This is a genomic window from Allobosea sp. TAB14, from assembly GCF_052113865.1.
GTDB lineage: Bacteria > Pseudomonadota > Alphaproteobacteria > Rhizobiales > Beijerinckiaceae > Allobosea > Allobosea spartocytisi.
In genome coordinates, this window is sequence record NZ_JBFRDQ010000051.1 from 1 (window position 1) to 52,575 (window position 52,575).

Consider the following 52,575-nt stretch of genomic DNA (forward strand, 5'->3'; position numbering starts at 1 on the left):
GCCCAACGGCGTGAGCCACGAGATCATCGAGCGCGAGGGCGACACCGGCACCTTCGACAACACCCAGGTCTTCACCGTGCCGCCCGGCCATTTCTTCATGATGGGCGACAACCGCGACAATTCGCTCGACTCGCGCGACCGCAGCGTCGGCTACGTGCCCTTCGAGAACCTCGTCGGGCGGGCGGAGATCATCTTCTTCTCGATCGACGAGGGCGCTTCGGCCTGGAAGATCTGGGAATGGCCCTCCACGGTTCGCTGGAACCGGATCTTCAGCACCATCAAGTGAGCAAAGCGGCTGAAGGCGGGCGCAAGGCCCCGGACACGGCGCGGCTCGAAGCCACGCTCGGACATCGTTTCAACGACAAGGCCCTGCTGGCGACGGCGCTCACCCATATGAGCGCCGAGGAATTGCGGCTGGCGAGCTATCAGCGCCTGGAATTCCTCGGCGACCGCGTGCTCGGCCTCTCGATCGCTGACATGCTGTTCCGGCGCTATCCGCAATCCGAGGAAGGCGATCTCTCGCGCCGGCTCGCCGATCTCGTGCGCAAGGAGACCTGCGCCGAGGTGGCGCAGAGCTGGAATCTCGGCCAGTTCATGCGGCTCGGCGACGGCGAGATCCTGGGCGGCGCCCGCAAGAACAAGGCGATCCTGGCGGATGCCTGCGAGGCGATCATCGGCGCGGTCTTCATCGATGGCGGCTACGAGGCGGCGCGCGCGCTGGTCGAGCGCGGCTTCGGCGAGCGGCTGATGAAGCCGGTGCGCCCCTTGCGCGACGCCAAGACCGCGCTGCAGGAATGGGCGCAAGGCAAGGGCTACCCGACGCCGACCTATAGCGAGCTCGGCCGCTCGGGGCCGGACCACGCGCCGGTTTTCATGGTTGCGGCGAAAATCACCGGGCTCGAGGACGCGGAAGCGCGCGGTCCATCGAAACGGCTGGCCGAGCAGGCCGCGGCCGAAGCTTTTCTGAAACGCGAGGGTTTGTGGAACGACAAGCCGGAGGGCGACAATGTCTGAGGCCAACCAACCCACACGCTGCGGCTTCGTCGCGCTGATCGGCGCGCCGAATGCCGGCAAGTCGACGCTGCTCAACCAGCTCGTCGGCGCCAAGGTCTCGATCGTCTCGCGCAAGGTGCAGACGACGCGCACGCAGGTGCGCGGCATCGCCCTGTCGGGGCCGACGCAGGTCATCTTCGTCGATACGCCCGGCATCTTCGCGCCCAAGCGCCGGCTCGACCGCGCCATGGTGACGAGCGCCTGGGGCGGCGCCACCGATGCCGACCTGATCGGCGTGCTGATCGACGTCGCCCGCTTCGAGCATGAGGAAAACACCGCGCTGCTGGAGAAGCTCTCCGAGCTGAAGCAGCCGAAATTCCTGATCCTCAACAAGATCGACACGGTGGCGAAGGAAAAGCTGCTCGAGATCACCGCCAAGGTGAACGAGCTCGGCCAGTTCGAGGCGACCTTCATGGTCGCGGCACTGACCGGCTACGGCGTCAAGGACATCCTCGTCTGGCTGGAGAAGCGCCTTCCCCTCGGCCCCTGGCTTTACCCGGAGGACCAGATCTCGGATGCGCCGCTGCGCTTCCTCGCCGCCGAGATCACCCGCGAGAAGATCTTCGAGCGGCTCCACGACGAGTTGCCCTACCGCTCGACAGTCGAGACCGAGAGCTGGCAGCAGCGTCCCGACGGCTCGGTCCGCATCGAGCAGACGATCTATGTCGAGCGCGAGGGCCAGCGGAAGATCGTGCTCGGCGAAGGCGGCCAGACCATCAAGGCGATCGGCCAGAAGGCGCGCGTCGAGATTTCCGAGGCGGCCGAGGCCAAGGTGCATCTCTTCCTGTTCGTGAAGGTGCGCGAGAACTGGAGCGACGATCCGGAACGCTACCGCGAGATGGGGCTGGAGTTCCCCAAGGGCTGAGCCGGGCACGGGACAGCCGCCATGCGCAGCGAAAAGGACAGGATGCTCGCGGGCGAGCTCTATCGCGCCGACGATCCCGAACTGGTCGCCGATCAGCGCCGCATCAGCGCCTGGATGGAACGCTTCAACGCCACCACCGCCAGGCCGGAGGAGAGGCCCGCGCTCTTGCGCGAAGCGCTCGGGCATGTCGGGCGCGACGTCACCATCCGACCGCCCTTCCATTGCGACTACGGCTACAACATCAGCCTCGGCGACGGCGTTTTCCTGAACTTCAACTGCGTCATCCTCGACGTGGTCGCGGTGGTGATCGGCCAGGGCACGCAGATCGGGCMGGGCGTGCAGATCCTGACGGCCGACCATCCGCGCGATCCCGGGGAGCGTGCACGGATGCTGGAATTCGGCCGGCCTGTCGGCATCGGCCGCAACGTCTGGATCGGCGGCGGCTCGATCATCCTGCCCGGTGTCACGATAGGCGACGACGCCATCATCGGCGCGGGCAGCGTGGTCACGCGCGACGTACCGGCCGGCACGACCGTCGCCGGCAATCCGGCGCGTCCCCTCGGCCGCAGATGAGCGGGCCGTAGACGGGTGCCGGACCGATTGCCGCAAGCCCCTACCGCTTCACCGGCAGCCCCAACGGAACGGGCATGCGCGACAGATCGCCACGCAATTGTCATATGAAACGAGGCTATTCTCCGTGAATTGACATTGTTCCAACGCGATTGGCCCCCATCTTGAATATTTGATGACATTTCAGCAGGAGTTGTTGCCATGGCCGCCTCACCGCGCATTGCGCTGTTCATCGACGGCGCCAATCTTTATGCAACCTCGAAGCAATTGGGCTTCGACATGGATTACCGCCGGTTGCTGCGCGAGTTTCAGGGACGCGGCAACCTGATCCGCGCGTTCTATTTCACCACGCTGGTGGAGAGCGAGGAGTATTCCTCGATCCGCCCGCTGGTCGACTGGCTCGATTACAACGGCTAYCGSGTCATCACCAAGGCGGCCAARGARTTCACCGAYGCGACCGGKCGCCGSCGSGTCAARGGCAACATGGATATCGAGCTGGCGATCGAGATGCTCGAGCTCGCGCCGCATCTTGACCAGATCTACCTGTTCTCCGGCGACGGCGATTTCCGGCCGCTGGTCGAAGCCGTGCAGCGCAAGGGCGTGAAGGTCTGGGTGGTCTCGACCATCTCGACCAACCCGCCGATGGTCTCCGACGAGCTGCGCCGCCAGTGCGACGAATTCCTCGACCTCGCCCAGCTCATGCCGAAGATCGGGCGCGACCCGGCCGAGCGCAGTGCCCGTAGCGGCGGCGCGCCGGGCGGGCCGGTGACGCCTGGCAATCCCGGGCTGGAGCGGCGCTACGGCATCCGCCAGGGCGACGAGCCGGTCGAGGGGTGAGTTTGGCGCGGGACCGGCGCCGCCCTACCCGCCGCTCTTCAACAACCGCTGCTTGTCGCGATTCCAGTCGCGCTCTTTCTCGGTCTCGCGCTTGTCGTGGAGCTTCTTGCCCTTGCCGAGGCCGAGCTCGACCTTCGCCCTGCCCTTGTCGTTGAAATAGACCTTGAGCGGGATCAGGGCCATGCCCTCGCGCTGGACCGCGCCCATCAGCTTGTTGATCTCCCGCCTGTGAAGCAGGAGCTTCCGCGGCCGGCGGACCTCGTGATTGAAGCGGTTCGCCTCGAGATATTCCGGGATATGGGCGTTGAACAGGAAGAGCTCCGTCCCCATCGGGCCGGCATAGCTCTCGCTGATCGTCGCCTTGCCGCCGCGCAGCGACTTGATCTCGGTCCCCTGCAGGGCGATGCCCGCCTCCACGGTTTCCTTGATCTCGTAGTTGAAGCGCGCCTTGCGATTATCGGCGGCGAGCCTGTAGCGCTCTGGATCGGGCTTTTTCATACGTTCCCGCCGAATCCATGTTCCCTGACGAGCGCTGCCATCGCCTGCGATTCCGATTCAGGATCGGCGCTCAAGCCGTTGAGAACGCCGAGCTTGTCATCCTCGCGCCGATTCTGGCTGAGCTTGAACTTGCCGATGATCGAGGCGATCTCGACCTCGATGCCGACGATGCCGCGGGTCTGTGCCGCGATGAAGGGCTCGGGCGCGTCGGTCACGGCCCAGGGCTCGGCGCGGGGCGCCTCCTGCTGCCGCGTCAGCGATTCGAGCTGGGCGCGCAGCCAGGCCGGGTCCTCGATGGTGCGGGCGGAACCGCGCACCTGCACCGTGACGTAGTTCCAGGTCGGCACGACCTTGCCGGTCTCGCGCTTGGTCGCATACCAGGCGGGCGTGACATAGCGCTCGACGCCGGTGAAGATCACCAGCGTCTCGGCATCGGCCGCGATCGCCTTCCATTGCGCGTTGGGGCGGGCGARATGGGCCCGCAGCACGCCGTTCTCGCCGATATCCTCATGCAGGACGAAGGGCACGGGATTGGCGATCAGGCCGCCCTCGCCCACCGTCACCAGCGTGGCGAGCGGATGCTGGCGGATGACCGCGTGCAGCTGCGCGCGGTCCTCGACCTTGAAGTGACTGGGCTCGTACATCGTTCCGGTATCCCTGGCTTCGGCCGGGGCGACCGGTCGAACACAATCCCTATTTAGGCATTCATCAGCCCGGCGAAAACCATGGCCTCGCGGATCACCTTCCCCGTCGCCGGCGTCACCGGCAGCAGCGGCAGGCGGATCTCCTCCTCGATGCGGCCGAGCAGCTTCAGGCCATGCTTGGCGCCGGCGAGGCCCGGCTCCTTGAAGGTGGCGTCATGGAGCGGCACCAGCCGGTCCTGCACCTTCAACGCCTTGGCGTAATCGCCCTTGAGCGCGGCCTCCATCAGGTCGGCGCAGAGGCGCGGCGCGACATTGGCGACCACCGAGATGCAGCCATGGCCGCCAGCCGCCATATAGGCCAGCGCCGTCATGTCCTCGCCCGAGAGCTGGATGAAATCCGGCCCCATCGCGTGGCGCTGCTGCGAGACGCGCGCGAGGTTGGCGGTGGCGTCCTTCACTCCGGCGATGTTCTTGAGCTCGTAGAGCCGGGCCATCGTCTCGACCAACATGTCGACCACCGAGCGCGGCGGGATGTTGTAGATGATGATCGGAATGCCGACCGCGTCGTTCACCRCCTTGAARTGCTGGTACATGCCCTCCTGGGTSGGCTTGTTGTAATAGGGCGTGACGACGAGGAGAGCGTTGGCGCCCGCCTTCTCGGCGTGGACGGCGAGGTCGATGGCTTCCGTCGTGTTGTTGGAGCCGGCACCGGCGATGACCGGAACGCGGCCCTTGTTCTGGGCGACGACGATCTCGACGACGCGCTTGTGCTCGTCATGGGAGAGCGTCGGGCTCTCGCCGGTGGTGCCGACCGGGACGAGGCCGGTCGAGCCGCTCTCGATCTGCCAATCGACCAGCGCCCGCAGTGCAGCCTCGTCGACCTTGCCGTCTTTGAACGGCGTGACCAGAGCGGGCATCGAGCCGGTAAAGGCGGGGTGCTTGGTCATGAGGACGATCCTGAAAGGCAGAAACACGGGGTTACGGGCCGTCACACATAAACCCTCACCTCGCCAAGGCAAAGCCAACAACCCATGAAATTGCGTGGCTTCATAGTTAAGCTTTCATCAACCCGCTTCCCCGACCATCATCCGATGCCAGCACGAGGATGGAGACACGCCATGGCCTCGCCTGCCCTCCGGCGACGATTGCCGGGCGTCCTGCTGCCTCTGATGCTCTGCGCCTCCACGACCCGGGCGGGCGACGACGGCATGCTCGCCAGCCAGCAGACGCTGGCCATGATCCGCGACGTCGAGACCACCAGCTCGCTGCCGCCCTATCCCCCTGCCGCGCTCCCGGGAGACGAAACGGTCAATCTCGAGATGGTGCGCTCGGCGGTCGCGGCCTATCGCAAGGGCGCGCTGGCGGACGGCGACGCCCTCGCCGCGAGGATCGACGAGCCGGGCACCCGCGCTTTGCTGGAATGGGTCGCGATCCATGCCAATGCCGGGGTCGTGCCCTTCACGCGGATCGACGCCTTCCTGCGCGATCACCCGAACTATCCGGCCACCACCCGGTTTCGACGCCGGGCCGAAGAGGCCCTGATCGCAGAAAAGAAGAGCCCCGCCGTCATCCGCGCCTTCTTCCACGGCCGGCAGCCGGTCTCGCCCTCCGGGCGCATCGCGCTGGCGCTGGCGCTCAAGGACGAAGGCAAGAGCGACGATGCGCTCGCCCTCATCCGGCAAAGCTGGCGCAAGGACCCGTTCGGGCAGGCGCTGGAGAAGATCGTCCTGGCGCAGTTCGGCGATGCCTTGACCAGGGAAGACCATCGCCTGCGCACCGAGCGCTACCTGTTCCGCCAGGATGGGCCGGCGGCCCTGCGCAGCGCAGCGCGCGTCTCGGCCGACTATGTCCCGCTGGCCCGTGCCCGCCTCGCCAGCGCCGGGGCCCGGCGTCCGATCTCCGAGAAGCTGATCTCGGCCGTGCCGGCCTCGTTGCGCGGCGACATCTCCTTCGCCTTCCTGCAGGCGCAGCAGGCGCGGCGCAGCGACAAGCTCGACGATGCCGCCAAGGCCCTGACGGCCATTCCGCGCGACCCAGCGCTGCTGGGCGACGGCGATGGCTGGTGGGAGGAGCGGCGCATCCTGTCGCGCAAGCTGCTCGATGCCGGCAATGCGCAGAAAGCCTATGAGGTCGCGGCCGGGCATGGCGCCGAGGACGCGCCCGAACGCATCGAAGCCGAATGGCAGGCGGGCTTCATCGCATTGCGCTTCCTGAAGAACGCCGAGGCGGCGCTGAAGCATTTCGACGCTGCCGCCACCGTGGCGGAGACGCCGATTTCGGTGGCGCGCGCCGCCTATTGGCGCGGTCGCGCCTATGAGGCGCTCGACAAGCCGGAAGAAGCGAAAGCGGCCTTCGGGAAGGCGGCCGAACAGCCCGTCGCCTATTACGGGCAGCTCGCGCGGGCCAGGCTCGGCCTCGCCGACCTGCCGCTGCGGCTCACGGCCGCCGCTGGCCTCGATACGCTGCCGGGCCATCGCGGTGTGCGCCTGCTCTACAAGATCGGTGAGCGCGACCTCGCCAACCTGATGCTCGCCGATCTGGCGCAGCGCCTGCACACGGCCGCCGCGCTGGAGACGATCGCGGCCATCGCCCGCAGGGAGGCCGATGCGCGCACCCTCGTCGCCATCGGCAAATCCGCGCTGCAGCGAGGCTTCCCGCTCGACCAGGCGGCCTATCCGACCCATGGCGTGCCGGATTTCGACGTGCTGGGCGATCCGATGGAGCGCGCCATCGTCCACGCCATCGCGCGGCAGGAAAGCGCCTTCGACCCGACCGCCATGTCGCAGGCCGGCGCGCGGGGGCTGATGCAGATGATGCCGGCGACCGCCCGCGAGACGGCGCGCCGGGCCGGCCTGCCCTTCGACTRGGAGAAGCTGGGGCAGGATCCGCTCTATGCGGCGCGGATGGGCGCGGCCCATCTCAACGACCTGCTCAGGGAATGGCGCGGCTCCTACATCCTGACCTTCGCCGCCTATAATGCCGGCTCGCCCAATGTGAAGAAGTGGATCGCCGCCTATGGCGACCCGCGCGATCCGGAAGTCGATGCCGTCGACTGGGTCGAGCGCATTCCTTTCTCCGAGACGCGCAACTACGTCCAGCGCGTGATGGAGAATCTGCAGGTCTACCGGCAGCGGCTGAACCAGCGCACCGCCTATCTGATCGACTACGACTTGAAGCGGGGCGGCCGACGCGATTAGCTCGGGGGATGGACACCGGCTTCGCTTCCCGCTTCTTCACAGCTTCCGACGGGCTCAAGCTGCATGCCCGCGATTACGGCCCCCTCGCCTCGCCGGCGCTGCCGGTGATCTGCCTGCCCGGCTTCGCCCGGACCGCCGCCGATTTCCACGAGGTCGCGCTCGCATTGTCGCAGGACGAGACGAAGCCGCGCCGCGTGCTCGCGCTGGATTATCGCGGGCGCGGCCTCTCGGCCTATGACGCCAACTGGAAGAACTACGACATCCGCGTCGAACTCGACGATTTGATGCAGGTGCTGGTGGTAGCCGGCATCGAGCGGGCGGCGTTCATCGGCACCTCGCGCGGCGGCCTGCTCACCATGGCCCTGGCGGCGGCGCGGCCTGCCGTCATCACGGGCGTGGTGTTCAACGATGTCGGCCCGGTCATCGATGCGCGTGGCCTGCTGCGCATTCGCGGCTATGTCGGCAAACTGCCCAAGCCGCGCAGCTTTTCGGAAGGCGCGGAGATCCTGAAGCGGCTCTCCGACCAGCAATTTCCGCTGCTGGGCGATGCCGAGTGGGACTTGATGGCGCGGCGGACCTGGACCGATCGCGACGGGCCGCTCAGGCCGGACTACGACACCAACCTGATGAAGGTGCTGGAAGAGCTCGACCTCGAAGCGCCGCTGCCGGTGCTCTGGCCCTATTTCGAGGCCTTGCAGGGCGTGCCGATTCTGGCGATCCGCGGCGCGAATTCCGACCTGCTCGCCGAGAAAACCTTGCAGGAGATGGCCGAACGCCACCCGGATTGCGAAACCCATGTCGCGCCCGGACAAGGCCATGCGCCGCTGCTCGGCAGCAAGGACATGATCCGCCGCATCGGCAAGCTCATCGCCAAGGCGGAGCGGCGGGCGGGCTAGATCGCGGCGCGTCCGGTCCGATGCGTCAGGATTTCGCCTTCGCGCGCTCGGCCTTCAGCGTCCGCGAATGCTGCGTGTCGCCGCCATGGGCGAGGATTCCGGCGTCCTCGCGCCAGTTCTCGGAAAGGCCACGGCCGGGCGCCCCGGCGAAGGCGGAGGCATAGCGCATCTCCTCGTCGCCGAGAGCGGCGATCTGGTCGAAATGCCAGATGCCGAGCCGGTTGAGATCGGCTGCGATCGCCGGTCCGATGCCCTTGATCAGCGTCAGATCGTCGGGCTTGCCATCCCGCGCCGCGGCGAGCAGATGTTCCGGCCGCCGCCCTTCGAAGCCRTCGCCTTCGAGCGCCGCGACATTGCCCTGCCCGGCCGAGCCGTCATCACGCGAGGTCTCGACGAGCCCGGCGCGGGCGCGGTCGGCGAATTCCGTGGTCTCGCCGGTGGCCAGGCGCTTCGCCTGACCGACCCAGTCCTCGCGCTCGATGCGTCCGGGAAAAGCGAGATAGCCCCCGATCCATTCGACGTTCTCCGGAGTCCAGGCGGCGATCTGCTCGAAATGCCAGATGCCGAGCCCGTGCAGGCGCCCCTCGTTCTGCCGGCCGATCCCCTTGATGAGCTTGAGGTCGTCAGCCTTGCCGCCGCGCGCCTCGGCCAATGCGGCAGGCCTCTGGCCGGGCAGCGCCTCCTCGTTCTCGACGGGCGGAAGCGTCCGGCCGGCCTCTGCCGGTGCCTGAACCGCGGCAATGGCGGGCTCGCTGGCCGCAACCGGCACGGCCGTCGATACGGCCGCAGCCGAGGCGGTGGCCGTTTCCTTCACATGATCGTCGAGCGGGTGCAGCAGCGTGCCGGCCACGCAGYCGAGCCAATAGACCGCGACGAAGAGCAAGGCCGTTTCGAGCCACATCGCCGCCACGCCGTTGACGAGCTGCAACCAGGCCAGGACCGCGCCGCAAAGCCAGAGCAAGGCAACGAGGCTCCAGCCACGACTCCAGAAGCGGCGCGCTGACCCGCTCTGGCTGATCCAGCCCATGACGAAGCCCAGCACGAGAGCGGCCAGGAGAAACCAGACGAACTGGCTGGCGAGATAGAGCATGGTCCCCTCCCTACTTCGCCACCGTGAACTGAACCCGGCGGTTCATCTCGCGCGCCTGGGGGGCGCCATAGGGCAGCAATGGCCGCGTGCTGCCATAGCCCTTCACCACGAGCTGGGCGGGATCGATGCCGCGCCGCGCCAGTTCGTCCCGCACGCGCTCGGCCCGCCGCATCGACAGGTCGAGATTGTCGAAGCCGCGCCATTCGCCGTCGCGATTGGCGTGGCCCTCGATGGTGACGCGCGCGCCCGGGCATTTCTTCAGAATGGACGCAGCCTCGCCGATGACGCGCTCGGTCACGGGGTCGAGATCCTGGCGGCCTGGGCGAAGCCGTCCGGTGCCCCAGGCAGAATCACGGTCGTGTCCTCAAGCTTGTCGGCGAGCGGCGTTTCCGCGACGAGGGCGTGCAACGCCGCGCGCGTCGCCTCATCCGGCAGATAGCCGGAAAAGACCGCGCCACCGCGATCGGCCGAGAGCGACAGGCCATAAGGCCGGACCGTCACCGTTGCCATGGCGGACGGCAGCACGAGCCCCGCGGGGCGGGCACCGGCCAGCAAGGCCTGCAAGCCCTGCCAGCCTGCCGCATCGGCGGCTTCGCCCGCGATCGAGAGGGCATTGTCGCGGATCTGGACCGATCCGGCCTTGAGCTTCGACAGCGCTTCCAGCGCGTAGCCGGCCGAAGCGGCGAAATCGCCGGCAGAGGAGCCGCCCGCCGCAAGCTCCATGCGGTCCTCCACGATCGCACCGCCGAAGAGCCGCCCGGCCTGTGCGAGAAGGCTCGCTTTGGCCCCCGTATCGGGCACGGTCCCGGACAGCGTCAGCCGCTCTCCGGAAAGCCGGGCCGTCCAGGGGGCGACCGGAACCGGTTTCGCCGGCGGTGTCGGCGCTTGCGGTGCGGCAGCCGAAGCCGCGGGCGGCGCTCCGGATGGGGATGATTGCCTCCGAGTGCCGGGATCGGGCGCGGGCGCCGGAATCACATCATGCAGGACCGGGCCCGGAATCTCCGGCAAGGGCGGCATGACCGGCTCAGGAGGCGCCGGGGGGCATTCGATCGTCGCCTGCGCGACCGAGTCGGGACCATCGAGCTGGGCGATCTGCAGCAGGAGCGCCTGACAGGCGGCATAGTCACTCGGACCGAGGCCCGAAAGCTTATAGGCATCGCCATCGATCTCCGCCTTGCCGGTTCTGAGCCGGGCCAGCTCCGAAGCGGCCCGCCTTACCTTGGCGAGGAAAGCGGACGGCGCGCCGACGCCCGGCAACATCCCGTCACGGATCGCGACAGGCGACGGAAAGGCCGTCTGGAAGGCCGCGAGAATCTGCCGTCGCGTCGCCTCGTCGGGAACGAAGCCTTGGATCTCGACCGTGTCGAGCGTCGTGTGGGCCGCACTCCAGCGATAGGGCGAGATCGTCGGCGGCTCGAGCCCGCAGGACACGGCGCTGAACCCGGCAACCGGGGGCTTCGTGCCGATCGCCTCCAAGGCCAGGAAAGCCTCGGGGCTTGCGGCCTTGCCCTCAATGCAGAAGCGACCGTCATCCAGCGCGATCCGCCCGGTCGCCAGCCGAGGCAAGGCGGCGATCATCGCGGCGCTCATGGCCGCGAATCTCTGGGGAGCACCGAAAGCGACCGTCTGGCGATCGTCGATCCTGAGACCCGGCAAGGCCGCGCCGGCCGCGGCGACATTGGCATCCGCGACCGAGAGGTCGGGGACGAAGCCGCCGATGGTCACGACATTGGGCAAGCGGCTGACGAACCAGGAATAGGGCTTCTGGGCAACGACCTGGGACAGGCCGCCGAGAGCCCGGCGCACGCCGAATTCCCCGCGCAGCTGGGCCATGGCCTTCGCCGCCCCGTCTGACGACATGACTTCGCCACCGATCGTGACGTCGCGCCCCTCGACCTGCGCGGTCACCGGCCTCGCCCCCGGAGTGGCTCCCGCGCTTGCCTCCACGGCCCGCTCGGCCCGGTTGGCGACATCCCGCTGGATCGCATCGTCGAGAAGCAGATTGCCCGCGCCCCAGAGCAGCGCCAGCGGAATCACGCCCCAGAGCCAGCGCGTCGGTTGAGACATCGTTCGCCCCTCATTCCCCGCCGCCCCCGCAGCGAAGCCAGCCAGATCGCAGCCCGCATCCGCGCGGACGCAACGTCGCGATCCGTTCCTTTATCCCAACACAGGATCGTTCCGACAAGGGGATGCCACGTTTCGGGCCAAGGCTCCAGCCCATCGCCTCGATGGCATTGCAATCAAGGGGTTGGAGCCAATTCCAAAGTTATCGAATCAAGCTGGCGCAGCGCCGTCGTCACCCGCCAGGACCATGCGTCGGGCCGCTCGGCTCAATCAGTCCGGATCGGCCGGAGCCGCCAGCGACGACTATCGGCGGACAGATAGACAACAAAAAAGCCCCGGGTTTCCCCGGGGCTTCCGACTAGGATCGCGAGAGGCGATCAGAAGTCGCGCTGGATGCGCAGGCGGCCAGCAACCGAGTCTTCCGACTTGATGCCGAGGAGCGCGCTGCGAGCGTTGCCATTGTTCACGAGGCCGACCGGCGAACGAACATCGAGGTGCGAGTAGAGTACTTCGACGCCGATATCCAGGCCGGAGACCGGCGACCAGATCAGGTTGGCAGCGAGCAGGAACTCCTTCGGGTCAGCCGAGCGAGCGGTGACGCCGTTGAAAGCAACCGCAGCGGCGTCGAGGTACTTGAGCTTCAGCTCAGAGTACGAACCGGTGATCTCGGTGCGCAGGGTGGGGGTCCAGAAGTGGCGGAACGCCGCAACAACCGACCAGCCCTTCGAGTTCTCGACATTGCCGGTGATCGGGTTGATCGCGGCATCAGCCAGCGTCAGACCACCGATGCGGCCGAGGCCGAGGCTGCCAGCGGACCAGCCGAGGTAGCCGAGAGCGCCGTCAGCATAAGCAGCCTGCAGCCAGAAGGCGTCGCCAGCGGCGAGCATCGGCAGGTTGATCTTCACGCCGCCCTGGACGGCCCAGATCATCTCGTCGCCGTTGACAGCGTTGAGAGCCGCAGCCGTGGCGTACTTACGCTGGCCGACAGCGCCGGACAGCTGAGCCGAACCCCAGCCCTGATCGACGCGCAGCGACGCGATCAGATCCGGATAGTCCTGGCCCTGGACGACGGCCGCAGCAGCGGCGCCGCCAACCAGCGCGTTGAAGGCAACGCCCGGCAGCTCGCGGCCGGTCGTGCCCGAGGTGCGGTCTTCCGCCGAGATCGTGGCCGAGAAGCCCGAACCGAAGGTGGCGGTGTAGGCCAACAGGTTGACGCGCGAGTCAGCCGTACGAACCGAAGCGAAGTTCAGGTCCGAAGCGTAGAAGTCGAAGAACGACTGAGCGCGACCAGCGGTGATCGGGCCGAACTGGACGAAGGCCAGGTCGAGCAGCGAGCCGGTGGAGGTCGACGAAGCGCCGCGGACGAAGCCCGGGACGGTCGCACCGACGTTGAACGGGGTGACGCCGCCGGCGCCGTAGATGCCGGTGTTGTTCGTCAGCTCGTAGCGGATGAAGGTGCGCAGCGTGCCGTAGGCGGTCGCGGTGCGGACGTCGATGTTCAGACGGCCACGGGCGCGGGTGCCGTAGGCATCCTGATAGTCGCTGTAGCGGGTGCCGATAGCGTACTCGGCGCGAACGCGGCCCGAGATGCGCAGGCAGGAGTCGGTGCCCGGGATATAGAAGAAGCCGGCACCGTAGGCGGTGCAGACGCGAACGTATTCGACCGGAGCGGCCTTCCGCGAGGGAAGGTCAGCGGCCTGAGCCCCGGCGACCGCGGCGATGCCGGCGGCGGAACCGAGGAGGAGGCTCTTGACGAGCTTCATTTGGTAACCTCCAAAAGAGTTTCGAGACCCTCGGGCTTCGGCTTGCCCCCCGCCCCAGACTTGTCGTCTGATCGCAGAACCTGCCTCTTCCCGGTCTTTCGCCCACGTCCCTGACCCAATTCAGAGGCGAAGACGAAAAACAGCGACCGGGAACGTCCCGACGCATTTCCACCATACGAAAGCGGACTTGCCGATCAACCATGATCGGACCCCAGAGGTCGCCTGGGGGGTGCTTTGGAAACTGGTGTTGCAGGCGAGCCACGCTTTGACCGCCGAAATTCACAAAGCGTTAACCAGACCAGCCCGCGAGGCCGGTGTTTTGGCGCTGCAACATGGCTTTGACGGCGAATCTCGGGGGCGAATCCCCGTATGGCGGCCGAATCCCGCGAGTCAGTATTCCCACTCGGCGCCGACGCCGACCGCAGCGCTGCCATCCGCGCCCGTCTCGGCCTGCAGCTTCAGGCGCTTGGTGACGTCGATGCCGACCGAGACGCCGCTGTCCTCCGGCTTGGCGCCGACCTTCACCCCGACCGAGACATTATCGCTGATGTAGCGCGAGGCGCCCACGGTCGGGCCGCCCTCGCCCATCTGGATGTCGAGATTGTCGACGCCCAGCGATTTGCGCAGCCGCTCGAAGGTGTCGTCGCCGCCGCCACCGGCGAACTGCGCCGCCGCCTGCGCGAGCTGAACCGCCTGGAAGGGCGAGAGCGAGCCCGAAGCCCGCGCGAAGAGCAGCCGCGACAGCACCTCGTCCTGCGGCAGTTGCGGCTCGGAGGTGAAGGCGAAGGCCGGCTGATCGGCCGGGCCGCTGACGATGATCTTGGCGGTCACGTCSGMGGCGCGGGTCTCGGCGACGAAATCGAGMTCSGGAATCASGCCRCCSGYGAAGGTCAGSCGSCCGCGRCTGAAGTCGAGACGCTGGGTCAGCACGTTGAGCCGGCCGCGGCGCAGATCGAAGCCGCCGTCGAGCGCGGGAGCCGYCAGCGTGCCGCCGACGCGAATCTCGCCGCCGAGTTCGGCGTCGATGCCGCGCCCCCGGATGAAGACGCGGCTCGGGGCCGAGACGGTGAAGGCCAGCGCCGCATCGAAGGCCGGCGCGGCCCGGCCACGGCTGCCACGCGCCTTCTGCGCCTTGCGCGCGGCGGCAAGACGAGCGGCAGCGGTGCCCTTGGCATTGACGTGCTTGATGCCGTCGACCGGCCTGAGCGAAGCCGGTAGGCGATCGGGCACCGCGACATCCAGCGAGACGACGTCGATCCGTCCGCCGATGCGCGGACGCTGCGTCAGCGGGCCGGAGATCTCGAGATTGAGCCCGGCGACAGCGGTGACGAGACCGCTAGAGACGAGCTGGGCGCGATTGCCCTGGATGCGGATCGAGCCCGGGAAGCCGGCGGCGGGATCGACCTTGACCTGCCCGCTCGCCGAAATCGTGCCGCCATTGGGCGTGCTCGCCGAGGCGCTGTCGATCGTCAGGTTGTCGCCGTTGGCCGCGACGCGCGCCCGCATATCGGTGAGGCGCACGCCCTGCAGCGCATCGGTGAAGCTGCCATTGGAGAGCGTGGCGCTGCCGCTGAGGCGCGGCGCCGTGGGCGTGCCCTCGGCGCGCATGTCGATGGCGACCGCGCCGGTCAGGCGCTGGCCGTTGACCGCGAGCATGGGGTTGGCGAGTGCGGCGTCGAGACGCCCCTGCGCAGCCAGAGACAGGGCACCGGCCGCATTGAGCGGGGCGGTGCCACGCAGAGTCAGGCTTGCGCCGCGGCCGGCATTGAGGGTCGCCTCGACGCTGGTGGCGTTGCCCTTGAAGGCGCCCTGCCCCGCGATCTCGACCGGCGGCAAGCCGGCCTGCTGCGTCTCCGGCGTCACCAAACGGGCGATCCGCAGGTTCCAGGGGCCGGACAGCGCATCCGGCCTGCCCTGAACCTGTGCCTGCGCGTTGAGCGTGCCCGAGAGGTTGAGGCTCGGCGCCACGATGCGCGCAGCCGAGAGAGGCACGTCGCGCGCGACGAAACGCAGGTCGAGCGTCTCGCCCGCCTTGCCGTCGAGCGTGACGCGGCCGCCATCGATCGCGAGCGCGAGCCCGGCGATCTCGACGCCCGAGGCCGGAAAGCTGAAGGTTGCGGGATTGGCGAGCGTGATGGCGCGGCCGTCGCGGCGGGCGTCAAAGGAGGCGACCTCAAGCTTCAGCGGCTCGCCCGGCACCAATCGGCCGGCACCCTTCAGGGCGAAGCCGCGCGCATTGGCACTGAGCGTGAAGGCGCTGGCCTCGGGCGCGCCCTTCGAATCGAAGCGGATCGCGCTGATCGTCTCGCCGGCCGCGACGGCGCGGTCGATGGCGATCGCGGCGTCGAGCATCGGACGGCCGTAGATATCCTTCGCACCGATGGTTGCGTCGAGCTTGTCGATCGAGACGGAAGGCCCGGCGAGCTTGGTGCCGCGCGCGGTCAGGTCGATGTTCTGGCGGCCTTCCGGGGTCGCAAGCGTGATGTCGGCGTCGAGCTGKCCGCCGAGCYTGGTSAGSGCCAGMGCCGAGAGATCGTCGAGATTGCGSGCGGYGAGCGTCAGGCGGCCGGCGGCCCGGCTGGCCGGATCGAGCGTCACGGCACCGTTGAGGCGCACCGAGCCGATGGCGAGGTCGAGCTGGGAGAGGTTCCAGCCATCGTCCGGCTGGCGGTTCAGCGCGATCGTGCCGGTTGCCGGCTTGGCGTCGATCTCACCGGCGAGGGTAATGCGGGAATCGAGCGCGCCCTGCAAATCCTTGACCACGGCGTCGATGGCGAGCCGCGGGATCGGTCTTGCCAGCGCAGTCGCATTGGCAACGGCGATGCGGGCGGTGGCATCGAGCTTCCTGAGCGGGCCCGTGATCTCCGCATTGACGTCACCGCGACCTGAGAGGCGCTGATCGGCGCGCTTGAGATCCGGCAGGGCGAGCGCAAGCTTGAGATCCGAGGCGTTCTGGCCGAGCGCGCCGTCGGCGGTGAAGGTGGCGTGCTGGCCCGCCACCTTGAGCCCGGAGACGGTGTAGTCGCCGGCAAGCGCGTTGACCTTGCCGGCGAGCGTGAGGCTGCCGGCAAGCAGCCGGTCGAGCACGGCGTCGCCGGTGGCGAGGCGCTCCGCCTTGCCGCTTAGCGTTGCGGCATAGCTGCTGAGCTTGGGCGTGGCGTCGAGCTCGGCGGCGATCTCGGCCCTGCCTCCGAGCGGGCGCCGGGCGAGGCCGCTCAGCCGGGCGAGATCGGGCAGTACCGCCTTGAGCTGGCCGAGAACGCGGGCCTGACCGAGCTTGCCCTTGTAATCCAGCTCGACGCCGGAGAGCGCCAGGCGCAGCGTCTCGAAATCGGCGGTGGCGTCGTCATTGCCGGTGCCGCGCAAGGTGAAGGTCACCTTGTCGCCGACGGCCTTGGCCAAAGCCTGATCCGTCAGGGCGATGCCGCTCGCCTCGCCGTCGCTGGTCAGCGCGATGCGGCTGCCGGGCTCGCCGATCGTGCCGCTCGGCTTGGCGTTGAAGGTCAGCCCCACCTTGCCGAAGCGGCCCGCCGGCAGCTTCGCGTCCTCGGCGTCCAGCCTGGCGGCAACGATCGGGCCGGCGACGGGGCCGCGGATCGTCGCGTCGAAGGCGAGCTTGCCGATCTCGGCGCCGGAGGCCACGGTGCGGCCCTCCGCATTGGGGCGTGCGGCGGCAGTGACGCGCAGGTCGAGCGTCCTGTCGGCGTTGTAGCGGCCGAGCACATCGAGCCGCGCCAGTGCGGAGACGAGCGCGAGGTTGCGGATGTCGGCGCCGCCGCCATCGGCGAAGCCGACCGCGCCGTCGAGCCGGGTCGAGCCCGCGAAGACCGGCGCCACCGGCGCCGGCATCAGCCCCTCGATGCGGGCATCGAGCGCGAGCGCAAGCTGCCGCTCCGCACCGGCGCGGTTGAGCGTCGCCGAGCCGTCCGCGCCAATGGTCGGGCCGGCCGTGAAGGTCAGGTTCGAGCGGAAGGAATCGAGCGGTCCGTCGCCGTTCAGGTCGAGCTTGACCGGYGGCTCCCCCGGCAGCCCGGCCGCCTTCGAGATCAGGCCGCCGGCCGGCTCGTCGAGCTTGGCGGCGAGCCTCAGCCGCGTGCTTTCCGGCACGAAGGACAGGTCGACATTGAAGTTCCCGCCCATATCGAGCCGCCGCGCCTCGAATTTGAGGTCGAGGCCCTCATTGGGGGGACCGAGCTCGAGATCAGATCGGCGACGACGCCGCGATCGGTCTGGGCGTTCTGGGCAAAGCCGCCGAAATGAGCCGAGGCGAGAAAGCCGACCGTCAGCAGCAAGGCGAAGAGCGCCAGAGACACTCCACGCTTCTTCGCAACACGGAATGTCTCCGGGTTTCTGCTGGCTCGCATTTTCTTCACGCGAAACGGTGCCCACTTCGCTTGAAAATGTTTCAACCGCGGAAAGCTCAGGAGGCGGCGCATCAGAAGGCCTGCCCGATGCTGACATAGAGCGCGACGGGCTTGTCGCCCTTGCGCGGATTGAGGGGCGCCGCGACATCGACGCGGATCGGCCCGATCGAGGTATAGTAGCGAAAGCCGAGGCCGGCGGCCATCTGCAGCTTCTGCTTGCCGTCGGGCAGGCTCGATTCGAACGCGGTGCCGGCATCGAAGAACGGCACGATTCCGATGGTCTCGGTGATCTTGATGCGGGCTTCCGCCGACAATTCGAGAAGGCTGCGCCCACCGGTGAGCTGTCCGAACGGCCCGAGCGGCGAAAGCGAGCGATAAGCATAGCCGCGCACCGAACCGCCGCCGCCGGCATAGAAGCGCCGCGTCGCCGGGATCTCGTCGAGGCTCGCGCCCGAAATCGAGCCGAAGCCGACGCGACCGGCCAGGACATAGCGCGCATCCTCGTCGAGCGCGTAATAGCCGGAGACAGCGGCCTTGGCCTGGTAGATGCCGACCGTCGAGCCGAGGAAGGTCGGATAGGGCGTGAAGGACGCCGTGGCGCGGATGCCGCGCGTCGGGTCGAGCAGGCTGTCGGTCGAATCGTAGTTCACCGAAAGCGGCAGGCCGACCAGCGTGTAGTCGACCTGGCCCAGCACGTCGCTGGTCTGGCCGCGTTCCACTTCCAGCCCGGCCTGCACCGAGAAGGTGTCGCTGAAGCGATAGCGGATCGCCGTGGTGGCGTTGGCGTAGCGGGCGGTGTAGCCGCCATACCGGTTGGTGCCGACGCGCTCGCGGGTAGCGACGCCGTCGAGCAGCCAGTCATAGCGGCTGCCGTCCAGAGCCGGCTTCATGAAGCTGAAGGCGAAGCGGCCGCCGAGGTCCGAGCGCTCGAAATCGCCGAATCTCTGGATCTTGGTGCCGTCGATGCGCGGGGCGAAGAAGACGCTGGATTCCAGCCGCAGACGCTCGGCCCCGCCGAACAGGTTGCGATGCTCCCAATAGACCTTCACCGCCGGGCCATCGATCGTCGAATAACGGGCGGAGAAGCCGAGAAGCCGCTTGGGACGCTCCGTCACCTCGACGAAGATCGGCAGATTCCCCGCCCCGTCGAGCTTGTCCGCCTCCCGGATGCGCACCGAGGCGACGGCGGGGATCTTGGCGATCGATTTGCGCGTGTCGGCCAGCGCCTTGGGCGAATAGGGATCGCCCGGCTCGAGATAGATGAAGGAGCGCACGACCTCGGGCGGGATCTCGTCGGTCTGGCCCACGGTGATGTCGCCGAAGCCGGCGAGCGGGCCGGGATCGAGCACATAGGTCACGTCCATGATGCCGGCGGCATGATCGACCACCGGTCGCAGTTCCACCACCTTGGCGAGCGGATGCGACTGCGCGCGCATATGGTCGATGAGCCCGGCCTGCGCGGCACGCAGGGAGGCGGCCGTCGCCGGTTGGCCCGCCTTCAGCTTGGAGACCTTGAGGGGATCGGCGATCGCGGCCGAGCCGGCCCTGTCTCGTTCGACGATGTCGATGTTGCGGAAGCCGAAGACCTTGCCAGGACGAACCCTGACGGTGATCGGCACGGCGTCGCGGTTGCGGTGGGCTTCCAGCRCACGGATGAGCGGCGCGCCCGGCTCGGCCCCGACCGCCAGCGGCACGCCATCGACGACGAGGGCGACATCGGCGTTGAAGTAACCCTGCGACCAGAGTGCATCGACGAGCGGATTGAGATCGGCCGCCATGCGGCGCGACAAGCTCTCGCCATCGGGCGGCGCGTCCTGCCGCAGGCGATAGAGCAAGGAGGCGTCCTGCAGGGTGCGCGTCAGCGCCTTGGCGTCGTCGGCCTCGCCGAGGTCGAAGTCGAGCTTGTAGGGCAGCGTCGCGGCACTGGGAGCCGGCGGCTCGTCCTTCCTGGTGAAGAGGCCGAAGACATCCAGCGAGGAGAGATCGAAAGCTTTGGCAGGATCAGCCTGCAAGCCGACGAGCGCCGCAAACGCATAACCGCCGCCCAATGCCACCGTCTGGCTCGCCCTTCGCCAGAACCGCATCCGTCCTCCAAGCAACCCCCGGCCGCAACATCAAAAACTATTCGATGAGCATGGCCATCATAGAGACGGGATGGCCATGCGCAATGCTGAAGGACTCGACGGTTTCCTCTAACGAAGCGTAAACGCTACGCTCGCGAGCGGGCTGAGCTTGGTGACGACCTCGCCCTTGCCCGGCGAGAGCACGCCGCCGCAGAGGCTGCCGGTGGTGACGAGCTGGCCGGCGCGCAGGGGCCCGAGCCCCTCCTCCTTCCGGTTGGCCCAGGCCAGGAACGGCGTCATCGGATCGCCGTTTCCATGGACCGCCGGCTGGTCGTAGATCGTCACGCCATTGAGCGAGATGAAGCAGCCGAGCCCGGTCAGGTCGTCCAGCACCTTCATGTCGAGGTCCGGCCCGACGAAGTAACCGCCATGGCCCATCGCATCGGTGAGCCAGAGCGGCATGGCGACGTTGCCCGACCAGTTGGCGAGGCGGCTCTCGACGATCTCGATGCCGAGGAAGGCCTTGTCGCAGCAGGCCAGCAGCTCCGCCCGCGACCAGGGCTGGCCGGGACGCAAGGGCACGTCGCGCGAGAGGCGCAGGCCCAGCTCGATCTCGACGCGCAGCTCGGCGCCGATCGCGCCCTCATAGACCTCTCCGGGGGCGAGCCAGGGGCCCGGCATCAGCCCGCCGATCGGCGTGCCGTCCGGGGCGATGGCGACCTTCCAGCCGAGATCCTCGAAACCCGCGCCGCGGCTGACCGCACGCGCGATGGCGAGGCCCTCCGCCAGCGAGGCCGGCACGGGCAGGCTCGCGGTCTCGATCAGCGAGCGCTCGCGGCGGGCGGTCAGAAGCGCATCGCGGATGGTTTCGGCAGTGGTCGGCATGGGGATCCCCTTCCCTTTCGCGCACGCCCATCACGGCAGCGACGCGCAGTTCTGCTATCGCAGCCCGGCGAGAGGAACAAGCGCGCCCCGGCAACCCGCCCATGCAGGCGGAACCTCGCGCGCGCTGCGTCGTTGCCCTGCCATGACCCGTACACGCCGCGCCTTTCTCGCGGGCCTTGCGCCTGCGCTCGCAACGCTAGCCGTCGCTCCGGTCGCGCTGGCCAAACCGTCCCCGCAAGACCTCGTCAATCAGGTGGCCGTCGCCAACATGTTCTGCATCGAGTCGGCGACGCTGGCGCTGAAGCAGAGCAGCTCGTCGGCGATCAAGGACTACGCCCACCGCCTCGCCGACGACCATGCGACGATCGCGAGCAGCCTGAGACGGATCATCGCGCGCCGCTCCGACATCGCCTTGCCCGACCGCCCCGACACGCGCCATCTCGACCTGCTGCGCGACCTCGGCGCCTTGCAGGCCGGCRATTTCGACAAGGCCTATGTCGAGGCGCAGCGCGGCACCCATCACACGCTCTCGCTGCTGCTCGAGGCCTATGCCCGCGACGGCGAGGATCCCGAGCTCAAGGCTTTCGCGGCCGACGCCTTCCCCCGCTTCAAGGCGCTCGAGCAGAAGGCGCAGGAATTGCCGCTGTCGCCCTGAGCGATGGCATGGCCTCCGGCTACCCGACCTTCGGCGGCTTTGACAGCGGCGCTCGCGCCTGTCGGGATAGCGTCCGATCCACGAAAGCGGAGCCGCAGGCCCATGAAGATTCGCGCCGCCGTCCTGAACGAGAGCCCGGTTGCGGCGCCCTACGCCCAAAGCCGCCCGCTCAGGATCGAGGAGCTCGACCTCGCCCCGCCCGGACGCGACGAGGTACTGGTGAGGGTTCGTGCGGCGGGGCTCTGCCATTCCGACCTCTCCGTCATCGACGGCAACAGGCCCCGCCCCGTGCCGATGGTGCTCGGCCATGAGGCGGCGGGAGAGGTCGTCGAGGCCGGAGAAGGCGTCGATGACCTCAAACCCGGCGACCGGGTGGTGATGGTGTTCGTGCCCTCCTGCGGGCACTGCGCGCCCTGCGCGGAGGGGCGCCCCGCCCTCTGCGAGCCCGGCAACGCCGCCAATGGGCGCGGCGAGATGCTCGGCGGCGGGCGGCGGCTCTCGGCTCATGGCCAGCCGGTGCATCACCATATCGGCGTTTCCGCCTTTGCCGAGCACGCCGTGATCTCACGCCGCTCGCTGGTGAAAATCGAAGCGGATATTCCCCATGAGATCGCGGCGCTGTTCGGCTGCGCCGTGCTGACGGGCGTCGGCGCGGCGGTGAACACGGCGCGGATCAAGGCCGGCGAGACGGTGGCGGTTGTCGGGCTCGGCGGCGTGGGCCTCTCGGCCCTGCTCGGGGCGATCGCCTGCGGCGCCTCGCGGGTGGTCGCCGTCGACCTGGCGCAGGACAAGCTCGATCTGGCGCTGGCGCTCGGTGCGACCGATGCCTTCAAGGTCGATACGCCGGATGTGATCGAAGCCATCAGGCAGGCGACGAAGGGCGGCGTCGATCATGGGCTGGAGATGGCAGGCTCGGTGAAGGCGCTCGACCTCGCCTACCAGATCACCCGGCGCGGCGGCACGACCACGACCGCCGGCCTCGCCAACCCCGCCCATACGCTCGCGCTCTCGCCGGTGAGGCTGGTTGCGGAGGAGCGCACGCTGAAGGGCTCCTATGTCGGCTCCTGCGTGCCCTCGCGCGACATCCCGCGCTTCATCGAACTCTATCAGCGCGGGCGGCTGGCCGTGGACAAGCTCTGGACCAGCTCCGGGAGCCTCGACGAGATCAACGAGGGGTTCGACGCGCTGAACGAAGGCCGGACGATCCGGCATATCGTCAGGATGTGACGGGCCACTGCAGGGCCGTCATTCTCGGGCCGCGCCCTGCGCGGACCCGAGAATCTCATGACCAGAACGCGCTGGTTTCCGTCATGCTCGGGTCAAGCCCGAGCATGACGGACAGAGCGATCACCCGTGCTTGTGCACGATGGTCTTGGTCACCGCGAACTCTTCCAGCGCGATAAAACCCTTCTCGCGGCCATGGCCGCTCTTGCCGGTGCCGCCGAAGGGCAGTTCGATGCCGCCGCCGGCGCCATAGCCATTGATGAAGACCTGGCCGGCACGGACGCGCTTGGAGACGCGCTGCTGGCGCCCGCCATCCCTGGTCCAGACCGCGGCGACGAGGCCGTAATCGGTGCCGTTGGCGGCCTTGATCGCGTCCTCCTCGTCCTCGAAGGGGAAGGCGGCCAAGACCGGCCCGAAGACCTCCTCCTGCTCCAGCCGGTTACCGCGCGGCACCGGGCCGAACAGCGTCGGTGTGACATAGAAGCCGCCATTCGGCACACCCTGCGCGATCTGGCCCTGCGCGATCACCGGGACGCCGGCCTCGCGCGTCTGGTCGATGAAGCTCTGGACGCGGCCGCGCTGCTTCGCGTTGATCACCGGGCCGCAATCGAGGTCCATCTCCGGCGTGCCGGCCCGCAGCTTGGAGAACTCCTTGGCGACGGCGGAGATGACGTCGTCATAGATCGACTTCTGGACGAGCAGGCGGCTGCCGGCCGAGCAGGTCTGCCCGGTGTTCTGCACGATGGCCTTGCAGGCGAGCGGCACGAGCGCGTCGAGATCGGYATCCTCGAAGACGATCTGGGGCGACTTGCCGCCGAGCTCCAGCGTGCAGGGAATCAGATGCTCGGCGCAGGCGTGCTGCACCATCTTGCCGACCTCGGGCGAGCCGGTGAAGGACATGAAATTGATGCCGGGATGGGCGGAGAGCGCCGCGCCCGCCTCATGGCCGCGCCCGGCGACGATGTTGATCGCGCCATCGGGGAAGCCGACCTCGCTCGCCAGCTCGGCGAGACGAAAGGCGGTGGCGCAGGCGTCCTCGGCCGGCTTCAGCACCACCGCATTGCCCATGGCGAGCGASGCGGTGAGCGAGCGGCCGATCATCTGCGCCGGATAGTTCCAGGGCAGGATATGGCCGGTGACGCCATGCGGCTCGTGGATGACGCTGACGCTGTAGCCGTTGAGGAAGGGGATGACGTGGCCGTGCACCTTGTCGGCCGCGCCGCCATAGAATTCGAAATAGCGGATGGTGGCGTCGATATCGGCGCGGGCCTGGCTCATCGGCTTGCCGGTGTCGCGGGCTTCCAGCTTCGCCAGCTCGTCGAAGTGATCCTGCACCTTGAAGGCGAGCTTCGAAATCAGGCGTCCACGCTCGGCCGCCGTCAGCCTGCCCCAGGCGCCGTCGAAGGCGGCCCGCGCTGCCGTCACGGCCGCGTCGATATCGGCGGCGTTGCCGCAGGCGATGCGGGCGAATTCCTCGCCGGTGGCGGGGTCGAGCTTGGCGAGGGTTTCGCCTGTCTGGCCAGCGACATAGCGGCCATTGATGAAATGTTGATTCATGGTGGCTCCCGATCGCTCCGGGCGGTTCATGCGGTCCGGACGGATTCGCGGCGCAAGCTGGCGCCTTGGGCGTGAATTCACAAGATGCTCCTGCGTCGGGGGCCCTCGCAGCCGGCGCAGGGCCGGCGTCTTCCCCCAGGTGTCACGCGCCTGCCGCAATGCTAGCTTCGTTAGGCGCTGCGCACGGAGGAGTCGGGCATGTCACGGGATCGTCGTTTCAATCGTCGCGAAACGCTGAAGGGCGGCGCCGCCCTGGCCGCTGCCACCGCCATGCCTTCGGCGCTGAAGGCGCAGGCGCCGGCATCGAGCCCCGCACGCCTCAAGCTCAGGGTGCTGGAAACGACGGATCTGCACGTCAATGTCGTGCCTTACGACTATTTCCGCGACGGGCCGGACGACACGGTCGGCCTCGCCAAGACGGCGAACCTGATCAAGGCGGCGCAGGCCGATGTGAAGAACAGCCTGCTCTTCGACAATGGCGACTTCCTGCAAGGCTCCTCGCTCGGCGACTATGTCGCCTACAAGAAGGGGCTCAAGGCGGGCGAAACGCACCCGATCGTCGCGGCGATGAACGCCCTGCCCTATCTCTGCGGCACGCTCGGCAACCACGAGTTCAATTACGGGCTCGAATTCCTCGACCATGGCCTCGCCAAGGCCGAGTTCCCGATCGTCTGCGCCAATGTCGAGCGCGCCGGCGGCGGCTCGCTGGTCGATGCCTGGCGGCTGTTCGAGCAGAGCTTCGAGGACGAGGCCGGCCATCGCCATGTCCTGCAGATCGGCGTGATCGGCTTCGTGCCGCCGCAGATCATGCAGTGGGACAAGGGCAATCTCGACGGCAAGCTTGTCGCCTTCGACATCGTCGAGGCCGCCCAGAAGCACATGCCGGACCTACTCGACGCCGCGCCCGACCTCGTCATCGCGCTCTGCCATTCCGGCATCGCCGGCGGCGAGCGGCGCGGCATGGAGGAGAACGCGGCGCTGCATTTGTCCAAGATCGAGGGCATCGACGTCATCCTCACCGGCCACCAGCATCTCGTCTTCCCCGGCGGGAAGGCTTTCGACGGCATTCCCGGCGTCGACAACGTCAAGGGTGCGCTCAACGGCAAGCCCGCCTGCCAGCCCGGCTTCTGGGGCTCGCATCTCGGCATCATCGACCTCGATCTGGAGAAGAAGGGCGAGCGCTGGCGCATCGCCGATTTCAAGGTCGAGCCGAAGCCGATCTACGAGCGCACGCCTGAGCGCAAGATCGTGCCGAAGGCCAGCGCTGAGCCCGCCATTCTCGCCGCGGTGAAGGCCGACCACGAGGCGACGCTGATCTATATGCGCGAGCCGGTGGGCTCGACGGCCTCGCCGATCAACTCCTTCTTCGCGCTGGTCGCCGACGATCCCTCGATCCAGATCGTCTCCGAGGCGCAGATCGCCTATGCCAAGCCGCTGATGGCGCAGACGCAGTGGAAGGACCTGCCGATCCTCTCCGCCGCGGCGCCGTTCAAGGTCGGCGGGCGCTCGGGCCCCGGCTTCTTCACCGACATCCCCGCCGGGCCGCTGGCGCTGAAGAACGTGGCGGACATCTATCTCTATCCGAACACGGTGCAGATCGTGAAAGTCACGGGCGCCGAGGTCCGGGAGTGGCTGGAGCGCTCGGCCGGCATCTTCAACCGGATCGACCCGGCGAAGACGGAGGAACAGCCGCTGATCAATCAGGGCTTCCCCTCCTTCAACTTCGACGTCATCGACGGCGTGACCTACCGGGTCGATGTCACGCAGGCCTCGCGCTATGACGGCGACGGCAAGCTCGTGGCGCCCGAGGCGCACCGCATCGTCGATCTCGCCTTCAACGGCAAGCCGATCGACGAAAAGGCGCAGTTCCTCGTCGTCACCAACAATTACCGCGCCTCGGGCGGCGGCAATTTTCCGGGAACGAAGACCACGGTGGTGCTGGAGGCGCCGGACCTCAACCGCGACGTCATCGTCCGCTATCTCGTCGAGAAGAAGACGATCGAACCCAAGGCCGATGGAAACTGGGCGCTGGCGCCGCTGCCGCCGCATGTCAACGTGACCTTCGTCACCTCCCCCGCCGCGGCCGGGAAGCTGCCGGCGACGCTCAAGGCGCAGCCGGCCGGCGATGGCGGCGAAGGTTTCGCCAAGTATCGATTGCTGTCGTAATCGGCCGCGAAATTCCGAAGACCTCTAAGAAATCGGCCGTGCGGCACACCGTTCATTAAGATCTCTCTCCCGAAGATGCCCTTGCCTTGCGTCATCGCAAAACAGGCTTAGGGCGGACATGATGGCGGAAGCTCGCGAAAACGAGCGCGCGATGAAGTCGGAATTGGTCGCCGCGCTCTACGGGACGCCGGGCACGATCACGACGGGCGCCATCATGGTGGCAGCCGTCATGGCCGCCGCCGCCGTTCTGACCGGCGGCGACCGCGTGTTCGGGCTGATGACGGCCGCGATGCTCGCCATCGGCGCGTTCCGCCAGATCGCGCATCGCCGCTTCATGCGGGTCGACCTTCCCAAGGCCAGCGACGCCGAGATCGACCGCCTCGAAAGGCTCGCGATGTTCGGCRCCTGGTCGACGGCAGCGCTGGTCTCCAGCTTCGGCTCCTATGCGGTGCTGAAATACACCTACCAGCCCGTGGCCGTGCTCGCGATCGCCCAGACGATCGGCTATCTCGCCGGCGTCTCCGGCCGCAACAGCTCGCGCCCGCTCATCACCCGCGTCCAGATCCTGATCGCGGCGGTCCCCTTCCTGCTCGCGCTCGCCTCGACCGGCGATGCCGCCTATGTCGTGATCGGGCTCACCGTCGCGCTGACGACGGTGCTGACCTTCTCCAGCGCCCAGGTCATCCACCGGATGTTCGTCGCTCGGCTGCGCACGATGCGCGAGCTGGAGACCCTTGCCGTCAACGACACGATCACCAGCCTCTACAATCGCCGCGGCTTCATGCGGGAGATCCGAGCCATCGCCTCGGCCGGGCAGCCGGTGACGCTGATCTCGATCGATATCGACCGCTTCAAGGGCATCAACGACAGCTTCGGCCACGATGTCGGCGACGCGCTGCTGCAGTCCTTCGGCGACATGCTGAGCGCGGAGCTCCGGCGGGGCGACATCGCCGCGCGCACCGGCGGCGACGAATTCATGGTCGCGACCTCGCGCGACGCGCCCGAAGCCGCGACCTTCGCCCGTCGCCTGGTGATGCTGCTCGGCAGCCAGCGCGTCCTGGCCGGGCGGCACGTCACGGCGACCGCCAGCATCGGCATCGCGCCGGCCGGTTGCGCGTCCTCGATCGACGAGGCACTGAAATGTGTCGACATCGCGCTCTATCGCGCCAAGCTCGAAGGGCGGAATCGCTTCGCGGTCTACACCGAGGCGATCCAGGACGAGCATGAGGACGGCCGGGCGATCGAGGCGGAGCTGCGCGAAGGCATCCGGCGCGGCGAGTTCTCGCTCGAATTCCAGCCGATCTACAATCCCCGCTCGGGCACGGCGACGATGGCCGAGACGCTGCTGCGCTGGAACCATCCGCGCCGCGGCGTGGTCAGCCCCGAGATCTTCATCCCGCTGGCGGAGCGCACCGGCCTCATCACCGTGCTCGGCGCCTGGGTGCTCGACCAGGCGATCCGCACCGCGCTGACCTGGCCGCGCAGCGTCGGCGTCAGCGTCAACGTCTCGGCCCGGCAGTTCGACCGCGCGCATGATCTGGTCGGGCTCGTCGCGGCGCTGCTGCGCCTCCATGGGCTCGAGCCGCACCGGCTGACGATCGAGATCACGGAGAGCTCGCTGATCGCGGATGCCGAGCATGTCACCGCGCGGCTCGTCGCCCTGCGCGCGCTCGGCGTGCGAATCGCGCTCGACGATTTCGGCACCGGCTATTCCTCGCTCAGCTACCTCGCCCATCTGCCGATCGACACGATCAAGATCGACCAGGCCTTCACGCAGGAGCTCGGCTCGTCGCGCAAGGCCGAATATCTGATGAACGCCATCACCCAGCTCGCGCACGACCTCAAGCTGCGCCTGATCGTCGAAGGCGTGGAGACGCAGGAGCAGCTTGCGATCATCCAGAAGCATGCGACCCACGGGATCCAGGGCTTTGTTTTCGCGCGCCCGATGACAGCGGAGAAATTGCTGCCCATGATCGGCAACCGGGTGGCGACGGGGCGTACAAAGTCGGCACGACCCGGAGGCGGCCCCCGCAAGGGCGACCGCTTCAGCGAAGTCGCATAGTCGCGCCCCCCCGCACGCATCCGCGCGAGCCGGAGGCCTTCAATGCAGCGCCCGAACTATCCGAGCGGGAAGGACCTGCTGAGCGCCGACGCGGTCTCGCGCTTCGACCTCGACGACATCTTCGAGCGTGCCGAGCGGCATCTGCGGGAGGAAGAGCAGGAGAAGGCCGGCATCCTGCCGGAGCAGCCGCCGGTCTATCGCCGACGGCCCAAGGTCATCGCGACACTGTTCGACCAGCGCAGCACGCGCACGCGACTCGGCTTCCAGTCGGCGGCGGCCCGGCTCGGCCACCAGTCGATCGACGCCTACGACACCGACCGCAGCCGCCTGGGAACCAGCACCGGCGAATCGATCGAGGACCACATCCACACGGTCGAGCTCTACAGCGACCTCTTGGTCGTGCGCTCGCATCTGGAGGACATGCCCTACCGCGTCTCGCGGTTGAGCTACCTGCCGGTGATCAATGCCGGCAATGGCGCGGACGAGCATCCGAGCCAGGCGCTGATCGACCTCTTCGCCATCCGCCAGATGCGCGGCGAGATCGAGAAGCTCACGATCGCGCTCTCCAGCGACACGCGCGCCCGCTTCGCGATCTCCTTCGTCAAGATGCTGCGCCTGACGCCGCCGAAGCGCTTCACCTTGTGCTGCCTGCCGGATGTGCCGATCAACCCGGCGATGCGCGAGGCGATGACGGTTCTCGCCGGGCTCGGCACCGAGATCGGCATCGTGCACGACGTGCGCCAGACGCTCGGCCACGACATCCTCAGCATCCAGATGCAGGACATGAGCAAATTCGCCCATGCCTCGCTCGGCAACGAGGCCGTCGACAAGGAGAAGGAGACCGAGCCCTTCACCATCACGGCGCAGAAGATCCTGGAGGCGCGCTCCGACACGCTGATCCTCAACCCGCTGCCGCGCTTCTCGGAGCTCGACACCTCCTGCGACAGCCTGCCCAATGCCGGCTATTTCCGGCAGGTCCAGCTTTCGGTGCCGATGCGGATGGCGATCCTGGAGCGGATGCTGCTGGGCATCCCCTGGACCGGCCAGGCGGCGGCCGCGAGCGGATCGCCCGCGGCGCCCTGACCGGGCGCCTGCTAGAGCATTTCCGCGTTTCTGCGAATCACGAAAATGCTCTAGCTCTTTGTTTTATCGCATTTTCTTCACGCGAACCGGTTTCCACTTCGCTCGAAAATGCTCTACAGCATCGGACCGAACATTGTATTCGGTCCGATGCTGTAGCTCTTTGTTTTTACATCGGCTTTTCCCGAAAACCGCGTGGCACTTTTCGGGCCGATGCTCTGGCCATCAGCGCGCGATCTCGAAGACCACGCTGACCTGCGTCTGGTAGCTGTTCTCGCCACTCGCCAGCGGCACCGCCATATCGGCCGCGGCCTTGCGCATCGGGGCCGCATAGGCGATCGGCCGCGGCGGCGCGGCATTCTCCTCGATGGAGAGGATCGGACCAAGCTTCACGCCTGCCGCCTCGGCCAAGGTGCGGGCCTTGTCCATCGCATCCGCGACGGCACGCTTGCGCGCCTCGGTCAGAGTCGCCTTGAGGTCTTCCTTGACGAAGGTGATACCGCCGCCCTGGTTGACGCCGAGGCCGACGACCTTGTCGATGATGGCGCCGGCCTCCGCCAGCTTGCGGATGCGGACGGTGACCTCGTTGCTGACGGCATAGCCAACGATCTTCGGCTCCTGCGGCTTGTCGCGCGCGGGCTGCGCGTAGCGCGGCTGGATGTCGAGCCGCGAGGTCTGGATATCGCGCTCCGCAATGCCGGCGGCCTTGAGGGCGTCGAGCACCTCCTTCATCGCCGTGCTGTTGGCGTTGAGCGCCTCGCGAGCCGTAGCGGCCTCACGCAGCACGCTCAGCGTCACCACCGCCATGTCCGGCACGACGGAAGCCTCGCCCTCGCCGACGACGCTGATGCGCGGCGGCTGGCGGCCGCCTGCGGCGTCCTGGGCCATCGCAGGCGCGACAGGCAGCATGGCGGCGGCGAAGAGAGCAGCTCCGGCAAGCGCGGGGGCGAAGAGGCTGGACATCGAAACTCCTGCTGATCATCGGCCGGGATCGGCCATATCGCATCCAAATCGGTCGATCATGTCGAAATTATCACGATTCCGCGCGGCATCCTGGCCGTGCACGCGGGACATCGATCATGGACGAGATTTAACTTTCGCGGGAAAGGCGCAGCCCATAGATTAGAATTACTATAATCTATGGAGCTCCGTCATGGCCAATCCCTCCGTCCGGCCTGCTGCCACCTCCTTCTACGACATGGTGTCCCGCAGGCTGCACTGGGGCATGGCCGTGCTGATCCTGGCGGCCTTCGCCCTGGGGCTGACCGTCGATGTCTTTCCGAAGAGCTGGGAGCACGCGGTGGTCGAAACCCACAAGGTGATCGGCATCGCGATCCTGCTCCTGCTGCTCATCCGCTTCGGATGGCGGCTGAGCCATCGCGCACCGGCTCCGCTGGAAAGCTCGGCCGCGCTGGCCCTGGCGGCGCGAGCCGGCCACGTCTTTCTCTATGTCCTGATGCTGCTCGTGCCGGTGATCGGGCTGGTCTATGCGATCCGGCGCGGACAAGGCATCGACTTCGGCCTGTTCGCCCTGCCGCCCTTCCAGGCGCCGGAAGCGCGTGCCGTCACGCGCCCGATCCGGGAATGGCATGAATGGGCTGCCTATGCGCTGATCGGCCTCGCCTGCCTGCATGCGCTGGCGGCGCTCTGGCACCATCTGGTCCGCAAGGACGATACCTTGCGGCGGATGCTGCCGGATGCGTCCCAGCGGCCTCTCTGAGGCCGCGCTATTCCTCCACCAACCGCCGGGCGATCACCTGCGCCTGGATCTCGGCGGCGCCCTCGAAGATGTTGAGGATGCGGGCGTCGCAGAGCACGCGGCTCACCGGATATTCCAGCGCGAAGCCGTTGCCGCCATGGATCTGCAGCGCATTGTCGGCCGCAGCCCAGGCGACGCGGGCGCCGAGCAGCTTGGCCATGCCGGCCTCGAGGTCGCAGCGGCGCYCGGCATCCTTCTCGCGRGCGGCGAAATAGGTGAGCTGGCGGGCGATCAGGATCTCGGCCGCCATCATGGCGAGCTTGTCGGCGACGCGCGGGAAGGCGATCAGCTTCTTGCCGAACTGGATTCTGTCCTGCGCATAGCGCAGTCCCAGATCGAAGGCCGCTTGCGCGACGCCGATGGCCCGGGCCGCCGTCTGGATGCGGGCGGCCTCGAAGGTCTGCATGAGCTGCTTGAAGCCCTGCCCCTCGACGCCGCCGAGCAGGTTCTCCCCCTTCACCGCGAAGCCGTCGAAGGCGAGCTCGTATTCCTTCATGCCGCGATAGCCGAGCACCTCGATCTCGCCGCCGGTCAGGCCCTCGACCGGGAAGGGATCGGCGTCGCTGCCGCGCGGCTTCTCGGCGATCAGCATGGAAAGGCCGCGGTAGCCCGGCGCGTCGGGATCGGTCCTCACCAGCAGCGTCATGATGTCGGCACGGACCGGATGGGTGATCCAGGTCTTGTTGCCGTAGACCTTCCAGACGGCCTCGTCTCCCTCGCCATCCTTCACCGCCCGGGTGCGCAGGCTGGCGAGGTCGGAGCCGGTGTTGGGCTCGGTGAAGACGGCGGTGGGCAGGATCTCGCCTGAGGCGATCTTCGGCAGCCAATGCGCCTTCTGGGCGTCGGTGCCCCCGCACAAGATGAGCTCGGCGGCGATCTCGGAACGGGTGCCGAGCGAGCCGACGCCGATATAACCGCGCGACAACTCCTCGGAGACCACGCACATCGAGACCTTGGACAGGCCCAGGCCGCCGAACTCCTCGGGGATGGTCAGGCCGAAGACGCCGAGCTCGGCCATCTTCTCGACCACGGGCATCGGGATGTATTCGTTGGCCAGGTGCCATTCATGGGCATGCGGCGTGACTTCCGCCGCGCAGAAGCGGCGCATCTCGGAGCGGATCGCCTCCAGCGTCTCGTCGAGACCGGGATCTCCGACGCTGGCCGTGCCGTCGCTCTGGCTGAACAGGGCGACGAAGCGGGCCCGGTTCTCCGGCGTGTTGCCCTCGGCGWTCAGCATCTCGGCCGCCTCCGAACAGGCAGCGGCCACGGCGTCCTGCGACAGGCCCAGCGCCGGCAAACGGACGATCTCGCCCTGGCTCATCGGGATGCCGCCGAAGATCTGGGCGGCATATTCGCCCGCGCCGATGCGGATGGCGCAGTCCTCGACCGCGCCGTAGCGCCCTTCCTCCAGCAGGCGCTCGCCATAGGCCTTCAGCTCACGCAGCGCCGCGACATAGGTGGCGAGCCAGGAGAGGCCGTGGGCGGCGTGCTGCTCGGCCTCGAGCCGGGCCGAGGAGATCCGGCCATCGGCCTCGACCTTGCGGCGGACGGCTACGGTCGCGGCCTCCAGAAGCGTCTCGAAGCCCGGCAGGGCGGCGGCGACGAGATCGACCGCGCTCACGCGGCTTTCGGATTGCAACGCGGCGTTGGCGCTCATGGTGATCGACCTCCCTTTTGTTGCGGCGCAGCATAAGGGCAAGTCCGGGGAAACCAAAATCAGCCTTTCGGCGAGGGCACCTGTCCGGCCGGTGCAGCGGCGAAAGCTGCAGCCTATTTCCGGCTGGCGAGGACGACGCCGAGAATGGTCACCGCCATGCCGGCGATCTGCAGCATCGAGAGGGTCTCGCCGAAGAGCAGCCAGGCCTCAACCGCGACCAGCGCCGGCACGAGGTAGAGGAAGGTCGCGATGCGGGAGACCTCGCCGCGCCGGAGCATGAACAGGTAGAGCCCGATGCTGCCGAGCGAGAGCACGACCACCGACCAGAGCATGACCAGCGCCATGGTCAGGTTCCATTCGATGCGCATCGGCTCCAGCGCCCAGGCGAAGGGAATCGTGATCAGGAAAGCCGCGGTGTACTGGATCGCCGTCATCGTCCTGAGGTCGCCCGAGACGACACGCGCCTTCTGGTAGAAGGAGCCGAAGGTGACGGCGAACATGCCGATCACGTTCACGACCACCGGCAGCAACACTCCCCAGAGCGCGGCGGGCTCGACCCTTGCGAGCTGGGGTTCGAGCACGAGGGCGATGCCGGCGAAGCCGCAGGCGATGCCGAGCCAGCGCCACCCCGAGATGCGCTCCCCCACCAGGACGGGGGCGAAAAGCGCCGTCAGGATCGGCTGCAAGCCGGCGATCAGCCCGGAAATGCCGGCAGGCAGGCCATGGCGCACCGCCCACCAGACGCCGGCGAGATAGATGCCATGCAGCAGGATGCCGGTGAGCGCGATGTCGAGGACGGCGCGGCGGCTGCGCGGCCAGGGCGCTCCGGCCGCGAGCGCAAGCAGCGCGACAAGGACCGCCGCCGTGCCGAAGCGGAGGGCGAGGAAGGTCAGGGCGTCGGCATAGCGCGCCGAATAGCCCGCCACGATCCACCCCGTCGACCACAGGAAGGTGAAGAGCAGCGGCATTCCGCGCAGGAGAAGAGAYGGCATCGGACCTCGGGAACCCGGTAAGGGCTGCCGTCTCTACTCCCGATCCGTTGGCTGCGACAGAGCCGCGGCGCGGCCTTGCCATGTCTCAGCCGAGGGCCTCTCCCGGTCGATCTCAGTCGCGATCGGGCGCTCCGGGCGGGAAAAGCGGGCGGTAGGGCCGCGCCTCCTCGACGGCGCGGGCGAAGGACGGACGCGCGAGGAGCCGTGCCCGGTAAGCGCGGGCATGGGGAAAGGCCGTGTCGATCTCGTGCACCCAATCGGCATAGAAGAGCGACGGGGCCGCGGCGCAATCGGCTAGGCCGAAGGCGTCGCCCGCCGCCCATTCTCGCCCGGCCATGGCGCCGTCGAGCCAGCGATAGGCCGTGTCGAGCGCTTCGCGCGCCCTGGCGACACTGTAGGGATCGCGATCGTCAGCCGGGCGCAGATAGTCAAAGACGATCGCCTGCATCGGCGTCATGACGTAATTGTCGAAGAAGCGGTCCATCATCCGCGCCGCGAGCGCGGCCTTGGCGTCATCGGGCAAGAGCCGGACAGGCCCCGGATGATGCAGGCCGAGATGCTCGATGATGACGCTGGACTCGACGACCGTCTCGCCGCGGTCGACGAGGACCGGGAAGCGCTTCAGCGGCCACAAATCGACCCATTCCGCCCCGGCTTCCGGATCGTCCGGGCCAAGCACCCGATAGGTGAAGGGCGTCCCGTTCTCGTAGAGCGCGATCAGCACCTTCTGGCTGTAGGACGAAAAAGGGTGAGCATAGAGGGTCAACGTCATGGCATCCTCCAGACCGCTTGCTTTTCGCAATCAGTCTGTAAAGAAACCGATCTCGTTTTGCAACCGGATATGCGGATCCCCTACCCTCCCAGCGCCTCCGCCACATCCTCATAGGTGCGCAAGCCCGTGCGCGGCGCATAGACCAGCACGGCCATGTTGCCCGGCGCGTGCTCGTTCTTCCACATCTTGTGATGGGCGAGCGGGATCTTGTCCCAGGGGAAGACCTCGGACATGCAGGGGTCGATGCGCCGGTCGAGCACGAACTGGTTGGCAGCGCTCGCCTGCTTGAGATGGGCGAAATGCGAGCCCTGAACGCGCTTCTGCCGCATCCAGACATAGCGGGCGTCGAAGGTGATGTTGAAGCCGGAGGTGCCGGCGCAGAACACCACCATGCCGCCGCGCTTGGCGACGAGGCAGGAGACCGGGAAGGTCGCTTCGCCCGGATGCTCGAAGACGATGTCGACATCCTTCTTGCCGGTGATGTCCCAGATCGCCTTGCCGAACTTGCGCGCCTCCCTGGTCCATTCGACATATTCGGGCGAATTCACCTTGGGCATCTGGCCCCAGCAGTTGAATTCCTTGCGGTTGATGACGCCCTTGGCGCCGAGGCCGAGCACATAGTCGCGCTTGGTCTCGTCCGAGATCACGCCGATGGCGTTGGCGCCCGAGGCCGCGCAGAGCTGCACGCCGAAGACGCCGAGGCCGCCCGAGGCGCCCCAGACCAGGACGTTGTCGCCGGGCTTGATGGTGTGCGGAGCATGGCCGAAGAGCATGCGATAGGCCGTCGCCAGCGTCAGTGTGTAGCAGGCGGCCTCTTCCCAGGCGAGGTGCCGCGGCTTCTGCATGAGCTGGCGTGACTGCACCCGGCAGAACTGGGCGAAGGAGCCGTCCGGCGTCTCGTAGCCCCAGATGCGCTGGCTGGCCGAGAACATCGGGTCGCCGCCATTGCACTCCTCGTCGTCGCCATCGTCCTGGTTGCAGTGGACGATGACCTCGTCGCCGACCTTCCAGCGTTTCACCTTGGAGCCGATAGCCCAGACGATGCCGGCGCAGTCGGAACCGGCAACGTGGAACGGTGCCTTATGGACGTCGAAGGGCGAGATCGGCTGGCCGAGGCCGGCCCAGATGCCATTGTAGTTGACGCCTCCCGCCATCACGAGGAGCAGAACCTCCTCCTCGCCGATCGACCATGTCGGCACGACCTCGACCTGGAACGAGTCCTGCGGCGCTCCGTGGCGCTCGCGCCGGATCGCCCAGGCGTACATCTTCTCCGGCACATGGCCGAGCGGCGGCAACTCGTCGAGTTCGTAGAGATCCTTGAGCGGTTTCACGGCAGCTTGCGGCTTCGACATCGTCGTCTCCCTGCTCCCCGCCTGTCTTCGTCCTTGCGGCACTGCGGCGGCTTTGGACGGCGATCATGCACCTTATGTTGCAACGCGCCATTCGCCTAAGGAATTACCTTGCAGCGCAAAATGATCGCCCGAAATCGGGATTTTGCCGATTCCTTCACGGTTTCGGCAGATGATCAAGCCGTTCAAGCGAGGCGAGAAAGCCATGCGCGCCCTATTGACGATCGTCGGCCTGCCCGATCTGCCGCTTCTGTCGCTGATCCTCGTCGTGGTCCTGATCCTGCTCGCCGCCCTGATGTTCGGCTGGATTGCCGATCTGCTGCTCGGGGAGAACGCCTACGGCACCGGCTTCAACGCCGGCATCATCCTGATCGGCGCCTTTATCGGCGCCTGGCTCTGGCATCGCTACGGCTTCCCGACGCGCTTCGATGCCGCGGCCGTCAAGGCGGGCATCGCGACCGGCTCGGGGCTTTTGCTCCTGCTCGTCCTGGCGGTCCTGCGCCCCTGAGACGCCGGGCTTTCAGTCGCCGCGGCTGGCGGCGAGCATGTAGTTGACGTCCATATCCCGCGCGGCGCTCCAGCGGCCGGTCAGCGGGTTGAAGACAACGCCGGTCTGCGTGCCCAGCGTGAAGCCGTTGCTCTCGATCGCACCGCCGAGCTCGGCCGGGGTGACGAACTTCTCCCAGTCATGCGTGCCCCGGGGCAACCAGCGCAGCACATACTCGGCGCCGACGATGGCGAGCGCATAGGATTTCAGCGTGCGGTTGAGCGTCGCCATGACGAGGAGCCCGCCGGGCTTCACCGCCGCGCAGCAGGCGSCGACGAAGGCCTCGACATCSGCGACATGCTCGACSACCTCCATCGCCAGCACGATGTCGAAGCGCTGGCCGGAGGCGACGACCGCCTCGATCGTCTCCTCGCGATAGTCGATGGTGAGCCCGCCCTTCTCGGCATGGGCGCGGGCGACGGCGATATTGGTCGGCGCCGGGTCGAGCCCCGTCACCTCAGCACCCAGCCTCGCCAGCGGCTCGGAGAGCACGCCGCCACCGCAGCCGATATCGACCAGCGTCAGACCTTCGAGCGACCGCATCTGCTTGGGATCGCGGCCGAAATGCGTGCAGGCCTCGTCACGGACATAGGCGAGGCGCACGGGGTTGAACTTGTGCAGGACCGCCATCGGCCCCTTCGGATCCCACCAGTCGCGCGCGATCGCATCGAAGCGGGCGACCTCGGCCGGGTCGATCGTCGAGCCTGTGCGTTGCGTCGCAGCCGCCATGAACCGGTCCCTCGTTTATGCGGCGCCGCATTGACACCGCGCCTGCCGCCCGTCATCTACACCCGCCCCGCCGCCAGTGCGAGGGCGACGTTTCGACCCGGCTTTCCAACCGGGACAGCTATCGAGAGCCAAAAGATCGTCATGGCCCGTCTGGTGATGAAATTCGGCGGCACCTCCGTCGCCACTGTCGAGCGCATCAAGAACGCGGCGCGACACGTCAAACGCGAATTCGACGCGGGCAACGAGGTCGCGGTCGTGGTTTCGGCGATGTCGGGCAAAACCAACGAGCTCGTCGCCTGGGCCAAGGAAGCGGCGCCGCTGCACGATCAGGCGGAATACGACGTCGTCGTCGCCTCGGGCGAGCAGGTCACCTCGGGCCTGATGGCGATCGTGCTGCAGGAGATGGGCCTGCCGGCCCGCTCCTGGCAGGGCTGGCAGATCCCGCTCTACGGCTCGGACGCGCATGGCGCTGCCCGGATCGAGAGCGTCGACGGCGCCGGCATCCTCGCCGGCTTCGACCGCAACCGCGAGATCGCGGTCTGCTCGGGCTTCCAGGGCGTGAACCCGCGCACGCACCGCATCGTGACGCTGGGCCGCGGCGGCTCCGACACCAGCGCTGTCGCGCTCGCCGCCGGCCTGAAGGCCGATCGCTGCGACATCTACACCGATGTCGACGGCGTCTACACCACCGAYCCGCGCRTCGTKCCSAAGGCSMRGCGCATGGACAAGGTCTCCTTCGAGGARATGCTSGAAATGGCCTCGCTCGGYTCSAAGGTGCTRCARGTGCGCTCGGTCGAGATCGCCATGACGCAGCGCGTGCCGACCTATGTGCGCTCCTCCTTCGACGACCCCGAAAACCCCAATCCTGGCACCCTCATCTGCGACGAGGACGACATCGTGGAACAGCAGATCGTCACCGGCATCGCCTTCTCCCGGGACGAAGCCCAGATCACGCTCCGGCGCGTGGCCGACAAGCCCGGCGTCGCCGCGGCGATCTTCGGCCCGCTCGCCGATGCCAACATCAATGTCGACATGATCATCCAGGTCGTCTCGGACGACCAGGCGACGACCGACATCACCTTCACCGTGCCGACGGCCGATTACGAGCGCGCCCGCACGCTGCTCGAGAGCAAGCACGATACGATCTCCTATCAGGACATCCAGGGCGCGACCGATGTGGTGAAGATCTCGGCGATCGGCATCGGCATGCGCTCGCATGCCGGCGTCGCGGCCCGCGCCTTCCGCGCTCTGGCCGAGAAGGGCATCAACATCCGCGCCATCACGACCTCCGAGATCAAGTTCTCGGTGCTGATCGACGCAGCCTATACCGAGCTCGCGGTGCGCACGCTGCACTCGCTCTACGGGCTCGACGCAGCCTGAGGCTGCGATACGGCCAACCCAAGGACGTCATGCTCGGGCTCGACCCGAGCATCTCGGAAAAGCGCCCTATCCTGCATGCGCTTCGCCCCGGGAATGACGGAAGGCGCGAGACGCCTATTCCGCCGGATGAGGCGCGCCCGCCGGCTTGTGCTTGTTGCTGCGGAAGAGCCCGCCGAGCTTCACCAGCCCGTCCGAGAGCCTGTTCATGTAAAGGAACAGGACGGGGGTGATGAAGAGCGTCAGCACCTGGCTGATCATCAGGCCGCCGACCACCGCGATGCCGAGCGGCTGGCGCAGTTCCGCGCTGGCGCCGGCGCCGACCGCGATCGGCAGCGTGCCCATCAGCGCCGCCAGCGTCGTCATCAGGATCGGCCGGAACCGCATGACGCAGGCCCTGTGGATCGCCTCCTGCGCCGAAACGCCCTCGCGCAGGAGCACCAGCGCGACGTCGATCATCATGATCGCATTCTTCTTGACGATGCCGATCAGCATCAGCAGGCCGATGATCGCGATGACCGAGAGGTCGAGGTCGAACAGCCTCAGCGCTCCGAGCGCGCCGATCGCCGCCGAAGGCAGGCCGGTCAGGATGGTCAGCGGGTGGATGAAGCTCTCATAGAGAATGCCGAGCACGATGTAGATCGTCAGGATCGCGCCCGCGATCAGGAGGCCCTGGTTCGCCAGCGAGTCCTGGAAGACCTTGGCCGTGCCGGCGAGCGTCGTCGTGATCGATTTCGGCAGGCCGATCTGCTCCTTCAGCACGCCGATGCGGTTGACGCTGTCGCCGAGCGCGACGCCGGCCGGCAGATTGTAGGAGATCGTCACCGCCGGAAGCTGGCCAAGCTGGTTGACCGTGAGCTGGCCCGCCGTCCGCTCGATCCTGGCGAAGGCGCCGAGCGGCACGAGGGTGCCGGTCTTGGTGCGGACGCGGATGGCGTTCAGCCGCTCCGGCGTCCACTGGTCGTTGGGATTGAACTCGACGACGACCTGATAGCTGTCGCCCGTCGTATAGATCGTCGAGACCTGCCGGACGCCGAAGCCCGAATAGAGCGTCGAGCGCAGGATGTCCGAGCCGATGCCGAGCTGGTTGGCCTTGTCGCGGTCGATGATCACCGTCGCCTGCAGGGCGTTGTTCTGCAGGTCGGTGGTCACGTCGAGGAAGGTCGAGGGCTCGCGGCTCATGGCGTCGGCGAGGCGTAGCGCCCCGTCGTTCATCGCCTTCTGGTCGAGGCCCTGGACGACGAGCTGGTACTGGCTCTTCGAGGAGCGCGCGCCGATATTGAGGTTCTGGACCGGCGTCATATAGGTGTTGATGCCCGGCACCTGCGCGAGATCGCGCCGCAGCGACGACAGCACGACGGAGAGCTGCGGCCGCTTGTCCTGCGGCTTCAGCTCGACGAAGAGGCGCCCGGCATTGAGCGCGCCGGCATTGCCGTTGGTCGCGCCGACACTGGACGCGACATGGGCGACATAGGGTGAATGCATGAAGATGTCGGCGACCTGCCGCTGCAGCTTCTGCATGGCGTCGAAGGACACGTCCTGCCGCGTCTCGGTCGCGACCTGAAGCTGGCCGATATCCTCCTGCGGGAAGAAGCCCTTCGGCGAGGTCTGCATCAGCCAGACCGTGCCGGCCATGGTCGCGAAGAAGGCGAGCAGCACCACCGGCTGGAAGCGCAGGCAGAAGGCGAGGCCGCGGTCATAGCCACGCAACAGCGCCTCGAAACCCTTCTCGAGCCAGCGCCCGACGGCATTCTCCTGATGATGCTCGCCATAGCCCGAGAGCAGGCGCGAGCAGAGCATCGGCGTGAGCGTCAGCGAGACGAAGGCGGAGGCCAGGATCGAGACCGTCACCACCACCGCGAACTCGTTGAAGATGCGCCCGACGACGCCGCCCATGAGCAGGACCGGAATGAAGACCGCGACCAGCGAGAGCGAGATCGAGATGATGGTGAAGCCGATCTCGCCACCGCCGGGATGAAGGTCGCGGCGACGCGGCGCAGGAAGACGAAGATGACCATGACGACCAGCGCGACGGTGAGCAGCAGCGTGAACTGCACGTCGTCCACCGCCTGGCGGATCGAGGTCGAGCGGTCGTTCAGCAGCGAGAGCGAGGCCGCGGCCGGCAACTGCTCCTCGAAGGCCGGGATCATCGCCTTGACGCGATCGACCACCTCGACGGTGTTGGCGTCGGGCTGGCGCTGCACCGCGAGCACGATCGCCGGAACGCCGTCATAGCTGCTGCGGGTCTGGGTGTTCTCGACGGAATCGATCACCTTGGCGACGTCGCCGAGGCGCACCGGCTTGCCCGAGCGGGTGGTGATGATGACGTTGGCGAACTGCGCCGCGTCGGCGAGCTGGGTATGCGCCTCGATGGTGAGCTGCTGGGCGCTGTTCTGGATGGTGCCGACCGGCGTGTTGGCGTTGGTCGCGGTGATGGCGGCCTGCAATTCGTCGAGGCCGATGCCGCGMGCSGCMAGCGCSGTCGGGTCGATSYGGATGCGSACSGCGTATTTCTGGCTGCCGAAGATCAGSACCTGCGCGACGCCATCCACCGTCGAGAGCGCGGGCGAGATCACCTGCTGGGCGAAGGCGTCGAGATCGGAGAGCGGCACGACGTCGCTCTTCAGCGCCATCAGGATGATCGGCGCGTCGGCCGGATTCACCTTGCGATAGCTCGGCGGCGTCGTCATCTCGATCGGCAACTGCTTCTGCGTGCGCGTGATCGCCGCCTGCACGTCGGCCGCGGCCGCGTCGATGTCGCGGTTCAGCACGAACTGGATCGCGATCGAGGTCGATCCTTGCGCGTTGATGGTGGAGATCGAATCGATGCCCGCGATCGTGCCGAACTGCTTGATCAGCGGCGTGGCGACCGAGGTCGCCATCGTGTCGGGCGAAGCGCCGGGCAACTGGGCCGAGACGTTGACGACCGGGAACTCGGCGCGCGGCAGCGCCGCCACCGGCAGGAAGCGATAGGCGAACGTCCCGGCCAGCACCAGCGCGACCGACATCAGGATGGTCGCGACCGGGTGCCTGATGCAGAAGGACGAGACGTTCATGAGTGCCCCTCCTGCGCGACCGGCGTGCTCACCGGCGCCTTCTCGCCGCTGGCTCCCCGTTCGCGCACCGCCGTGCCCTGCTTCAGGCGCATCTGGCCGTCGACGACGACGCGCTCGCCCGGCGCGAGGCCTTCCGTCACCGCCGTCTTGCCGCCATCGCTGAGCGCGACCTTGATCTGGCGCAGATCCACCGTCGCATTCGCCTTGGCGACGAAGACGTAGGGACCTTTCTGGCCGGTCTGCACCGCGACGGTCGGGATGACGGTGACGCCCTTCAGCGTGTCCGGGATGAACTCGACATCGACATACTGGCCCGGCCAGAGACGCAGATCGTCATTGGCGAAGGCCGCCTTGGCCGTGATCGTGCCCGAAGTGATGTCGACATTGGAATCGACGAAGTTGAGCTTGCCCACCGCCGGCTGGTCGCCGGCCTGGGGAATTTTCGCCGTGACCACGGCCGAATCCGGCGCGAGAAGCGCGGCATGCAGCGTCGGCAGCTCGCTCTCGGGCAAGGCGAAGGAGACGCGCAGCGGCTTCATCTGCGTGATCGTCAGGAGGCCGGTGCTGCTGTTGTTGCTGTTGGCGCTGACGAGATTGCCCGGCGTGACCATCACGGCGCCGACACGCCCGTCGATGGGGGCGAGGATGCGGGTATAGCTCAGCTTGAGCCTGTCGGCGTCGAGCGTCGCATGGTCGGCCTGGATGTTGGCGGCCGAGCTCTTCTCGTCGGCCGTGCCCAGATCCACCTGCTGCTGGGTGCCGGCATTACGGGCGAAAAGCTGCTTGTAGCGTTCGAGATCGGCGACGTTGCGCGTATGGGTCGCCTCGTCGCGCAGGAGCATCGCCTCGTCCTTGGCGATCTGGGCCTTGATGTCGCGGTCGTCGAGCGTGAACAGCAGGTCGCCCGCCTTGACGAACTGGCCGTCGGTGACGTGCTGCGCGACGATCTGGCTGTCGATACGCGACTTCACCGTCACGCTCGCCGGCGTCTCGACGAAGCCGATGGCGTGCTTGCGGATCGGGAAATCCGCCTGCTCCGCCACCGCCGACACCACAGACACCGCGGGGGCRCCACGCCCGGCACCGGCGGCCTGCGGCGCCTTCTCGCCCTGCGAACGCGTATACCAGACGCCCGCCGCAACAGCGGCGACCAGAACGAAGCCGACAAGAAATCCCGAACGCTTCATAGTTGCCCCACCGGCTCAGGCCATGCGACCAGCCGAAAGCGGCTGCTGCGTCTTGTCATCCGCCCGCTGGGGCCGGATCTGCTCACGGATCGCCCCGAGCGTATCGAGCGCCGACAGGATCGCGTCGTCTCCGACCGAGCCGAGCAGCTCATGCGCGATCGTGCCACGCACCTCGTCGAGATCATCGACCAGTCGCCGGCCCGTCGGGCTGAGATAGAGGAGATAAGCCCTGCGATCGGCCGGATTCTCGCGGCGCTCGATCAAGCCCTGATGCTGCAGGCGGTCGAGCAGGCGCGCCAGCGAGATGGGCTGCAGATCCATCTGCTCGGCCAGCGCGGCCTGGTTCAGTCCTTCCTGGCGGCGCAACCGCGCCAGAACGCCCCATTGCGCCCGTGTCGTTCCGTGCTCCCGCGCACGTTGATCGACATAGGTCCTCATCAGGCGAGAGGTTTCGACAAGCTGAAACATCAGCTCCCGCCGCAGGGGGCGCTTCATGCATAGGCCTCCGTGATTGTAAGCCTGCTCATAGTAAGTCAGATTGCGGCGGTTTTATAGTCACGATTTCGCAACTGCGAGAAATTGCCCGACCATGCCAGGCGCGGCACCGGGCCGAGCCAGAAGGGCGGCCTCCGCCCGACACGGCGTGGCCCTTTGCGGGCCTCATTCGCCCCCGAACCGGGCCGGGCGCTTCTCCAGGAAGGCCGCCACGCCCTCCCGGAAATCGGCGGTGGCGGTCGATTCCGCGAAGGCGCGCTCTTCGGCAGCCAGATGGGCGGCGAGATCATGGCCGGCCGCCTCCGTCAGCAGGTGGCGGACGCGGCCATAGGCCTGCGTCGGCCCTTCTGCGAGGCGGCGGGCGAGAGCGAGCGCCTCCGCTTCCGCCTGTTCGTTGGGGACCACGCGGTTGACGAGGCCCAGCCGCAGCGCCTCGGCGGCGTCAAAAGGCTCGGCCAGCAGCGCGATCTCCTTCGCCTTGCGCAAGCCGACCAGGCGCGACAGGCGGAAGGAGCCGCCGAGATCCGGCGTCGTGCCGAGGCGGGAATAGGCCATCGCGAAACGGGCGTTCTCGGCCGCGACGGCAAGGTCGCAACCGAGCGCGAGGCTGAAGCCGCCACCCGCCACCGCCCCATGCAGGCAGGCGACGGAGGGCTGCGGGAGGCGATCGAGCAACAGCAGGGCCTCGTGCAGCGGCTCCATGATCGCGGGAATCGTCACGGCGGGGTCGCCGCCGGCCAGGAATTGCGAAACGTCGCCGCCGGCGCAAAAACCCTTGCCCGCACCCTTCAGCAGGATGGCGCGGCTGTCGCCGCGCGCCGCGATATCCTTCACGCGGGCGAGGAACAGCTCCGCCATCGGCGCATCGAGGGCGTTCAGCACGGCCGGGCGGTTGAGCGTCAGCACGGCGACGCCGCCATCCCGTTCGAGCAGAACAGTTTCCGCGTGATCTGACATGCGATGGACTCCGTGACGGCGAGGATCGGCGGCAGGCTATCATCCCGCCGCGCCTTGGCGAGGGGTGGCCCCGCGTCGATGAGGCAGCGCATTTGCGTGAACGGCTCTGGCTTCCCGCGGCGCAGAGCTTCTAGACTACGGGCAACATCCCCTCACCCAGAGCCGCCCTTCCCCATGAGCCAGCTTTTCAGCCCCTATCAGCTTGGCAATCTTACCCTTGCCAACCGGATCGTCATCGCGCCGATGTGCCAATATTCGGCCGAAGACGGCAATGCCAGCGACTGGCACGTGATCCATCTCGGCAACCTCGCCCTCTCGGGCGCCGCCCTGCTCTTCCTCGAGGCGACGGCGGTGGAGCCGGACGGACGGATCAGCCCCTTCGATCTCGGCCTGTGGTCGGACGAGAACGAGGCCGCACTGGCGAAAGTGCTCGATTCGGCGCGTCGCTGGTCGGATATGCCGATCGGCGTCCAGCTCGCCCATGCCGGCCGCAAGGCCTCAGTGGATCGTCCCTGGAAGGGCGGCCACCAGCTCGGCCTCAACGAGGGCGGCTGGACGGTCCATGCCCCCTCGGAGGTCGGCTTCGAGAGCTATCCCCGCCCGCCCCGCTCGTTGACGGGAGGCGACATCGCCCGGATCGTCGAGGCTTTCGCCGCCTCGGCGCAGCGCGCCGTGCGGCTCGGCCTCGCGGCGATCGAGCTGCATGCCGCCCATGGCTATCTGATGCACCAGTTCCTCTCGCCGCTCTCCAACCGGCGCGAGGACGAATATGGYGGCTCGCTGGAAAACCGGATGCGCTTTCCGCTCGCGGTCTTCGACGCGGTGCGGGCGGTCGTGCCGGCGGGCTATCCGGTCGGCTTCCGCATTTCCGGCACGGATTGGGTCGACGGCGGCTGGGATGTCGAGCAGAGCATCGCTTTCTCCAAGGCCGCCAAGGCTCGCGGCGCCGATTTCATCCATGTCTCCAGCGGCGGGCTCTCGGCCGCGCAGAAGATCCCGCTCGGCCCGAGCTACCAGGTGCCGCTGGCGCGAGCCGTGAAGGAGGCGACGGGCATGAGCACCATCGCGGTCGGCCTGATCACCGAGCCCGAGCAGGCGGAGGCCATCGTCGGCACCGGCGAGGCCGACCTCGTCGGGCTGGCGCGCGGCATCCTCTACGATCCGCGCTGGCCCTGGCATGCGGCGGCGGCCCTCGGYGCCAGCGTCAAGGCGCCGAACCAGTATCTGCGCTCSCAGCCRCGGCAATATTCCAAGCTGTTCGCCTGAATTCTCCAGATTCGCTCCGTCRTCATCCCGGGCGACCGCAGGGAGACCCGGGATCCAGGCCGGAACGCAACCGACGAGCGCTCAGGCATGGATCCCGGATCTGCGCTTCGCTTCGTCCGGGATGACAGCGCACAAGACACGAAAGCACAGAGCCAAACCCCATGACCGCCTATTCCGATCTCGCCGCCCATTTCGGCCGCATCAGTGCCCTCTCCAACGCCGTCGGCATCCTGCAATGGGATTCCGATGTGATGATGCCGAAGGGAGCCGCCGAGACGCGGGCCGAGAGCATGGCGCTGCTGCAGGTGCTGCGCCATGGCATGGTGACGGATGCAAGGATCGGCGACTGGCTGGCCAAGGCCGAGAGCGACGGCTCGCTCGGCGCCTGGGAAAAGGCCAATCTGCGCGAGATCCGGCGCGTCTGGACGGTCGAGACCGCCCTGCCGGCCGATCTCGTCGAGGCCTCGAGCAAGGCCGTCTCGGCTTGCGAGATGCGCTGGCGGCAGGCGCGGGCCGAGTCCGACTTCGCCGGGCTCCTGCCCTATCTCGCCGAGGTGTTGAACCTCCAGCGTCAGATCGGCCGGGCCAAGGGCGAGAAGCTCGGGCTTTCACCTTATGACGCCCTGCTCAACGATTACGAGCCCGGCGGAAGCTCGGCCAAGATCGACGCGCTGTTCGACGACCTCGCCGATTTCCTGCCCGGCTTCACCCAGGAGGTCGTTGCGGTGCAGGCGCGCCGGCCGGCGCAGGAGCCGCTCGTGGGCCCCTTCGCGACCGAGACGCAGCGGGCGCTCGGCCTCAGGCTGATGGCGGCGCTCGGCTATGATTTCGAGCGCGGCCGGCTCGACATCTCGACGCATCCGTTCTGCGGCGGAGCCGACAACGACGTCCGCATCACCACGCGCTACGACGAGGCCGATTTCACCAAGGCGCTGATGGGCGTGCTGCACGAGACCGGCCATGCGCTCTACGAGCAGGGCCGGCCGCAAGGCTATCTGAACCAGCCGGTCGGCGCCGCCCGCAGCATGAGCATCCATGAGAGCCAATCGCTGCTGATGGAGATGCAGGCCTGCCGCTCGCGCCAGTTCCTCGCCTTCGCCACGCCGCTGATGCGGGAGAGTTTCGGCGGCGCCGGCCCGGCTTGGGAGCCCGAGGCGATGTGGCGCCGCTACACCCGCGTCGAGCCCGGCTTCATCCGCGTCGACGCCGACGAGGTGACCTACCCCGCCCATATCATCCTGCGCTACCGGCTGGAGAAGGCATTGATCGCCGACGCCATGCCGCTTGCCGAACTGCCCGCCGCCTGGAACGACGGGATGAAATCCCTGCTCGGCGTCACCGTGCCGGATGACCGGCGCGGCTGCCTGCAGGACATCCACTGGCCCTCGGGCGGCTGGGGCTATTTCCCGACCTATTCGCTCGGCGCGATGACGGCAGCCCAGATCTTCGACGCGGCGACGCGGGCCGAGCCCGGCATCCTGCCCGGCATCGGCAAGGGCGATTTCTCGCCGCTCGTCGGCTGGCTGCGCGCGAACATCCACGGCAAGGGCTCGCTGCTCTCGACCGATGCCCTGCTGACGGAAGCGACCGGGAGGCCGCTCGACGCCGCGGTGTTCAAGGCGCATCTGCGCCGCCGCTATGTCGAGGAGATGTGAGGCCGACGGGATCGGCACATTGCCTTGTCGTTCCCCGCACAGTCATCCCGGGTGAAGCGAAGCGGAAACCCGGGATCCATGCCGGAGCGTCTCCGAGCAAGGCTCAGGCATGGATCCCGGATCTACGCGGCTTTGCCGCTCGTCCGGGATGACCCGCGCCTTTGTGATTCATCTCAGTGACTTGAACGCGTCGGCTGAAGCGGCACGCGAATCCCTCGAAACGAAAACGGCCGGTCCKCGMGGACCGGCCGTAATCTCATCGAAAGAACGACCGCCTCAGCGCTCGATCATCTTGTTCCAGCGGCTGTTCCATTCCGGGCGCTTGGCGTTGATCGCGTCCCAGTCCAGCGTGACCGCCGTCTTCATGTTGATGTTGAAGGCATCGAGCTTGGCCTGCGCCTCGGGCGTCGGCGCCTTGGCGGTGGTGTTCGAGGGCACGCCGTTGCCGAATGCCATCGCCTTGGCCTGCGCCTCGGCTGAGAGCAGATAGGCCGCAAGCTTCTGCGACAGCTCCGGCTCGGAATTGTTGGCGATGACGCATTCCGCCACCATCAGCACCACCGAACCCTCCTTGGGCTGAGCGTATTCGACCGGAATGCCCTTGTCCTTCAGCGTGGCAACGCCCGTCGGGGTCAGCGGGAAGATCGCGGCGTCGCCCGTCTGGACCATCTCCGAGATCTTGGCCGAATTCGGGATGAATTCGATGACGTTCTTGCCGATCGTGTCGCGGAATTTGGTGAAGCCGGGCTCGACATTGGCCTCGGTGCCACCCTGGATGCGGTTGAACATCAGGAAGGCATGCAGGCCGAAGGACGAGGCGGAGGCCGACTGGAAGACGACCTTTTCCTTGAACTTGGGGTCGGCCAGATCCATCCAGGAGGTCGGCGCCGCCCAGCCTTTCTCGTCGAACATCTTCTTGTTGTAGGCGAGGCCGGTCATGCCCATGTCGATGCCGGCCGCCATATTGTCCTTCATGACCGAGCCGGGCGCGAGTTGGCCGAGCTCCGGGCCGGGCTTCAGCTTCTCGCAGAGGCCGGCGCCGATGGCGCGGACCATGACGCCGTCATCGAGGAACATGACATGCATCTGCGGCTTGTCCTTGGCCGCGGTCGCCTTGGCGAGGATATCGGCCGAGGTGCCGGGCACGACCACGACCTTGACGTTGTTGGCCTTCTCGAAATCCGGGAAGACGCCCTGCGTATAGGTGCGCTCGAAATTGCCGCCGTTCATGCCGATATAGAGCGTCTTGCTCTGGGCGAAGGCGCTGCCGGTGGCGGCCAGCGCGACGGCGGCGACAGTTCCGGCCAAAAGATTGCGACGGGTGGTCATGTTGAAGCTCCCCTGCTTTGCGGCTCTGGATGCGGACCCGCACCCGAGCCGTGGCTGGTGCGGTCGTCGTTCTCCGGCGGCACGGGCGGCCGGCTGAAGCGGGTGATGGAAAAGGCCGCGATCGGGGTCGCGCTTCGGCCGTCGCGGACGAGTTCGGCCAAAACCTCGCCGACGCCGGGCGCGATCTGGAAGCCGGCCCCGGTAAAACCGAAGGCATGGAGCAGGCCGGGCGTCGTGCCGCTGAAGCCGATCACGGGGTTGCGGTCCGGCATCGCCGCCTCCGTCCCCGACCAGAAGCGGATCGCCTGGGCGTGGCGCAGCGCGGGGAAGATCTCGGCGGTGCGGTTCATGATCGCGAGCGCGCCCGTGCCGCGCGGCCGCGAGAAATCGGGATCGCCGAGCGGCAGGCCGCGCTCGCCGCCGACCACGACATTGCCGCGTTCGACCTGACGGGCGTAGATGCCACCGCCTTCCATGCCGATATTGACGGTCATGACCGGGGCCAGCGGCTCGGTGACGATCATCGAGGGATAGATGCGCGAGAGCGGCACCGGCTCGCCGAAATCCGTGGCGAAACGGTCGGCCCAGGCGCCGGCGCTGTTGATGACGACGCGCGCGCTCAGGCCGATGCCCTCGCCCGCCTCCAGCGCGAAACCCTCGCCATTGCGCGTGAGGCCAGTGACCGGCGTGTTCTCCAGCACATGCGCCCCGGCACGGCGCGCGGCGCTGGCAAATGCCGCCGAGACGAGGCGGGGATTGGCGTGGCCGTCGCCGGCGCAGAGCGAGGCACCGAGGATGCTGCCGTCGATCCAGGGAAAGCGCTCGCGCAGGCCGTTATGGCAGACGAGCTCGAGATCGAGCCCCTGATCGGCGACCGCTTCGGCGTAGGCTTCCAGCGCCGCCATCTCGGCTTCGCTGCGGGCGAGCTTGAGATGGCCGGAGCGCAGGAACTCGCCGTCGATGCCGATCAGTTCCTTGAGGCGCGGCCAGATGGCATGGGCGCGCTGCGACAGCGGCAACTGCTCGCGCGGCCGCCCTTGCCGGCGGACGCCGCCATAGTTCACGCCGCTCGCCTGCGCGCCGCAAAAGCCCTTGTCGAGCAGGGCGACGCTGAAGCCCATGCCGCGCAGCGCCAGCGCCGCCGAGGAGCCGACCAGCCCGCCGCCGATGATGGCGACGTCGATGTCGAGATGCCGGCTCACTCTGCTGCCTCCGGCAGGTTTGCCGCGGCCTCCGGCAGATCGGCCGCCAATTGGAGGGCGAGCGGGATCGGCTTCACCGGGGCCTGCGCCCGCAGACGGCCGACGGCATCGAGCGGCTTGGCCGTCGCGGCGGCCAGCACTTCGGCAGAGGCGGAGGAGCACATCCGGCCCTGGCAGCGGCCCATGCCGACGCGACTCACCGCCTTCAGCCGGTTGATCTCGGAGATATCGAGACGGTTCACGGCCTCGCGGATGCTGCCGGCCGTGATCTCCTCGCAGCGGCAGAGCGTGGTCGCATCGTCGATCGTCTCTGCCCAATGGGCCGGGAAAGGAAAGGCGGCTTCGAGCGCGTCGCGCAGCTTGCCGATGCGGGCCAGCTCCGCTTCGAGCGTGACGGCACGGGCCTTGTCGATGGCGAGATCACGATCCTCCAGCAAGGCCAGTGCGGCGCGCTCGCCCGCGCGCTCGGCCGCATCGGCGCCGGCAATGCCGGCACCATCGCCGGCGAGATAGACACCCGCCACCGAGGCCCGGCCGGCGGCGTCGCGCACGGGAAGCCAGGCGCGATCACGCTGATTGAAGCGGAAGGCGCAGCCGGCGAGATCGGCGAGCTGCGTCTCGGAGCGCAAGGCGAGCCCGTAGCCGACGCCGTCGCAGGCGAGGTGCCGCTCGCGCCCACCCTCCCGCCAGGAGACGCCGGAAACCCGGCCCTCGCCCTCGAAGCGCAGGCCCTCAATGCCGGAGCGGATGACGACGCCGTGCAGGCGCAGTTCGGCGACGAAGCGCGCCCCGCGCAGCACGATGCCGGGATCGAGCGGCAGGGCCTTGATGAGATTGAGCTTGGCGGAGGCCGGGGCAGCATCGAGCACGGCGGCGACTTCGACGCCCGCCTTCATGTATTGCCAGGCGACGAGATAGAGCAGCGGGCCGGAGCCGGCGAAGACAACGCGGCTGCCGATGGTGCAGCCCTGCGCCTTGAGTGCGACCTGCGAGCCACCGAGAGTAAAGACGCCGGGGAGCGTCCAGCCGGGAACAGGCAGGACGCGGTCCGTCGCGCCGGTGGCGAGCACCAGCCCGTCATAGGCGACGCGACGGGAGGTGCCGCCGACAGCGATGTCGGCCACGCCGTCACGCAAATTCCAGAGCAGCGCTTGCGGCCAGTAGTCGATGCGGCCTTCGAGCGCAGCGAAGGCGGCGTGGAGCCGTTCGGCCTTGCCGGCTTCGGAACCGTAGAGATCCTTGGTCGAGCGACCGTCCTGGACGAGGCGCTGGCGGTAGATCTGGCCGCCGCAGGCCGGCGCCTCGTCGACGACCAACGGGCGCAGGCCCGCCGCGACGAGTGCCTCGGCGGCGCGGATGCCGGCGGGCCCGGCACCGACGATCAGCGGCTGCGGGCGTTCGCTCATGCCACCCTCGCCGTCCCGGTGACGATGTTCATGCCGGGCTGAAGCGGTGTCGTGCAGGCGCGCAGGCGCTCGCCGGTCTCGGTCGCGACCCAGCAATCCTGGCAGGCGCCCATCTGGCAGAAGCCGGCGCGCGGCTCGCCGGTGAACTCGGTGCGGCGCAGGCTCTCCGTGCGGTTCAGGATCGCGCTCAGCAGCGTGTCGCCGGCCCGGCCCTCGCAAGGCGCGCCGTCAAGCGTGAAGGCGATGACGGGATGATCCTTGCGGGCGATGCGATGCAACAGCGGCATGATCGTCACTTCTGGCCGACGAGGATCTTGTCGAGGCCGAAGGCGCGGTCGAGCACCAGCATGGCGCCGGCGGTCAACGCGATCATCAGGGCCGACACCGCCGCCATCATCGGATCGATAGACTCGGTCGCGTACATGTACATGCGGACCGGCAGCGTCACCGTCTGCGGCGAGGTGACGAAGATCGACATGGTCAGTTCGTCGAAGCTGTTGATGAAGGCGAGCAGCCAGCCGCCGGTGATGCCGGGCAGGATCATTGGCGCGGTGATCCGGCGGAACACGGTCCAGTGCGAGGCGCCGAGCGTCTCGGCCGCCTGCTCGGCGCTGCGGTCCATGCCGGTGAAGGCGGCCATGACGAGGCGCATCACATAGGGCGTGACGATGATGACATGGCTGGCCACCAGCCAGGCGAAGGAACCGGTCGCGCCGATGAGCGCGAAAAGGCGCAGAAGGGCGACGCCGAGCACCAGATGCGGGATGATCAGCGGGGAAAGGAAGAGCCCGTTCAGCCAGTCGCGGCCGGGGAACCGGTTGCGGTCGATGGCGAGCGCGGCCGGCACGGCGAGCGCGACGGAAATCGTCGCGGCCAGCGTCGCCAGCCACAGGCTGTTGTAGAAGGAGGGCACGAAATCGGGATGCTGGAAGATCGCGGCGAACCAATGCAGCGAGAACGAGGTCGTCGGGATCGAGAGCGTGTTCTCGGGCGTGAAGGCGACGAGGCAGACCACGACGAGCGGCGCCAGCACGAAGGCGACGACGAGGCTATGGAAGAGGAGCGCGATGGGGCCGTTCTTGTGCATGGCGCGCGACCTCAGCCCAGAGCCCGGCGGGCGCGCGTCTCGACGAGACGGTTGTAGCCCAGCATGATGGCGAGGTTGGCGACCAGCACGATGATCGCGATCGCGGCGCCGAGCGGCCAGTTCAGCTCCGACATGTATTCGTCGTAGACGACCGTCGCCGCCATCTTGAGGCGCCGGCCGCCGAGCAGGCCGGGAATGGCGAAGGCGCTGGCCGAGAGGC

General features: G+C 67.8%; 43 protein-coding genes and 2 pseudogenes. 17 read left to right on the plus strand and 28 right to left on the minus strand.

Annotated elements, in window-relative coordinates; genetic code table 11:
- From lepB to AB4Y99_RS10005, 5 genes are all read left to right on the plus strand, one after another.
- A partial coding sequence (gene lepB, locus AB4Y99_RS09985; RefSeq protein WP_441523198.1) for a signal peptidase I occupies nucleotides 1-286 on the plus strand: 286 nt, incomplete at its 5' end.
- A complete protein-coding gene (gene rnc, locus AB4Y99_RS09990; protein WP_260368319.1) occupies nucleotides 283-1,014 on the plus strand; it encodes a ribonuclease III in 732 nt (243 codons plus the stop codon). The genes lepB and rnc, both read left to right, overlap by 4 nt.
- A complete protein-coding gene (gene era, locus AB4Y99_RS09995) occupies nucleotides 1,007-1,918 on the plus strand; it encodes a GTPase Era (protein ID WP_142020692.1) in 912 nt (303 codons plus the stop codon). Before rnc ends, era begins: the two co-directional genes overlap by 8 nt.
- 21 nt (nucleotides 1,919-1,939) lie before the next feature.
- Nucleotides 1,940-2,491, plus strand: a complete 552-nt coding sequence (locus tag AB4Y99_RS10000) for a sugar O-acetyltransferase (RefSeq protein ID WP_441523199.1) — start codon at nucleotides 1,940-1,942, stop codon at nucleotides 2,489-2,491.
- Nucleotides 2,492-2,689: 198 nt separating this feature from the next.
- On the plus strand, nucleotides 2,690-3,325 hold the full coding sequence (locus AB4Y99_RS10005; protein WP_038368345.1) for a LabA-like NYN domain-containing protein: 636 nt from the start codon (nucleotides 2,690-2,692) through the stop codon (nucleotides 3,323-3,325).
- Between the two features lie 24 nt (nucleotides 3,326-3,349).
- Here AB4Y99_RS10005 and smpB read toward each other — a convergent pair whose 3' ends face one another.
- The 3 genes from smpB to dapA are packed head-to-tail and all read right to left on the minus strand — an operon-like array spanning nucleotide 3,350 to nucleotide 5,414.
- A complete protein-coding gene (gene smpB / locus AB4Y99_RS10010) occupies nucleotides 3,350-3,823 on the minus strand; it encodes an SsrA-binding protein SmpB (RefSeq protein WP_441523200.1) in 474 nt (157 codons plus the stop codon).
- Nucleotides 3,820-4,467, minus strand: coding sequence for an FMN-binding negative transcriptional regulator (locus tag AB4Y99_RS10015; RefSeq protein WP_441523201.1), 648 nt, complete (start codon nucleotides 4,465-4,467; stop codon nucleotides 3,820-3,822). The genes smpB and AB4Y99_RS10015 overlap by 4 nt, the downstream gene beginning before the upstream one ends.
- Nucleotides 4,468-4,520: 53 nt before the next feature.
- Nucleotides 4,521-5,414, minus strand: coding sequence for a 4-hydroxy-tetrahydrodipicolinate synthase (dapA, locus tag AB4Y99_RS10020; protein ID WP_441523202.1), 894 nt, complete (start codon nucleotides 5,412-5,414; stop codon nucleotides 4,521-4,523).
- Nucleotides 5,415-5,585: 171 nt separating this feature from the next.
- Between dapA and AB4Y99_RS10025 the strand changes: the two genes are divergently transcribed.
- Nucleotides 5,586-7,664, plus strand: coding sequence for a lytic transglycosylase domain-containing protein (locus AB4Y99_RS10025; protein ID WP_441523203.1), 2,079 nt, complete (start codon nucleotides 5,586-5,588; stop codon nucleotides 7,662-7,664).
- 8 nt (nucleotides 7,665-7,672) lie between these two features.
- Complete coding sequence (locus AB4Y99_RS10030; RefSeq protein ID WP_441523204.1) at nucleotides 7,673-8,560, plus strand: alpha/beta fold hydrolase; 888 nt, start codon at nucleotides 7,673-7,675, stop codon at nucleotides 8,558-8,560.
- Between the two features lie 25 nt (nucleotides 8,561-8,585).
- Here the strand turns inward: AB4Y99_RS10030 and AB4Y99_RS10035 are convergent, their stop codons facing one another.
- The 8 genes from AB4Y99_RS10035 to AB4Y99_RS10070 all read right to left on the minus strand — a co-directional run bounded on the left by AB4Y99_RS10035 (nucleotide 8,586) and on the right by AB4Y99_RS10070 (nucleotide 20,789).
- Nucleotides 8,586-9,650 (minus strand): hypothetical protein, encoded by a 1,065-nt coding sequence (locus AB4Y99_RS10035; RefSeq protein WP_441523205.1) that lies wholly within the window; start codon nucleotides 9,648-9,650, stop codon nucleotides 8,586-8,588.
- A 10-nt stretch (nucleotides 9,651-9,660) separates the two neighbouring features.
- The gene (locus tag AB4Y99_RS10040; protein ID WP_441523206.1) at nucleotides 9,661-9,948 is read right to left on the minus strand and encodes an OmpA family protein; all 288 of its coding nucleotides are present in this window, start codon (nucleotides 9,946-9,948) and stop codon (nucleotides 9,661-9,663) included.
- A complete protein-coding gene (locus AB4Y99_RS10045) occupies nucleotides 9,945-11,717 on the minus strand; it encodes a hypothetical protein (protein WP_441523207.1) in 1,773 nt (590 codons plus the stop codon). Before AB4Y99_RS10045 ends, AB4Y99_RS10040 begins: the two co-directional genes overlap by 4 nt.
- 374 nt (nucleotides 11,718-12,091) lie before the next feature.
- Nucleotides 12,092-13,477, minus strand: coding sequence for a porin (locus AB4Y99_RS10050; protein ID WP_142020688.1), 1,386 nt, complete (start codon nucleotides 13,475-13,477; stop codon nucleotides 12,092-12,094).
- Nucleotides 13,478-13,867: 390 nt separating this feature from the next.
- On the minus strand, nucleotides 13,868-17,617 hold the full coding sequence (locus tag AB4Y99_RS10055) for a translocation/assembly module TamB domain-containing protein (protein WP_441523208.1): 3,750 nt from the start codon (nucleotides 17,615-17,617) through the stop codon (nucleotides 13,868-13,870).
- The gene (locus AB4Y99_RS10060) at nucleotides 17,563-17,913 is read right to left on the minus strand and encodes a hypothetical protein (protein WP_441523209.1); all 351 of its coding nucleotides are present in this window, start codon (nucleotides 17,911-17,913) and stop codon (nucleotides 17,563-17,565) included. Before AB4Y99_RS10060 ends, AB4Y99_RS10055 begins: the two co-directional genes overlap by 55 nt.
- Nucleotides 17,913-19,925, minus strand: a complete 2,013-nt coding sequence (locus AB4Y99_RS10065) for an autotransporter assembly complex protein TamA (RefSeq protein ID WP_441523210.1) — start codon at nucleotides 19,923-19,925, stop codon at nucleotides 17,913-17,915. The genes AB4Y99_RS10060 and AB4Y99_RS10065 overlap by 1 nt, the downstream gene beginning before the upstream one ends.
- A gap of 108 nt (nucleotides 19,926-20,033) precedes the next feature.
- Nucleotides 20,034-20,789 carry a hypothetical protein gene (locus AB4Y99_RS10070; RefSeq protein WP_038368358.1) on the minus strand — a complete coding sequence of 252 codons (756 nt, stop codon included), beginning with the start codon at nucleotides 20,787-20,789 and terminating at the stop codon, nucleotides 20,034-20,036.
- 142 nt (nucleotides 20,790-20,931) lie between these two features.
- Between AB4Y99_RS10070 and AB4Y99_RS10075 the strand changes: the two genes are divergently transcribed.
- Both AB4Y99_RS10075 and AB4Y99_RS10080 read left to right on the plus strand, forming a co-directional pair.
- Nucleotides 20,932-21,444: a DUF4142 domain-containing protein gene (locus tag AB4Y99_RS10075; protein WP_441523211.1), complete on the plus strand. Its 513-nt coding sequence runs from the start codon at nucleotides 20,932-20,934 to the stop codon at nucleotides 21,442-21,444.
- 102 nt (nucleotides 21,445-21,546) lie between these two features.
- The gene (locus AB4Y99_RS10080; RefSeq protein WP_441523212.1) at nucleotides 21,547-22,671 is read left to right on the plus strand and encodes a zinc-dependent alcohol dehydrogenase family protein; all 1,125 of its coding nucleotides are present in this window, start codon (nucleotides 21,547-21,549) and stop codon (nucleotides 22,669-22,671) included.
- 120 nt (nucleotides 22,672-22,791) lie between these two features.
- On the opposite strand, the gene AB4Y99_RS10085 is transcribed toward AB4Y99_RS10080, so the two are convergent.
- Nucleotides 22,792-24,225 carry an aldehyde dehydrogenase family protein gene (locus AB4Y99_RS10085; RefSeq protein WP_441523213.1) on the minus strand — a complete coding sequence of 478 codons (1,434 nt, stop codon included), beginning with the start codon at nucleotides 24,223-24,225 and terminating at the stop codon, nucleotides 22,792-22,794.
- A 198-nt stretch (nucleotides 24,226-24,423) separates the two neighbouring features.
- Between AB4Y99_RS10085 and AB4Y99_RS10090 the strand changes: the two genes are divergently transcribed.
- From AB4Y99_RS10090 to AB4Y99_RS10100, 3 genes are all read left to right on the plus strand, one after another.
- Entirely contained in the window at nucleotides 24,424-26,391 is a 1,968-nt protein-coding gene (locus tag AB4Y99_RS10090) for a bifunctional 2',3'-cyclic-nucleotide 2'-phosphodiesterase/3'-nucleotidase (RefSeq protein ID WP_441523214.1), read from the plus strand.
- Nucleotides 26,392-26,542: 151 nt separating this feature from the next.
- The gene (locus AB4Y99_RS10095) at nucleotides 26,543-28,453 is read left to right on the plus strand and encodes a putative bifunctional diguanylate cyclase/phosphodiesterase (RefSeq protein WP_441523215.1); all 1,911 of its coding nucleotides are present in this window, start codon (nucleotides 26,543-26,545) and stop codon (nucleotides 28,451-28,453) included.
- Nucleotides 28,454-28,495: 42 nt separating this feature from the next.
- The gene (locus AB4Y99_RS10100) at nucleotides 28,496-29,536 is read left to right on the plus strand and encodes an aspartate carbamoyltransferase (RefSeq protein ID WP_038368371.1); all 1,041 of its coding nucleotides are present in this window, start codon (nucleotides 28,496-28,498) and stop codon (nucleotides 29,534-29,536) included.
- Between the two features lie 222 nt (nucleotides 29,537-29,758).
- Here AB4Y99_RS10100 and AB4Y99_RS10105 read toward each other — a convergent pair whose 3' ends face one another.
- A complete protein-coding gene (locus tag AB4Y99_RS10105) occupies nucleotides 29,759-30,496 on the minus strand; it encodes an SIMPL domain-containing protein (RefSeq protein WP_112761834.1) in 738 nt (245 codons plus the stop codon).
- Between the two features lie 190 nt (nucleotides 30,497-30,686).
- Here AB4Y99_RS10105 and AB4Y99_RS10110 point away from each other — a divergent pair, with 190 nt between their 5' ends.
- Nucleotides 30,687-31,253: a cytochrome b gene (locus AB4Y99_RS10110; protein WP_441523216.1), complete on the plus strand. Its 567-nt coding sequence runs from the start codon at nucleotides 30,687-30,689 to the stop codon at nucleotides 31,251-31,253.
- Nucleotides 31,254-31,260: 7 nt separating this feature from the next.
- Here AB4Y99_RS10110 and AB4Y99_RS10115 read toward each other — a convergent pair whose 3' ends face one another.
- From AB4Y99_RS10115 to ccrA, 4 genes are all read right to left on the minus strand, one after another.
- Nucleotides 31,261-32,949 (minus strand): acyl-CoA dehydrogenase family protein, encoded by a 1,689-nt coding sequence (locus AB4Y99_RS10115; protein WP_441523217.1) that lies wholly within the window; start codon nucleotides 32,947-32,949, stop codon nucleotides 31,261-31,263.
- A 113-nt stretch (nucleotides 32,950-33,062) separates the two neighbouring features.
- The gene (locus AB4Y99_RS10120; protein WP_112761831.1) at nucleotides 33,063-33,941 is read right to left on the minus strand and encodes a DMT family transporter; all 879 of its coding nucleotides are present in this window, start codon (nucleotides 33,939-33,941) and stop codon (nucleotides 33,063-33,065) included.
- A 112-nt stretch (nucleotides 33,942-34,053) separates the two neighbouring features.
- On the minus strand, nucleotides 34,054-34,713 hold the full coding sequence (locus AB4Y99_RS10125) for a glutathione S-transferase family protein (RefSeq protein WP_441523218.1): 660 nt from the start codon (nucleotides 34,711-34,713) through the stop codon (nucleotides 34,054-34,056).
- 80 nt (nucleotides 34,714-34,793) lie between these two features.
- Nucleotides 34,794-36,065, minus strand: coding sequence for a crotonyl-CoA carboxylase/reductase (gene ccrA, locus AB4Y99_RS10130; protein ID WP_441523219.1), 1,272 nt, complete (start codon nucleotides 36,063-36,065; stop codon nucleotides 34,794-34,796).
- Between the two features lie 202 nt (nucleotides 36,066-36,267).
- On the opposite strand from ccrA, the gene AB4Y99_RS10135 reads away from it, so the two are divergent.
- A complete protein-coding gene (locus AB4Y99_RS10135; protein ID WP_441523220.1) occupies nucleotides 36,268-36,570 on the plus strand; it encodes a hypothetical protein in 303 nt (100 codons plus the stop codon).
- A 12-nt stretch (nucleotides 36,571-36,582) separates the two neighbouring features.
- On the opposite strand, the gene ubiG is transcribed toward AB4Y99_RS10135, so the two are convergent.
- Nucleotides 36,583-37,338 carry a bifunctional 2-polyprenyl-6-hydroxyphenol methylase/3-demethylubiquinol 3-O-methyltransferase UbiG gene (gene ubiG, locus AB4Y99_RS10140; RefSeq protein ID WP_441523221.1) on the minus strand — a complete coding sequence of 252 codons (756 nt, stop codon included), beginning with the start codon at nucleotides 37,336-37,338 and terminating at the stop codon, nucleotides 36,583-36,585.
- Nucleotides 37,339-37,479: 141 nt separating this feature from the next.
- Here ubiG and AB4Y99_RS10145 point away from each other — a divergent pair, with 141 nt between their 5' ends.
- A complete protein-coding gene (locus AB4Y99_RS10145) occupies nucleotides 37,480-38,718 on the plus strand; it encodes an aspartate kinase (RefSeq protein ID WP_441523222.1) in 1,239 nt (412 codons plus the stop codon).
- 114 nt (nucleotides 38,719-38,832) lie between these two features.
- On the opposite strand, the pseudogene AB4Y99_RS10150 reads toward AB4Y99_RS10145, so the two are convergent.
- The 4 genes and pseudogenes from AB4Y99_RS10150 to AB4Y99_RS10165 form a co-directional block, all read right to left on the minus strand.
- Nucleotides 38,833-41,771 (minus strand): annotated as a pseudogene (locus AB4Y99_RS10150) (efflux RND transporter permease subunit).
- A complete protein-coding gene (locus AB4Y99_RS10155; RefSeq protein WP_112761826.1) occupies nucleotides 41,768-42,958 on the minus strand; it encodes an efflux RND transporter periplasmic adaptor subunit in 1,191 nt (396 codons plus the stop codon). Before AB4Y99_RS10155 ends, AB4Y99_RS10150 begins: the two are co-directional and overlap by 4 nt.
- A gap of 15 nt (nucleotides 42,959-42,973) precedes the next feature.
- Nucleotides 42,974-43,453, minus strand: coding sequence for a MarR family winged helix-turn-helix transcriptional regulator (locus tag AB4Y99_RS10160; protein WP_038368391.1), 480 nt, complete (start codon nucleotides 43,451-43,453; stop codon nucleotides 42,974-42,976).
- Between the two features lie 165 nt (nucleotides 43,454-43,618).
- On the minus strand, nucleotides 43,619-44,410 hold the full coding sequence (locus tag AB4Y99_RS10165; RefSeq protein ID WP_191123393.1) for an enoyl-CoA hydratase/isomerase family protein: 792 nt from the start codon (nucleotides 44,408-44,410) through the stop codon (nucleotides 43,619-43,621).
- Nucleotides 44,411-44,584: 174 nt separating this feature from the next.
- Here AB4Y99_RS10165 and AB4Y99_RS10170 point away from each other — a divergent pair, with 174 nt between their 5' ends.
- Both AB4Y99_RS10170 and AB4Y99_RS10175 read left to right on the plus strand, forming a co-directional pair.
- Complete coding sequence (locus AB4Y99_RS10170; protein WP_441523223.1) at nucleotides 44,585-45,676, plus strand: NADH:flavin oxidoreductase/NADH oxidase; 1,092 nt, start codon at nucleotides 44,585-44,587, stop codon at nucleotides 45,674-45,676.
- Nucleotides 45,677-45,837: 161 nt separating this feature from the next.
- Nucleotides 45,838-47,331 carry a carboxypeptidase M32 gene (locus AB4Y99_RS10175; protein WP_441523224.1) on the plus strand — a complete coding sequence of 498 codons (1,494 nt, stop codon included), beginning with the start codon at nucleotides 45,838-45,840 and terminating at the stop codon, nucleotides 47,329-47,331.
- A gap of 276 nt (nucleotides 47,332-47,607) precedes the next feature.
- Here the strand turns inward: AB4Y99_RS10175 and AB4Y99_RS10180 are convergent, their stop codons facing one another.
- The 6 genes and pseudogenes from AB4Y99_RS10180 to AB4Y99_RS10205 form a co-directional block, all read right to left on the minus strand.
- Nucleotides 47,608-48,660 (minus strand): extracellular solute-binding protein, encoded by a 1,053-nt coding sequence (locus AB4Y99_RS10180; RefSeq protein WP_441523225.1) that lies wholly within the window; start codon nucleotides 48,658-48,660, stop codon nucleotides 47,608-47,610.
- On the minus strand, nucleotides 48,657-49,862 hold the full coding sequence (locus tag AB4Y99_RS10185; protein WP_441523226.1) for an NAD(P)/FAD-dependent oxidoreductase: 1,206 nt from the start codon (nucleotides 49,860-49,862) through the stop codon (nucleotides 48,657-48,659). Before AB4Y99_RS10185 ends, AB4Y99_RS10180 begins: the two co-directional genes overlap by 4 nt.
- Nucleotides 49,859-51,268, minus strand: a complete 1,410-nt coding sequence (locus AB4Y99_RS10190) for an FAD/NAD(P)-dependent oxidoreductase (RefSeq protein WP_441523227.1) — start codon at nucleotides 51,266-51,268, stop codon at nucleotides 49,859-49,861. The genes AB4Y99_RS10185 and AB4Y99_RS10190 overlap by 4 nt, the downstream gene beginning before the upstream one ends.
- Nucleotides 51,265-51,555, minus strand: a complete 291-nt coding sequence (locus AB4Y99_RS10195) for a (2Fe-2S)-binding protein (RefSeq protein WP_038368864.1) — start codon at nucleotides 51,553-51,555, stop codon at nucleotides 51,265-51,267. The genes AB4Y99_RS10190 and AB4Y99_RS10195 overlap by 4 nt, the downstream gene beginning before the upstream one ends.
- Nucleotides 51,556-51,560: 5 nt before the next feature.
- Nucleotides 51,561-52,355, minus strand: a complete 795-nt coding sequence (locus AB4Y99_RS10200; protein WP_441523228.1) for an ABC transporter permease — start codon at nucleotides 52,353-52,355, stop codon at nucleotides 51,561-51,563.
- 11 nt (nucleotides 52,356-52,366) lie between these two features.
- A pseudogene (locus tag AB4Y99_RS10205) lies at nucleotides 52,367-52,575 on the minus strand (ABC transporter permease); the annotation flags it as partial.

Coding starts and splice junctions, on each gene's coding strand:
- era (WP_142020692.1), top strand. CDS start 1,007: ATGTCTGAGGCCAACCAACCCACACGCTGCGGCTTCGTCGCGCTGATC.
- smpB (WP_441523200.1), bottom strand. CDS start 3,823: ATGAAAAAGCCCGATCCAGAGCGCTACAGGCTCGCCGCCGATAATCGC.
- AB4Y99_RS10030 (WP_441523204.1), top strand. CDS start 7,673: ATGGACACCGGCTTCGCTTCCCGCTTCTTCACAGCTTCCGACGGGCTC.
- AB4Y99_RS10045 (WP_441523207.1), bottom strand. CDS start 11,717: ATGTCTCAACCGACGCGCTGGCTCTGGGGCGTGATTCCGCTGGCGCTG.
- AB4Y99_RS10050 (WP_142020688.1), bottom strand. CDS start 13,477: ATGAAGCTCGTCAAGAGCCTCCTCCTCGGTTCCGCCGCCGGCATCGCC.
- AB4Y99_RS10060 (WP_441523209.1), bottom strand. CDS start 17,913: ATGCGCCGCCTCCTGAGCTTTCCGCGGTTGAAACATTTTCAAGCGAAG.
- AB4Y99_RS10070 (WP_038368358.1), bottom strand. CDS start 20,789: ATGCCGACCACTGCCGAAACCATCCGCGATGCGCTTCTGACCGCCCGC.
- AB4Y99_RS10080 (WP_441523212.1), top strand. CDS start 21,547: ATGAAGATTCGCGCCGCCGTCCTGAACGAGAGCCCGGTTGCGGCGCCC.
- AB4Y99_RS10090 (WP_441523214.1), top strand. CDS start 24,424: ATGTCACGGGATCGTCGTTTCAATCGTCGCGAAACGCTGAAGGGCGGC.
- AB4Y99_RS10100 (WP_038368371.1), top strand. CDS start 28,496: ATGCAGCGCCCGAACTATCCGAGCGGGAAGGACCTGCTGAGCGCCGAC.
- AB4Y99_RS10105 (WP_112761834.1), bottom strand. CDS start 30,496: ATGTCCAGCCTCTTCGCCCCCGCGCTTGCCGGAGCTGCTCTCTTCGCC.
- AB4Y99_RS10110 (WP_441523216.1), top strand. CDS start 30,687: ATGGCCAATCCCTCCGTCCGGCCTGCTGCCACCTCCTTCTACGACATG.
- AB4Y99_RS10125 (WP_441523218.1), bottom strand. CDS start 34,713: ATGACGTTGACCCTCTATGCTCACCCTTTTTCGTCCTACAGCCAGAAG.
- ccrA (WP_441523219.1), bottom strand. CDS start 36,065: ATGTCGAAGCCGCAAGCTGCCGTGAAACCGCTCAAGGATCTCTACGAA.
- AB4Y99_RS10135 (WP_441523220.1), top strand. CDS start 36,268: ATGCGCGCCCTATTGACGATCGTCGGCCTGCCCGATCTGCCGCTTCTG.
- AB4Y99_RS10160 (WP_038368391.1), bottom strand. CDS start 43,453: ATGAAGCGCCCCCTGCGGCGGGAGCTGATGTTTCAGCTTGTCGAAACC.
- AB4Y99_RS10165 (WP_191123393.1), bottom strand. CDS start 44,410: ATGTCAGATCACGCGGAAACTGTTCTGCTCGAACGGGATGGCGGCGTC.
- AB4Y99_RS10175 (WP_441523224.1), top strand. CDS start 45,838: ATGACCGCCTATTCCGATCTCGCCGCCCATTTCGGCCGCATCAGTGCC.
- AB4Y99_RS10180 (WP_441523225.1), bottom strand. CDS start 48,660: ATGACCACCCGTCGCAATCTTTTGGCCGGAACTGTCGCCGCCGTCGCG.
- AB4Y99_RS10190 (WP_441523227.1), bottom strand. CDS start 51,268: ATGAGCGAACGCCCGCAGCCGCTGATCGTCGGTGCCGGGCCCGCCGGC.
- AB4Y99_RS10195 (WP_038368864.1), bottom strand. CDS start 51,555: ATGCCGCTGTTGCATCGCATCGCCCGCAAGGATCATCCCGTCATCGCC.
- AB4Y99_RS10200 (WP_441523228.1), bottom strand. CDS start 52,355: ATGCACAAGAACGGCCCCATCGCGCTCCTCTTCCATAGCCTCGTCGTC.